The 48,894-nt window shown below is 57.8% G+C and carries 44 protein-coding genes, 1 tRNA gene and 1 riboswitch; of the genes, 12 read left to right on the forward strand and 33 right to left on the reverse strand.

The window, feature by feature from the left end; all coding sequences use genetic code 11:
• Positions 1 to 186: 186 nt before the first annotated feature.
• Positions 187 to 273, reverse strand: a riboswitch (cyclic di-GMP riboswitch).
• Positions 274 to 748: 475 nt separating this feature from the next.
• Complete coding sequence (locus K6T64_RS08375; protein ID WP_288009580.1) at positions 749 to 1,168, forward strand: DUF1284 domain-containing protein; 420 nt, start codon at positions 749 to 751, stop codon at positions 1,166 to 1,168.
• Positions 1,169 to 1,420: 252 nt separating this feature from the next.
• On the opposite strand, the gene K6T64_RS08380 is transcribed toward K6T64_RS08375, so the two are convergent.
• From K6T64_RS08380 to K6T64_RS08395, 4 genes are all read right to left on the reverse strand, one after another.
• Positions 1,421 to 2,710 carry an efflux RND transporter periplasmic adaptor subunit gene (locus tag K6T64_RS08380; RefSeq protein WP_288009581.1) on the reverse strand — a complete coding sequence of 430 codons (1,290 nt, stop codon included), beginning with the start codon at positions 2,708 to 2,710 and terminating at the stop codon, positions 1,421 to 1,423.
• Positions 2,707 to 3,381: an HlyD family secretion protein gene (locus tag K6T64_RS08385; RefSeq protein WP_288009583.1), complete on the reverse strand. Its 675-nt coding sequence runs from the start codon at positions 3,379 to 3,381 to the stop codon at positions 2,707 to 2,709. The genes K6T64_RS08380 and K6T64_RS08385 overlap by 4 nt, the downstream gene beginning before the upstream one ends.
• 368 nt (positions 3,382 to 3,749) lie before the next feature.
• On the reverse strand, positions 3,750 to 5,252 hold the full coding sequence (locus tag K6T64_RS08390; protein WP_170099793.1) for a DHA2 family efflux MFS transporter permease subunit: 1,503 nt from the start codon (positions 5,250 to 5,252) through the stop codon (positions 3,750 to 3,752).
• An 18-nt stretch (positions 5,253 to 5,270) separates the two neighbouring features.
• Positions 5,271 to 5,957 (reverse strand): LexA family transcriptional regulator, encoded by a 687-nt coding sequence (locus K6T64_RS08395; RefSeq protein WP_170086386.1) that lies wholly within the window; start codon positions 5,955 to 5,957, stop codon positions 5,271 to 5,273.
• A gap of 57 nt (positions 5,958 to 6,014) precedes the next feature.
• On the opposite strand from K6T64_RS08395, the gene K6T64_RS08400 reads away from it, so the two are divergent.
• Positions 6,015 to 6,980 carry a patatin-like phospholipase family protein gene (locus tag K6T64_RS08400; protein ID WP_170099794.1) on the forward strand — a complete coding sequence of 322 codons (966 nt, stop codon included), beginning with the start codon at positions 6,015 to 6,017 and terminating at the stop codon, positions 6,978 to 6,980.
• A gap of 441 nt (positions 6,981 to 7,421) precedes the next feature.
• Here K6T64_RS08400 and rlmD read toward each other — a convergent pair whose 3' ends face one another.
• The 12 genes from rlmD to K6T64_RS08460 form a co-directional block, all read right to left on the reverse strand.
• On the reverse strand, positions 7,422 to 9,107 hold the full coding sequence (gene rlmD / locus K6T64_RS08405; protein WP_288009587.1) for a 23S rRNA (uracil(1939)-C(5))-methyltransferase RlmD: 1,686 nt from the start codon (positions 9,105 to 9,107) through the stop codon (positions 7,422 to 7,424).
• A 181-nt stretch (positions 9,108 to 9,288) separates the two neighbouring features.
• Entirely contained in the window at positions 9,289 to 10,074 is a 786-nt protein-coding gene (locus K6T64_RS08410) for a class I SAM-dependent methyltransferase (protein WP_100668666.1), read from the reverse strand.
• A 129-nt stretch (positions 10,075 to 10,203) separates the two neighbouring features.
• Complete coding sequence (gene gatB, locus K6T64_RS08415; RefSeq protein ID WP_170086392.1) at positions 10,204 to 11,631, reverse strand: Asp-tRNA(Asn)/Glu-tRNA(Gln) amidotransferase subunit GatB; 1,428 nt, start codon at positions 11,629 to 11,631, stop codon at positions 10,204 to 10,206.
• The gene (gatA, locus tag K6T64_RS08420; RefSeq protein WP_170086393.1) at positions 11,621 to 13,105 is read right to left on the reverse strand and encodes an Asp-tRNA(Asn)/Glu-tRNA(Gln) amidotransferase subunit GatA; all 1,485 of its coding nucleotides are present in this window, start codon (positions 13,103 to 13,105) and stop codon (positions 11,621 to 11,623) included. The genes gatB and gatA overlap by 11 nt, the downstream gene beginning before the upstream one ends.
• 5 nt (positions 13,106 to 13,110) lie before the next feature.
• A complete protein-coding gene (gene gatC / locus K6T64_RS08425) occupies positions 13,111 to 13,401 on the reverse strand; it encodes an Asp-tRNA(Asn)/Glu-tRNA(Gln) amidotransferase subunit GatC (protein ID WP_100669552.1) in 291 nt (96 codons plus the stop codon).
• Between the two features lie 239 nt (positions 13,402 to 13,640).
• Positions 13,641 to 14,609 carry an MraY family glycosyltransferase gene (locus K6T64_RS08430; RefSeq protein ID WP_100668669.1) on the reverse strand — a complete coding sequence of 323 codons (969 nt, stop codon included), beginning with the start codon at positions 14,607 to 14,609 and terminating at the stop codon, positions 13,641 to 13,643.
• 69 nt (positions 14,610 to 14,678) lie between these two features.
• Positions 14,679 to 16,712 (reverse strand): NAD-dependent DNA ligase LigA, encoded by a 2,034-nt coding sequence (gene ligA, locus K6T64_RS08435; protein ID WP_288009591.1) that lies wholly within the window; start codon positions 16,710 to 16,712, stop codon positions 14,679 to 14,681.
• Between the two features lie 36 nt (positions 16,713 to 16,748).
• A complete protein-coding gene (gene pcrA / locus K6T64_RS08440; protein ID WP_288009592.1) occupies positions 16,749 to 19,016 on the reverse strand; it encodes a DNA helicase PcrA in 2,268 nt (755 codons plus the stop codon).
• 219 nt (positions 19,017 to 19,235) lie between these two features.
• Positions 19,236 to 19,889, reverse strand: coding sequence for a hypothetical protein (locus K6T64_RS08445; protein WP_288009593.1), 654 nt, complete (start codon positions 19,887 to 19,889; stop codon positions 19,236 to 19,238).
• 117 nt (positions 19,890 to 20,006) lie between these two features.
• Positions 20,007 to 20,297 (reverse strand): YerC/YecD family TrpR-related protein, encoded by a 291-nt coding sequence (locus tag K6T64_RS08450; RefSeq protein WP_100668673.1) that lies wholly within the window; start codon positions 20,295 to 20,297, stop codon positions 20,007 to 20,009.
• 120 nt (positions 20,298 to 20,417) lie between these two features.
• Entirely contained in the window at positions 20,418 to 21,194 is a 777-nt protein-coding gene (locus K6T64_RS08455) for an enoyl-CoA hydratase/isomerase family protein (protein WP_288009594.1), read from the reverse strand.
• A gap of 71 nt (positions 21,195 to 21,265) precedes the next feature.
• Positions 21,266 to 21,478 carry a helix-turn-helix domain-containing protein gene (locus tag K6T64_RS08460; RefSeq protein ID WP_100668675.1) on the reverse strand — a complete coding sequence of 71 codons (213 nt, stop codon included), beginning with the start codon at positions 21,476 to 21,478 and terminating at the stop codon, positions 21,266 to 21,268.
• Positions 21,479 to 21,632: 154 nt separating this feature from the next.
• On the opposite strand from K6T64_RS08460, the gene K6T64_RS08465 reads away from it, so the two are divergent.
• Positions 21,633 to 22,061, forward strand: a complete 429-nt coding sequence (locus K6T64_RS08465; protein ID WP_100668676.1) for a helix-turn-helix domain-containing protein — start codon at positions 21,633 to 21,635, stop codon at positions 22,059 to 22,061.
• A gap of 76 nt (positions 22,062 to 22,137) precedes the next feature.
• On the opposite strand, the gene K6T64_RS08470 is transcribed toward K6T64_RS08465, so the two are convergent.
• The 14 genes from K6T64_RS08470 to K6T64_RS08535 all read right to left on the reverse strand — a co-directional run bounded on the left by K6T64_RS08470 (position 22,138) and on the right by K6T64_RS08535 (position 35,185).
• Positions 22,138 to 22,214 (reverse strand) — tRNA-Ile (locus tag K6T64_RS08470).
• A gap of 67 nt (positions 22,215 to 22,281) precedes the next feature.
• Positions 22,282 to 23,431 (reverse strand): peptide chain release factor 2 gene (gene prfB, locus K6T64_RS08475; RefSeq protein ID WP_288009596.1). Its coding sequence is split into 2 segments (ribosomal slippage): positions 22,282 to 23,352 and positions 23,354 to 23,431, totalling 1,149 coding nucleotides; the frame shifts between segments, so codons are not numbered across the junction.
• Between the two features lie 10 nt (positions 23,432 to 23,441).
• Positions 23,442 to 26,003 (reverse strand): preprotein translocase subunit SecA, encoded by a 2,562-nt coding sequence (gene secA, locus K6T64_RS08480; RefSeq protein ID WP_288009598.1) that lies wholly within the window; start codon positions 26,001 to 26,003, stop codon positions 23,442 to 23,444.
• Positions 26,004 to 26,249: 246 nt separating this feature from the next.
• Complete coding sequence (hpf, locus tag K6T64_RS08485; protein WP_288009599.1) at positions 26,250 to 26,792, reverse strand: ribosome hibernation-promoting factor, HPF/YfiA family; 543 nt, start codon at positions 26,790 to 26,792, stop codon at positions 26,250 to 26,252.
• A gap of 184 nt (positions 26,793 to 26,976) precedes the next feature.
• Complete coding sequence (locus K6T64_RS08490; protein WP_013076740.1) at positions 26,977 to 27,180, reverse strand: cold shock domain-containing protein; 204 nt, start codon at positions 27,178 to 27,180, stop codon at positions 26,977 to 26,979.
• Positions 27,181 to 27,349: 169 nt separating this feature from the next.
• Positions 27,350 to 28,072 (reverse strand): amino acid ABC transporter ATP-binding protein, encoded by a 723-nt coding sequence (locus K6T64_RS08495; RefSeq protein WP_100668680.1) that lies wholly within the window; start codon positions 28,070 to 28,072, stop codon positions 27,350 to 27,352.
• The gene (locus K6T64_RS08500; protein ID WP_100668681.1) at positions 28,069 to 28,737 is read right to left on the reverse strand and encodes an amino acid ABC transporter permease; all 669 of its coding nucleotides are present in this window, start codon (positions 28,735 to 28,737) and stop codon (positions 28,069 to 28,071) included. Before K6T64_RS08500 ends, K6T64_RS08495 begins: the two co-directional genes overlap by 4 nt.
• A gap of 141 nt (positions 28,738 to 28,878) precedes the next feature.
• A complete protein-coding gene (locus K6T64_RS08505; protein WP_100668682.1) occupies positions 28,879 to 29,706 on the reverse strand; it encodes a basic amino acid ABC transporter substrate-binding protein in 828 nt (275 codons plus the stop codon).
• A 218-nt stretch (positions 29,707 to 29,924) separates the two neighbouring features.
• Positions 29,925 to 30,926 (reverse strand): 5-oxoprolinase subunit C family protein, encoded by a 1,002-nt coding sequence (locus K6T64_RS08510; RefSeq protein WP_100668683.1) that lies wholly within the window; start codon positions 30,924 to 30,926, stop codon positions 29,925 to 29,927.
• Positions 30,923 to 31,618 carry a 5-oxoprolinase subunit PxpB gene (pxpB, locus tag K6T64_RS08515; protein ID WP_100668684.1) on the reverse strand — a complete coding sequence of 232 codons (696 nt, stop codon included), beginning with the start codon at positions 31,616 to 31,618 and terminating at the stop codon, positions 30,923 to 30,925. The genes K6T64_RS08510 and pxpB overlap by 4 nt, the downstream gene beginning before the upstream one ends.
• Positions 31,619 to 31,977: 359 nt before the next feature.
• Entirely contained in the window at positions 31,978 to 32,409 is a 432-nt protein-coding gene (locus K6T64_RS08520) for a hypothetical protein (protein ID WP_288009605.1), read from the reverse strand.
• Between the two features lie 13 nt (positions 32,410 to 32,422).
• A complete protein-coding gene (gene fliS, locus K6T64_RS08525) occupies positions 32,423 to 32,833 on the reverse strand; it encodes a flagellar export chaperone FliS (RefSeq protein ID WP_100668687.1) in 411 nt (136 codons plus the stop codon).
• A gap of 58 nt (positions 32,834 to 32,891) precedes the next feature.
• Complete coding sequence (gene fliD / locus K6T64_RS08530; protein WP_288009606.1) at positions 32,892 to 34,781, reverse strand: flagellar filament capping protein FliD; 1,890 nt, start codon at positions 34,779 to 34,781, stop codon at positions 32,892 to 32,894.
• A gap of 11 nt (positions 34,782 to 34,792) precedes the next feature.
• Positions 34,793 to 35,185: a flagellar protein FlaG gene (locus K6T64_RS08535; protein ID WP_100668689.1), complete on the reverse strand. Its 393-nt coding sequence runs from the start codon at positions 35,183 to 35,185 to the stop codon at positions 34,793 to 34,795.
• A 309-nt stretch (positions 35,186 to 35,494) separates the two neighbouring features.
• Between K6T64_RS08535 and K6T64_RS08540 the strand changes: the two genes are divergently transcribed.
• Positions 35,495 to 36,403 carry a DMT family transporter gene (locus K6T64_RS08540; protein ID WP_288009607.1) on the forward strand — a complete coding sequence of 303 codons (909 nt, stop codon included), beginning with the start codon at positions 35,495 to 35,497 and terminating at the stop codon, positions 36,401 to 36,403.
• Between the two features lie 50 nt (positions 36,404 to 36,453).
• Here K6T64_RS08540 and K6T64_RS08545 read toward each other — a convergent pair whose 3' ends face one another.
• Positions 36,454 to 37,344, reverse strand: coding sequence for a LysR family transcriptional regulator (locus K6T64_RS08545; RefSeq protein WP_288009609.1), 891 nt, complete (start codon positions 37,342 to 37,344; stop codon positions 36,454 to 36,456).
• 149 nt (positions 37,345 to 37,493) lie between these two features.
• On the opposite strand from K6T64_RS08545, the gene K6T64_RS08550 reads away from it, so the two are divergent.
• Positions 37,494 to 38,747, forward strand: a complete 1,254-nt coding sequence (locus K6T64_RS08550) for an MFS transporter (RefSeq protein ID WP_288009611.1) — start codon at positions 37,494 to 37,496, stop codon at positions 38,745 to 38,747.
• Positions 38,748 to 38,957: 210 nt separating this feature from the next.
• Here K6T64_RS08550 and K6T64_RS08555 read toward each other — a convergent pair whose 3' ends face one another.
• Positions 38,958 to 39,425 (reverse strand): DUF2935 domain-containing protein, encoded by a 468-nt coding sequence (locus K6T64_RS08555; RefSeq protein WP_288009612.1) that lies wholly within the window; start codon positions 39,423 to 39,425, stop codon positions 38,958 to 38,960.
• Between the two features lie 83 nt (positions 39,426 to 39,508).
• On the opposite strand from K6T64_RS08555, the gene K6T64_RS08560 reads away from it, so the two are divergent.
• A complete protein-coding gene (locus K6T64_RS08560; protein ID WP_288009614.1) occupies positions 39,509 to 40,030 on the forward strand; it encodes a M48 family metalloprotease in 522 nt (173 codons plus the stop codon).
• Positions 40,031 to 40,143: 113 nt separating this feature from the next.
• Here K6T64_RS08560 and K6T64_RS08565 read toward each other — a convergent pair whose 3' ends face one another.
• On the reverse strand, positions 40,144 to 43,110 hold the full coding sequence (locus K6T64_RS08565; RefSeq protein WP_288009615.1) for a transporter substrate-binding protein: 2,967 nt from the start codon (positions 43,108 to 43,110) through the stop codon (positions 40,144 to 40,146).
• A gap of 351 nt (positions 43,111 to 43,461) precedes the next feature.
• Here K6T64_RS08565 and K6T64_RS08570 point away from each other — a divergent pair, with 351 nt between their 5' ends.
• From K6T64_RS08570 to K6T64_RS08590, 6 genes are all read left to right on the forward strand, one after another.
• Positions 43,462 to 44,508 (forward strand): aliphatic amidase, encoded by a 1,047-nt coding sequence (locus K6T64_RS08570; RefSeq protein ID WP_100668695.1) that lies wholly within the window; start codon positions 43,462 to 43,464, stop codon positions 44,506 to 44,508.
• Positions 44,509 to 45,726 carry an AAA family ATPase gene (locus tag K6T64_RS08575; protein WP_288009617.1) on the forward strand — a complete coding sequence of 406 codons (1,218 nt, stop codon included), beginning with the start codon at positions 44,509 to 44,511 and terminating at the stop codon, positions 45,724 to 45,726.
• A 34-nt stretch (positions 45,727 to 45,760) separates the two neighbouring features.
• Positions 45,761 to 46,369, forward strand: coding sequence for an AmiS/UreI family transporter (locus tag K6T64_RS08580; protein WP_100668697.1), 609 nt, complete (start codon positions 45,761 to 45,763; stop codon positions 46,367 to 46,369).
• Between the two features lie 275 nt (positions 46,370 to 46,644).
• Complete coding sequence (gene fmdA / locus K6T64_RS08585) at positions 46,645 to 47,817, forward strand: formamidase (protein ID WP_288009618.1); 1,173 nt, start codon at positions 46,645 to 46,647, stop codon at positions 47,815 to 47,817.
• 4 nt (positions 47,818 to 47,821) lie between these two features.
• The gene (locus tag K6T64_RS16860) at positions 47,822 to 48,091 is read left to right on the forward strand and encodes an FmdB family zinc ribbon protein (protein WP_353737804.1); all 270 of its coding nucleotides are present in this window, start codon (positions 47,822 to 47,824) and stop codon (positions 48,089 to 48,091) included.
• A gap of 151 nt (positions 48,092 to 48,242) precedes the next feature.
• Entirely contained in the window at positions 48,243 to 48,821 is a 579-nt protein-coding gene (locus K6T64_RS08590) for an IS607 family transposase (RefSeq protein WP_288009619.1), read from the forward strand.
• Positions 48,822 to 48,894 lie beyond the last annotated feature (73 nt).

Raw genomic sequence — 48,894 nt, forward strand, 5'->3', positions numbered from 1 at the left:
GCTTTGGGTTTAACGTTCTCAAAAAAACACCGGTGGGGGGTTTTTTTTTTTTTTTGTTTTTTTTGGGTTTTTAACCCCCCCCCCCCCCCCGGTGAGGGTTTATTTGGAAATTGATCCAATTCCTTCACCCTCCTTCGTAATGATGTCAAAAGCGCCCTTTTCCTGCAGGGCGCCTCATCCTTTGCGAGTGGCAACCCGGCGATCATAGGCACATGTGCCCTTAGACCCGTGGCTTTGCGTCCTAGCGTTTCCGCTAGTTTGCCCTGAGACAACTCTATCGACCTATTCACCTTGTCCCAACATAATCCTACATTATTCGACATCTGTCAAGCGGTCGCAGTGCGTGCTGAGTGTTGTTCGTCCGTGATATTGTCATCTTGGAACTCGTCTGTGACTATGTCATCAGGGGGCGAAAAACGCTTACATGGGGGGAAAGTACAAGAAACGGCAGCCGTCCAGGTGAACACTTGAAAGATTGGCCTTGTGAGACAACGGGCCCCTGTTCAGCGCCTATAATGACGATCTAAAAGAAACTGAGCAGGAAAGTGATGATAGCCCTTTCATGGGCCGGACCGGAGTTCATCGTCGTTCCGCCGATGTGCTAACATAAACACAGGTGGATGTGGCCGGCGCTCCGGGCGTCCATTGAGATCACTAAATGCTTTCACCCGGGAAATTTAACCACGAAGATTGGAATATAAGTCTATTAGGAAGGAATCTCTGAACAAAGGAGACGGGGGGCCATCCAATGTTTCGATTGCGAGGTCACCATCTTTTATGTCTGCTTGGATACCGAGGCATGGGATACTCTGCCGAATACGCCGCAAACATGACTCGTCTTCACCAAACCTTGCGCATGGCACCGGAAACGGAGATTCTTCTCATAACTGGGCCTGATGATCTATGCGTAAAATTCCCGGAATCTCAAACCTACCACTGCGACGATACAAACATCCATGAACGCGACTCCACCGTGCTTCAGAAACTGGGCCTGCGGGTCGGACAAAGCCTTCCGTGGAGCGAAATTCAACAGCTCATCCGGGAGAACATGGTAGCAAAGGACATTTCGACCCTATGTCCCACGTGCCCTTGGCGATCCTATGGTGTTTGCGAAGAAGGAATCGAAGAAATCAGGGCTGGAAAAGGGCTTCGGATCATCGACCAGTAGCGCCCGGAGGGACGTACCAGAGCCCCGTCACCATAAAAAGACAAGGACGTGAATGTCTTCCCCAGCGTCGACAAGTTCACCTGTGCGCCCATTGAAATGAAGCACGTTGAGATACGATTCCGGGTCACCACCGTCACCACTAGGGATCAGATTATCGGGAAATTTCTCCTTGGCACAATCATGACCACGATCAGGCCAACCGGTTGGCCTTTTCCTCAACAGCCGCGGGGGCAGCGGTTGTCGCCTCGCGGCTCATGGCGTCTCCCCTCTGCGCACGTGAACTTGGGCGCCGTCTTTCAAACCGGGCCCTGGTTCGATCACCAATTTATCGCCGATTTTCACCCCCAACGAAGCGATGAACCAGTGGTCGTCCTTCTGCTGGCCGTGCACTTCAACGAGTTGGACACGGTCCTCGTTGAGCTTGTACACGAAGGTTTTCCCCTCTTGTTTAACAAGGGTTTTCATGGGGATCTCCACGCCGGCCTGGCCGGTGGCGCCAAAGGTCACGTCGGCCACCATCCCCGCCCGCAACCGGCGGTCAGGGCTAGGCACCTCCACTTTGACCGGGAAGGTGTTGTTGTTTTGGTCGGAGACCGGACTGATGAAGGTGATCATCCCGGAGAACGTATCCTCGCCCAGTTCCGGCACGTGCACCCCGACCGTCTGGCCCGTGTGGAGACTGGGCAACAGGGACTGGGGCACGCTAACCGCCACTCGGACGGAGTCGAGATTGACCAAGGTCAAGAAGGGCGCGCCCGGCTGCACCATCTCGCCGACGTTGATGTTCTTTGCGGCCACCACCCCGTCCATCGGCGCAACGATCTTGGTGTTCATCAAGTTGTTCTGGGCCGCTTGCAAGGCGGCTTGGGCTTGGTTCACCGCCCCTTGGGCTTGGTTCACCTGGGCTTCAAGGGCGGCAATGGTGTTTTCCGTTGCTCCCGCCTTGGCGAGATTGAGCTGCGCCTGCGCCTGCTCAAGGGCGCCTTTCGTCTGGGCGACGGCCAACTCGGCCTGATCCAGGGTCGCTTTGGACGCCGCCCCGGCATCATTGAGATTCTTCGTGCGATTGTAATTTTCCTGGGCATTCGCATAGGCCGCATGGGCTTGTTCCACCGCCGCCTGGAGCCGCTGCAATTCCTCCTGCCGGCTGCCCGCCTTGGTGTCCGCCAGTTTCGCCTGGGCGGCAGCCAGTCCCGCCTGGGCCTGCTGCAACCCGGCCTGGGCCTGGTTCACCTGGGCTTGATAATCGGAGCTGTCAAGCTCGACCAGCACTTGTCCTTTATGTACCCGGGTACCTTCTTTGACGTGTACGGCGGTGACCCGCGCGCCAAGTTTCGACGACACCTTCACTTCGTCGGCCGCCGCGATCTTGCCTGTCACCGTCTGGCCCCCGCCTGCCACCGTGAACACCTGCACCTCCGGCGTCCCCGGCTGGGACAAGGTCGCCGCCGATCCCGGCAGGGAGCAACCGGACGCCAGGAAGAGCACGGCGGACGAGGCAGCCAACCACATACCTACCTGTTTGACCGGCCAATGAATCACGTCCGTGTCCCCTCCTTATCCTTCAGATGAATGCGGACTTCCACGCTCATCCCGGGCGACAAATCCACGCCGTGGAGATCGTCGATGGAGATTTTCACCGGGATGCGCTGGGTCACTTTGGTGAAATTCCCGCTGGTGTTGACCGCCGGAATGGCGGAAAAGGTGGAGTTGGTCGCTTCCCCGATCTCTTTCACTTTCCCGGCGAAAAGCATTCCGGGATAGCTGTCCACGGTAAAATCGACCGGTTGCCCGGTCTTCACTTTCGCCAGGTCGGTTTCCTCAATGTTGGCCGAGACGTACACCTGCTTTTTGTTGACAATCAAGGCCACCGGCTGTCCCGGCGACACCACTTCCCCTACTTTAGCCAGGGTCTTGATCACCGTGCCGTCGGCCGGCGCCCGCAAGAGGGCGTTATCCAGTTGGCTGTTGGGCAAATTGCTGATCTCTTGCTGGCCGACGATCTGGTCCGCCACCACATAGTCCCCTTCCTGGATGTTCAAGGCCGTCAATTTCCCGGCCACCCGGGGCATGACCCGGTAGATGTCCCCGGCAATGCGCGCGTCGTCCGTGGAGACGTAATGGGTTGCGTTGTACCAGTAATAGGCGCCAATCCCCCCTCCAGCGACCACGATAGCAATCACAAGAACGACTAAGATCAATCTTCGCTTCATGGCCTCGTCTTCTCTCCTCCCTGTCTCCAGCCGGTCCCGAGATCGGGCTGGCCTTCTCTCTCCGGAATTGCTCCGGTTGCTGCTGAGCGCGGTGCGCAGGATACTTAGCAGTAAGGCTCACCACCAAGGCCAAAAACCGTTATCCGTTGTATTTCAGCGTCAGCCACCTTAGATCTCCCGCTGGAACATAGCGGACCGTTGGACACCAATCGGAGCTGGCGTGGTAGTCGGTTGCCAGTTAACCGGCCTCCCTTGAGGGACGATCACGTTTCGTCACTCGGAGGATCTCCAGTCAGGTCTATCCCTGATACTTTTATAGACTCATAAACCTGTCATTTTCTCAGACGCTTGACAGCCTTCCTTTACTTTCATGGTTCTCCTATGTGCCTTTGATACAGAAAAAGGGCGGGCACCATCGTCAGCCAACCGAACACCACCGCCGCAAAAAAAGCATCGTGAAACGCCAGAACGGACGCCGCCTTTTCAACCGATTGAACCAGTAGAGACACCATCAGTTGCTGCGCTTCCCCCACCGAATAGCCCATGCCCTGTAAAGAAACGGCCACCTGGTTCCACGCTTGCTCCGCAGGGGAGCCAAGAGTAATGGTCTCGGCATATCTCGTCAGGTACACGGGTTGCCTTTCCTGAAGAATGGTTGTCAACAGCGCAACCCCCAGTGCACTGCCAATCTGCCGGACGAGGTTTAGAAATGCCGAACCCTGATTCACTAAAACGTCGGGAACGGTACTATATGCGAGAGTAACGGCCGGCATGATGCCCAGTCCCAGGCCGCAGCCTATCACTGCTAGATGTTGCTTGAGAATCTGGAGGTCGGTATCCATTTCGAGACTTGTCAAAGGCATCATTCCGGCGGTCATGACAACCACGCTGGCGATGGTCAACCAAGTGGCTCCCACCCGGGGGAGGAGGAGTGCGCTGACCGGCACCAACAGGGCTGCTCCCAGCACTTCGGGAATCAAGGCCAGTCCGGCGTCGACAGGACCCATATTTCGCAATTGTTGTAAAAACAAGGGGACTAAATACAGACTTCCGAACAGACTCATCATGAGAAAAAACGTCACGAGGGTGGCGGACGTGTAAATGCGGTGGCGAAAGAGGCGCAGGTCCAACAGCGGATCTGAGACGACTGCCTCCACCCACACAAAGAGGGTGAGGCAGGAGACGGAAAGGAAAAACAGACCGACAATAGATGCAGAACCCCATCCCTCGTCCGGGCCGTTACTGATGGCCAACAGCAGGCTCGAAAAACCGATGCCCGACAGAATGAAGCCGAGAGCGTCAAATTTTCTCTGCATCGTTTCAAATTCTGTCAGGATGAGCCATGCGGCCAGGAAGGCTGGTATGCCGACGGGAATATTCAGCCAAAAAATCCATTTCCAGCTGAAATGTTCCACTAAGTATCCTCCCAACACGGGTCCTACAGCCGGGGCGATCAATAGGGGAACGCCCATTAAACCCATGGCTAACGGCAATTCCTCTTTGCCGAAGACTTTTTGGACAATGGCCAACGACAAGGGCATGATCATGCCTCCACCTATCGCCTGAACAACACGAAAAGCGATCAACGACTCGATGCTCCACGATTCGGCGCACAACGCAGACCCCAAGATAAACACGACCAGACTTGCAATGTACATTTTCTTCATGCCACGGGTCTCGGCCAAATAGGCGGTCACCGGTTCCACCAGCCCGATGGTCATCATGTACGCGGTAACCACGTATTGGGCCAGGTGAATATCGGCGCCGAATTGGTTCATGATATCCGGTATCGCCACCTCTACAATGGTCATATCCAGCAGGTCCAACGACAATCCGAGGACCACCACCGCGAGCACCAACCATTTCTGCAACGCACGACACCTCATCTCTCATTGGACTTGCTGAAGCGCCTTGGACAGAAAGTTGGCCAACTGGATGAGCTCGCTTTCCGAGAGTTCCTGTACACAGCAAAGAGCACGGCCGATCAGACGGGATGTCTCCCGTCCGAGCTCGTCGCTCACCGTCTGGATCACGATTCCCAGCATGGTGCCGATGAAGACGATGATGCGCATTCTCGGTTGGTCGAGGCTCAAAATGACTTGTTCAACGGTCGTTCTCACGGGCTCTTCTGCGTGGCTGAGGAAAAGGGTCAGTAGTCCCAACAACGAAAGGCAAAATGTGATTCCATTGGGCGTATGGGAGACGGTTTCGATGAGGCGGCTCACGGCGAATCCCATCTCCGCATGTCGCAACTCTTGCAACAAGCCGATCATATTTCGTTCCATCTCGCTCCATTCGGCGGGCACCAGTCGGTTCTCATAAACCAGGGAAATCAATTGAACAGCCTTGTCGGTTGGCACGAAGACGATCTGCGACCTTCCTGCCCCTCCATGGTCGTGGATGTAATCCCGAGATAAATATCCTAATTTCTCCAATTCCCGCAACATGTCATAGGCCGTCCATTTGCTGACCCCCAAAGCTTTCGCCAGGGTTATGTAATGAACGGGACAGGTTGTCTTTTGATATAATCCGACGAGTTGTTGCAGAAATTGCCTGCGGCGTTCCGTAAGGGACATGCTCAATCCCCCCAAAAAACCAATAATCACAGTCATGATAAGGAGAGGGGAGCACCTGTGTCAAGGGGAAGATCGCAAAAAACCAAAAAATTGACGAACGGTGTCAACCTGGCGTTGGGAGGCGGCGCCGCCCGGGGATTGGCCCACATCGGGGTTCTCCAAACATTGGAGAGAGAAAGCGTGCCCGTTGTCGCGATCGCGGGTTGCAGCATGGGAGCTCTGGTTGCAGCGGCCTACGGAGCAGGGAAATTGAATATTCTTGAAGAGACTGCATTGAAGATCCGTCTGATCGATTTAATCAAATTCGCCGATTTTGCGTTTTTGAGTGGCGGATTGATCAAGGGAGATCGGGTTGCCCAAGAGCTGCGCAGGTTAATCGGGGATGTGCATTTTGAGGACCTCAAGGTACCTCTGGCCGTTGTGGCCACGGACCTTGTAACCGGAGAAACTGCCGTGTTACGACACGGCTCGGTAATCGACGCCGTAAGGGCAAGCATTTCAGTCCCCGGGTTGTTTACTCCGATGCCGTTGAATTCCCGTCTCTTGGTGAACGGCGGTGTGAGCAACCGTGTTCCTTCGAATGCGGCCAGTTCCTTATCCCCGGCTCCCACTGTCGCCGTGGACGTGGGTTCCAGTCGAGACAGGTGGACGGTCACAGCGACCTTTGCGCGAGTTCGTTGGACACGCCTGCGTTCTTTCTTGCAGGAGGTGCACGATTCTGTCAACCACTCCCCTGTCGCCCGTGCCATGGAGGTAGTCGGTCTCCTCAACGAGGAAACTCACGCACCCCATCCCTTGGAAAAAAGCAACCGATTGGGCCTGCTAAAGACTCTGCTTGCCAGTGTAGATGCACTGGAAGCCCAGTTGGCCGCTCAAAACGATTCTTCTTCAGCGGCCGATTGGGTCATTCATCCGGATATAGACCACATCGATGCTCATCGCTTCGACCTGGCGAAAGAAGCTATAGCTGCTGGAAAAACCGCTGCCAATCGATTTCTTGGGGAGTTGATTCATTCCATTTGAACTCTTCCTGCGTCGGCTAAGAACCGGAACATATGAGTGATGGACGAGGTGAGGATGTCCGTCAAACAACGAGCGCAGGCCTACGGTCGCACGGTCGGGACCAAGGGCACGGTTCCCGATGAGCAGGCCGCGCGTCATTCCGCCGCCGACGGCGCTTCGGATGCCGAGGGAGCCTGCACCACAGACTGGCGGAACCCGGCCCATTTCTCGCGGCCGAATCAGAACATCAGGACCAGCGCCAGCACCGTAGGGATCAGCGTCCACAGGAGCAATACGATAAACAAATGCTGAATACTCTTCAAAAACCGATCTTGCTTGGTCTTTTGTAAGTCTATTGTCTATTTTCCATTGGATCATCTCAAATCACGCCAAACGCCCCCTCACAACACGGGCAGAGGACCGATTCTGCACTCCGAACAGAAAAGCGAGAAACAAGTCCAATTAGAAAACATCCCCTCTCACCAGCAGCGCCACGCTCTCCACATGCCCGGTCTGGGGAAACATGTCCACCGGCCAAACCTCCCGGACCTGGTACCCGCCGTCCGCGAGAACGCGCAAATCCCGGGCCAGAGTGGCGGGATCGCAGGACACATAGACCACTCGGGGGACTTTGGCGTGGACAAGGGCCTCCAACGCCGCCCGACCGCACCCCCGGCGGGGAGGATCGAGGGTCACCACATCGGGCCGCCGGTCGGCCACCAGGCTTGGCAAAAGCTCCTCCACAGCGCCGACCTGAAAACGCGCATTCTCGATCCGGTTCATCCGCGCATTTCTGCGGGCGTCCGCCACAGCCTCCGTAGCGACTTCAATGCCCGTCACCTGGGCGGCGCCCCGGGACAGAAACAGCGACAAAGTTCCGACCCCGCAGTAGGCGTCCACCACTCGTTGGGAGCCATCGAGTCCGGCTGCCTCCATCGCCAGCTCGTACATGCGCTCCGCCTGCAAACTGTTCACCTGATAAAAGGACGTCGGCGAAATTTCAAACCATAATCCACCCATTCGATCCACGATCCGGCTGGGACCGTAAAGGGCAATCGAACGCCTTCCGTAAACCGGCCCGTCTCCGCGCCCCCGCCGGACATTCAGGATCACGCTGGTCACCTCCGGAACCGCGTCCCGCACCCGGGCAGCAAACTCCCCCATCCGGTTCATCCGCTCCCGGTCCACCACCGCGATGAGCATCGTCTGCCCCGTCCCCGGCGCCACCCGGGCCGCAACATGGTACAACCGACCCCGGCCCGTCGCGAGCTCGGCCTGGGAGCGGGACCCCGCCGTTTCCTCCGCCGCCTGCCAACCGCACCTTTCGGCCGCCCTCAGCCCGGCCTGGATCAACGCCACCAGTCGTTCATCCGCGATGAGACAATCCTCGGCCGCCACCCACCGCCGGCCTCCTGAGGAATAGTAGCCGGCCACCAACCGCCCGCCCCGATCTTTTACCGCCATATGGATGTTATTGCGATAACGCCAAGGGGACTCCATCCCGACGGTCGGGTGGATGATCACGGGGCCGACCGGGCGATCCAACCCGGGCGAGGCGGGCACATGGCCCTCCCCTGCGACGACCTCGGGCTTCCCGGCGCCTCCCGGCCCCCCATCTGCCCCCCTGGCCGTCCAGCCGACCCCCGGATCCTCACCCTCCTCGAACACCGTCCGAAAACGACCGATCCGCTCCAACGTCTCGCCAACCCGGGCCCTCTTGACGCTCAACTGCCACCCATAAGCCCCGTGCTGGAACTGGCACCCTCCGCACGCCCCAAACACCGGGCAGAGCGGCCGCACCCGGTCGGCGGATTCCTCCACCACCGCGACCATGTCCGCCTCGGCGTATCCCCGGGCCACCCGGTTGACCCGGGCCCGGACGCGCTCCCCGGGCAACCCGCCCCGCACAAAAAGGGTGAACCCGCCTCGGTCCGCCTGGCCCAACGACCCGACCGCCGAGATCCGGCCCACCCCTTTGCCTTCCTGGGTCACCCGATGAAGCGCCACGTCCACTTCATCCCCGGGCGACACCGGTATTTTCCCGTCCACCGCCAAATACCTCCTTCGGCGAGCCTTTTTCCCCGCCCGGCACCTGGCCACACCGCGGTAAGCCAACCCGCTCGCCAGTTCACCCGCGCCCCGTTCCACCACAGACGTCGTGGGCCAGGCACACCCGGAAGCTTGTCCTAGGGGCCGGCCCAGGGGCTCGGTTTGGAGCCTTCTTAGGGGCTCTTCGTGGGGGCACCACCTGAAGGCTCGTCCCAGAGGCTCCCTCCTGGGGGCTCGACCTGCGGCTCATCCCGAGGCCACCTTCTCCGCCCTTCGCCCGCTACTCCGGGCGTCTCGCGGTCACGATCAGCCGGTCGCTCTCCAATGGCAAAAACTCTCCATCCGCATAATCGCTGTACAAGCGAATATCGTTAAATCCCGTCTCCCGGAGCATCGGCACCAAATCACTGTGCTCCAGGGACAACACCTCCGAAGAATGAACGTTCATCGTCCACTCTCCCCCGGAATCCCGCTGCAGCACGAGGAGATGATACAAAATCCCCGTGCCGTTCCATTCATACTCCCCGAGGAGCAGCCACTCCCCCTCGCCGTCCGCCGGCCGTCCCCGCCGCAGTGGCAAAAACCTCAGCTTCCGCCGCACCACCTTGGCGAGATTGTCCATCTCCATCACCAGCCGGCCCCCCGGGGCCAAAACGTCGAACATGCGGCTCAATGCCTGCTCCAATTCCGCCCGACTGCGGCCGAGCACCGCGGCGTTTCCCCCGCAGACCACCAAATTCATCGATCCCGGTTTGGCCGCCCGGGTGAGTTCCGCGAGGGACACGGGATACACCTCGATGCCGCCGTGAAGCTCCCGAGCTCGGTCCACCAGCGTCGATTCCCCGTCGGCCCCGATCACCTCATACCCTCGGTCCGCCAACACCCGCACCCGATGGCCCGTCCCGCACGCCGCATCCAGGATGGACACCGGCCCCCGGGTCGGCAACCCCCGCTCCAGAAACGGAATCTCCTCCGCCAGCCGCCGGTCCCAATCCATCCACACATCATAATAGGGCGCAATTGCCTGTAAAAATCGCACTTCCGCCGCCATGGTTCCCCTCACCATCCCCTCGTTCCACCCGTACCCAGGCGCAGACAGGCGCCGTCAAACCAGGAGAGCCATGGCCCGGGGAGTTGCCCGGCTTCCCGGCCCTTATCCCAACTTCTTTGCCCGGACCTCCCGGGCCGGATCCGCTCAGCCCAGGCGCTCCCGCAACAATTTGTTCACCACTTGTGGGTTGGCCTTCCCTTTCGTCTCTTTCATCACCTGGCCCACCAGGGCCCCCAGCGCCTTGCCCTTGCCTCCCCGATAATCGGCCACCGACTTCGGATTGGCCTCGATCACCCGGTCCACCAAAGCCGCCAGGGCGCCCTCGTCGCTGATCTGAACGAGCCCCTTCTCTTCAATCACCGCATCCGGCTCTTTCCCCGTCGCAAACATCTCCGCAAAGACAGTTTTTCCGATCTTCGTCGAGATCGTCCCGTCGGCGATCAACTCAATCAGCCGGGCCAAACTCCGGGGCGTCACCTTCACATCCCGGATCTCCAGCCCGCTCTGATTCATGTGCCCAAGAAGTTCCCCCATCATCCAGTTGCTGACCGCTTTCGCATCCCCGGCATAACGCGCCGCTTCCTCAAAAAAATCCGCCACGCCCCGGGAGGCGGTCAACACCCCCGCGTCATAAGCCGGCAGCCCATACTGCTCCACAAAGCGCCGCCGACGGGCATCCGGCAACTCCGGAATCGTCTCCCGTACCCGCTGCACCCACTCCTCATCAATGGAGAGGGTCACCAAATCCGGTTCGGGAAAATACCGATAATCGTGCGCCTCTTCTTTGCTCCGCATGGGCAGCGTCCGGCCGGCCGCCTCATCCCACCGCCGGGTTTCCTGGACCACCTGCCCCCCCGACGCAAGAATCTCCCGCTGACGCTCCTGTTCGTGCTCCAAGCCCCGCTGGACATTGCGGAACGAGTTCATATTCTTGATCTCCGTCTTTGTCCCGAACTCCGCCGTCCCCACCGGCCGAAGAGAAATATTGGCATCACACCGCAGGGACCCTTCCTCCATGCGCACATCCGAAATCTCGCAGTATTGCATGATCGCCTTTAACTTTTCCAGATACGCCCGGGCCTCCTCCGGCGACCGCATGTCCGGCTCGGAGACAATCTCAATCAGCGGAACCCCCACCCGGTTAAAATCCACCAGGGAATGCAGCCCATCCGCTCCGTGCATGAGCTTCCCGGCGTCTTCCTCCAAGTGCACCCGGGTAATGCCGATGCGCTTCGGCCCGTGCGCCGTCTCGATCTCGACCCACCCGTGCTCCCCGATCGGCTTGTCGTACTGCGAAATCTGGTATGCTTTCGGGAGATCCGGATAAAAATAGTTCTTCCGATCAAACTTGCTCTCCCGGGCGATCTCGCAATTGAGGGCCAGCGCCGCCTTCATCGCCAACTCCAGTGCCCTCCGATTCAAGACCGGCAACACCCCGGGGTGACCCAGGCACACCGGGCAGACGTGGGTGTTGGGGGGAGCGCCGAATTCCGTCGAACACCCGCAAAAAATCTTCGTCTTCGTCGCCAGCTCCACGTGCACTTCCAAACCGATGACTGTTTCAAATTCCATTGTTGCCGCTCCCCCTCTCCGCCAGACCTGCAGGCCAGAGTTCCAGCGCTGCCGCCTGTTCATAGGCGTGGGCAACCCGCAGCACCGCCGCCTCATCGAAAGCTTTACCGATCACCTGCAACCCCACCGGCATCCCGTCCACCAAGCCGCAGGGCACGCTCACCGCCGGCAGGCCCGCCAGATTCACGGGAATCGTCAAGATGTCATTTAAGTACATCGTCAAGGGATCCGAGACCTTCTCCCCAAAACGAAAGGCCACGGTGGGGGTCGTCGGCGCCACCACGGCGTCAAACCGTTCAAACACGGCGTCAAAATCCCGCCGGATCAAAGTCCGGACTTTTTGCGCCCGCAGATAATACGCATCGTAATACCCCGAGCTCAGGGCATAAGTGCCGAGCATAATCCGCCGCTTGACCTCGGGGCCGAACCCCTCGCTCCTCGTCCGGCGGTACATGTCGATGAGGTTGTCCCCCTCCACTCGAACCCCGTAGCGCACCCCGTCATACCGCGCCAGATTCGATGACGCCTCGGCCGGCGCGATCAAATAATAAGTCGCCACGGCGTATTTCGTATGAGGCAGAGATACCTCCTCCACCTCCGCCCCGAGGCCCGCCAAGGTATCCACCGCCCGCTTCACCGCGGCGGCCACCCCGGGATCTGTCCCTTCACCGATGTACTCCCTCGGCACCGCCAGGCGCATTCCCTTCACTTCGCCGGTCAGGGCCCCGACAAAATTGGGCACCTCCACCGGCGCCGACGTGGAATCCAAGGGATCGTGTCCGGCGATGGCCTGGAGCACCGCCGCCGCATCCTCCACCGTCCGGGTGATGGGCCCGATCTGATCCAGGGACGAAGCAAAAGCCACCAATCCATACCTGGACACCCGCCCATACGTGGGCTTCAGCCCCACCACACCACAAAAGGCCGCCGGCTGGCGGATGGAACCCCCGGTATCCGACCCCAGGGCAAAGGGCACCTGCCCCGCCGCCACCGCCGCCGCCGACCCGCCGCTCGAGCCTCCGGGCACCCGCCCCAGATCCCACGGGTTGGCCGTCTGCTGGAACGCCGAATTCTCCGTGGAAGACCCCATCGCAAACTCATCCATATTCGTCTTGCCGACGATCAGCGCCCGGGCATCCTCCAGCTTGCGAACCGCCGTGGCCGTATACGGAGGCACATAATTGGCCAGAATCTTGCTCGCACAGGTGGTGCGCACCCCTTCGGTGCACAGATTGTCTTTCACCGCCCCGGGCACCCCGAACAAAGGCCCCTCCCCTCGGCCCGCGGATGCCACCTCGTCCATCTCCCGGGCCTTCTCCAATGCCCGATCCTCGTCGATATGTAAAAACGCCCGCACCCGATCGTCCGTCTCCCGGATCCGGCCCAACACCGCCTCCGCCAGCTCTGACGGCTTCACTTCCCGGCGCCGGACCTTGTCCGCCATCTCCCGCACACTCCACCGCCACATGCTCATCTGATCTATCCCTCCAGAATCGCCGGCACCCGGAACTGTCCGTCCTCTTGGTCCGGGGCCCCGGCCAAAGCAGCCTCCCGGGACAACCCAGGCCGCTGCTCATCTTCCCGCAGCACGTTCGAGATCGGCAGCACATGACTGGTCGGGGGCACATCGGATACGTCCAATTCCTGCAATTGATCCGCAAAGGCCAAGATCGCACCCAGCTGCTCTGCATAGACCTCCGCTTCCCGTTCCGTCAGGGCCAGCCGGGCGAGCCGGGCCACGTGCTCCACCTGTTCCAACGATATTTTCAAAAATGACACCTCCGCGCCAGACTCCTGCACATTCAGGTTACCATTATATCACACCCCTGAAAATCGCGGCAAATTGCGCTTTCACACCAAATCCCGAGAAGAAAAGGACGGGCCCGCAGCGCACCGTCCCCGGTCACTGCACGTATTCACCGGAAGCGGGGATCTTGTCGGCGTTGGGCCAAGTCGGGGCAGTTTATGTACGAGTGGGGAATTGCAAGGGGAAAAACGATCGCCGCCCCTCACCGGGCAGCAAGGAGGACCACGATCGAAGCCAGGGAAAAACAGATGCCGAGAAGGTACAAAAAAGCCACCGTCTGCACCTGGTTCATACCCGAACGCATGAGCAGGTGAAAAGTGTGCCCCTTGTCCGCCACGTAGATCGGCCGATTATCCTTCAGCCGCTTAAAGATCACGTACACCGTATCAAAAATCGGCACCCCGAGGGCTAACACGGGCACCAACACCGACACCAGAGTCGCGCTCTTGAAAGCGCCGTCCACCGAAATGGCGGCCAGGGTGAAACCCAAAAACATGGCTCCGGCATCCCCCATGAAGATTTTCGCCGGGTGAAAATTGTGTTTGAGAAAGGCCAGGGTGACCCCGATCATTGTCGCCGCGTACAGGGCGGTGGGCGCCTGATCCTTGATGAGCGCCACAAAAAATAGGGTGGTCGAAGAAATGGCCGCTATCCCCGCCGCCAACCCGTCCACACCGTCGAGAAAATTGATCATGTTCGTAATGGCCACCACCCACAAGAGGGTGGCAATGATGGAAAGCCAATCGGGCATGAGGTACATCCCCTGGGGGGTGAAGGGAATGGTCACCCATTTAATCTGCACCCCAAAAGCGATGAGAATCCCCGCCGCGACAAACTGCATGATCAACTTCGGCCAAGGACTGAGCTCCCTGCCCCTCGCTTTAAATCCGTCATCCAGCAGTCCCGTGGCCACAATCACCAATCCTCCGAGGACGATACCCCAAAAATCCATGGTCAGGTGAACTTTTGGCGAAACCGCCGTCGCCGCCGTCGCAGCGAAAACAAACCCCACATACAGCGCCACCCCGCCCATCAGGGGAATGGGCTCCTTGTGGATCTTGCGCTGGTTGGGCATGTCCACAAAACCCCATTTGAGCGCAATGCGACGCACCACCGGCACCATCCCGTACACCGCCGCGAACGCCGCGGCGAACGCCAACAGGAAAGCCATCAGTCCGGGCCCCCTAGTGTTCAGACAAAGTCGCGTCTATTATAGCAGAACCCAATCTACCTTGCCCAGTCAAAATCCGGCTTCACGAAGAATGGACAAAAACTGATCTTCGTTCATCACTTCGATGCCCAGCTGCCGGGCTTTGTCGAGCTTGGAGCCGGGGTCTTCCCCGGCGATCACGATGTCCGTCTTCCGGCTGACGCTCTCGGTGGGCTTCCCGCCGAGCCTCCTCACCCAATCCTGGGCCTCCCGGCGCCCCATGGCATGAAGCGTCCCGGTCAACACAACCGTCTTCCCCGCCAGCCGGGAGGGCACCGGCGCCGCCTCGGCCCCGCGATACACCATGTTCACACCGTGGGTCCGAAGGCGCTCGATCAATCGGCGCGCCGATTCCTGACCAAAGTATACCCGAATACTCTGGGCCATCTTCGCCCCAATATCCGGCACCTTGAGCAGCTCTTCCGAAGGCGCCTCCATCAGCGCGTCCATCTCCTTAAAGTGCGCAGCCAACACCCGGGATGCCTTTTCGCCGATATACCGGATCCCGAGGCCAAACAAAAGCCGCTCTAGAGAATTCTGCTTGCTTCGCTCAATCGCCTGCAACAGATTATCTGCAGATTTGGCACCCATGCGCTCCAGGGGCAGCAACTGCTCTCTCTTCAGTTCATAGAGGTCGGCGACGCTATGAATCAGCCCCTCTCTGTAGAGCTGGGCCACCAGCGCTTCCCCCAAGCCCTCGATATTCATCGCATCCCGAGAGGCAAAATGGATGATCCCTTCCTGAATCTGGGCAGGACAGTCCGGGTTCACGCACCGCAGGGCCACTTCTTCTTCCAAGCGCACCAAGGGAGACCCGCAGGCCGGGCAATCCTTGGGCATGGAGAAAATATGCTCTTCTCCGGTTCGGAGATCGGCCCGCACCCGCACCACTTCGGGGATAATCTCCCCCGCCTTTTCCACCACCACGATGTCGCCGATGCGGATATCTCGTTCCCGGATCAAATCCTCATTATGTAAACTCGCCCGGCTCACCGTGGTACCGGCCAAAAAAACGGGGTCAAAAACGGCGGTGGGGGTCACCACACCGGTACGGCCCACGCTCACCTCGATCGCCAATAACCGCGTCTCCGCCTGTTCCGGGGCGAATTTATAAGCCATCGCCCATCGGGGACTTTTCGCCGTCGCGCCCAGCCGGTTTTGTTGATCGAGGTTATTGACCTTAATGACCATCCCGTCAATGTCATAAGGCAACGTTGCCCGGAGTTGGTCCCCCTCGTTTAAGAATTGAAACACTTCCTCCAGGTTCCGACAAACCCGCCGGTGGGGGTTCACCGGAAATCCGAGGGTATCTAGCCATTCTAGGATCTCCTCGTGGGTGCGAAAGGGCCCCGGTCCTCCAGGCACCGTCCCGTCGGGCCCCAAGACCGCGGCGTACATCCACAGGGACAACCCCCGCCGGGCCGTCACCCGCGGATCGAGCTGGCGCAGGGACCCGGCGGCGGCATTGCGGGGGTTCGCAAAAGCCGGTTCCCCGGCCTCGTCCCGTTCCCGGTTGACCCGCAGGAAGACCTTTTTCGGCATGTAAGCCTCGCCCCGCACCTCCACACTGACCCGCTCCGGGAGGCGCAAAGGCAAAACCCGGATGGTGCGCAGATTCCGGGTGATATCTTCGCCCAGTTCGCCGTCCCCCCGGGTCGCCCCCTGCACAAACTCGCCATTTTCGTAGCGCAGGGAAATGGCCAGCCCGTCAATCTTCAGCTCACAAACGTACTCCACGTCCTCGCCGGGCAGCGCCGCCCGAACCCGGCGGTCGAAATCCCGCACATCCCCTTCGCTGAACGCATTCGCCAAAGAAAGCATCGGCTCCCGGTGGACGACCTTGGCAAAAGCCTCGGACGGCGCCCCGGAGACCCGCTGGGTGGGGGAGTCCGGGGTCACGAGCTCCGGGTGCCGAGCCTCCAACTCCACCAATTCCCGCATGCAGCGATCGTACTCGGCGTCGTCCACCAGCGGATCGTCCAGCACATAGTAGTGATAATCATAACGTCGAATCAGCGCCCGCAACTCTTCGATCCGGCGGGCTGCATCCCCCTGGCCCGACATCCGTATACCCCCTGTGAGTGGCCCTACCATTCCAAGCTATTGGTCAATCTTTCGGATCGGGGCGAATCGCACCAGAAGCTTTCGCCGGCCGATGGGGGGCGCGAAAGCAACCACCAATTCTGTGTCCTCGCCGACCCCGTCCTTTTTTTCAACCCGGCCTTCGCCCCATTTGCGGTGCATCACCCGGTCTCCCACTTCCCAGCTCTCCGCCGGATCGGCGCCAAACCCCGAAGGCACTTGCAAATGTCCCCCTTCGGACTTCCCGGCGCCTCGACCCGGGCCAACGCCTGCACCCTTGCCTGCAGCCGGCGCCGGATCCGCGGCCCGATCGCGCAAACTTCGCCGGGGTGCGCTCCACTGAAGGAGCGCTTCGGGAATCTCCTCCAGAAAACGGGAGGGCGGGTTGGCCTGCCAGCGGCCGTACAAATTCCGCTGCTGGGCCCGGGTGATGAGCAGGCGGTCCATCGCCCGGGTGATGCCCACATAGCAGAGCCTCCGCTCCTCCTCCATTTGATCGGGATCGTCCAACACCCGGGAATGGGGGAAAATCCCCTCTTCCATCCCCACCAGAAACACCACCGGAAACTCGAGCCCCTTTGCGCTGTGAAGGGTCATGAGCACCACGCCGTCTTCCGTCTCGGCCATATCCAGATCGCTCACCAAAGCCACATCGGCCAAGAATGCCTCCAGCCCGCCTTCGGCCGCCGTATCCTGGCGACGGTCAAACTCCTGGGTGACGGAGAGAAACTCCTCCAGGTTCTCCAGCCGACTCTGGGCCTCCAGGGTGTCCTCTCGGATCAGCGCCTCCCGATACCCCGTCCGGTTCAGGACCTCCTGCACCAATTCCGTCACGGACAAGAATGGCATCATCGCCCGCAAAGCCGCCGTCAGATCCACAAACTGCCGGATCCCCGACGCCGCCCGGGCGGAAACCTCCAACTCGTCGACCCTCTCCAGAGCCTCGTAAAGCGACAGATTCCTCCGGGCCGCGAAAGCCGCCGCTTTCGCCAGCGTCCCTTCCCCGATTCCCCGCTTCGGGACATTGACGACCCGCTCGGTGCTGAAATCGTCCCGGGGGTTGACCAGTATCCGAAGGTAGGCCAAAAGATCCTTGATCTCCTTGCGCTCATAGAATTTTACCCCGCCCACCATGACATACGGGATGGACGCTTTCATCATCATCTCTTCCAACACCCGGGACTGGGCGTTCGTACGGTACAGTACCGCCACATCCCCGTATCTTCCGCCTTGCTCCACATGATTGCGGATCTCTTCGACGACAAAATAGGCTTCCCCCTGCTCGTCCATCGCCTCGTGGACGATCACCGGTTCCCCTTGGGGCCTGTCCGACCAGAGCCGTTTTTCCTTACGCTGGCGATTGTGGGCGATCACAGCGTTGGCCGCCGCCAAAATCCGGCCGGTGGAACGGTAATTCTGCTCTAATTTGATGACCTTGGCATCGGGATAATCGGCTTCAAAATCCAAAATGTTTCTCACATCGGCGCCCCGCCAACCGTAAATCGCCTGGTCCGAATCTCCCACCACGCAGAGATTCCGCCGACGCTGGGCCAAGCGTTTCACCAGTTCGTACTGGGCGTGGTTGGTGTCTTGGTACTCGTCCACATGGAGGTAGACAAACCTCCGCTGTTGATCTTCCAAACTCTCCGGGAACGCATCCCAGAGCTCCACTGTCTTCATGAGCAAATCGTCAAAATCCAGGGCGTTGTTCGCCCGGAGTTTCTCTTGGTAGCGCTCATACACCTGGGCGACAACTTCCTGAAAAAAGTCCCTGGCCCGCTCCGCCGCTTGGGAAGGAGTGATCAACTCGTTTTTGAGGGCGCTGATCGCCCCGGCCATCCGCCGGGGATCGAACTTTTTCGTGTCCAGATTCATCTCCCCGAGAACCTGCTTCACCGCCGTGGTCTGATCCGACGCGTCCAGAATACTGAAGGATCTTGTAAAGCCCAGGGGTTCAATGTGCCGCCGCAACACCCGGACACAGTAGCTGTGAAAAGTGGAGACCCAGATCTCCTCGGCCTCCGGCCCCACCAACCGGCCGATCCTCTCTCGCATCTCCCGGGCCGCTTTGTTCGTAAAAGTAATGGCCAAAATTCCCCAAGGCGGTGCTTTCCTGGTGGCCACCAAATACGCCACCCGGTGGGTCAACACCCGGGTTTTTCCGCTCCCCGCTCCCGCCAGAATGAGCAAGGGGCCTTCGGTCTGGCGAACCGCCTCCCGCTGGGCATCATTGAGCCCGGCCAGAAGCGCCTCGGCCCGGAGGGCCTCCTCTCCCGCCATTGCCATGCTCTCCCCGCCTTTCCCGCACGCCGGGTGCGGTGAGGCCACCGCTTGCCGACTGCATATGCCGCCCTTTATTATAGCAGGTTTCGTCCCGTCGTCCCAAAAGAGAATACCCAGGGGCCCAGCCCTTCACCCGTCCTGGCGTGAAAATGCCCGCCTGTCACCAGGCGGGCACCGCCGCTACTCTGAGCCGGTTTCTTCAACGGTTATCCCAGGTTAATCCTAAGACTCGACCTTCGTCTCTTGATCGTCCTCCGGCGCATCATCCATGGCCAGCAGCGCCGCGCTCTCGCCCAGAGCCGCTTTCGCCGTAGCCCTGGCCGCGTCTTGATCGGTAGAAGCCACGGCTCGATCGGCCGCTTTGGGCGTCTCCCCTTCGGTCCAGGCCGTCTCCCGGGCGTCCGCTTTCATCTCCGCCGCGCCCAAAGCGCGATTCGCGGCAGTTGCTCGCGTCCCGTCCGTCTCACCTTGGGTTTTCTGGTGGATCCCCGCCGGGCCGGGTGCAGGGGGAAACTCTCTTTCCTTGAGGTCGACCACCTGGGCCGGCTTGTTCCTAACCTGGGTTTCGCCTTTCGCTTTAAACTCCCTCACCGCCACCGGAGAGCGCCCCGAAGTGGAGGTTCCCCGAAAAACGGAGTCGTTCGGCGACTGAGCATCTCCGGACCGTCTTGAATCGGCGGTCGAGTGATCCGAATCCTCGCGATGATCCTCGTCATCAAGACCCAGCCACTGGCTGAACTCCGTGTCCAACGCCGAGCGGTCTTTCCACCGCGCCTCTGACCGCCCGCGATCTTCGTCCCGGGGGTTGACAAAGAAATACCCCAAGGCGATGGCTACGGCAATGACGACCAAAGTCCAGAAAATGGCGTACGCCATTGGGCTTCCCTCCTTTCAAGCCTATTCTGCGGCCAGAAAGGAGCGTCCATACCTGGACCTTTTAACAGGTTGCGGCACTCAGGGGAATCTCCGGGGGCGCCGTGCACCCGCGCCCGGCTATCGGCCGAGGCGGCTTAAAGCCAGCTCGAATCCATCCGTCCCATTGTTCAGGCATCGTTTCACCCGGCTGATGGTGGCAGTGCTGGCTCCGGTGAGCGCTTCTATGCGGCTGTACGTCAAACCCTCCCGAAGCATTCGGGCCACCTCGAGGCGTTGGGCCATCGCCTGCACTTCCCCCACGGTGCAGAGATCATCGAAGAAACGATAGCATTCTTCTAACGATCGCAACTGCAGAATGGCCTCGAACAATTGGTCCACCGTCTGGTCCCGGAATCGATCCAGCTGCATCCACCGCGCCCCCCATTCGCTCATCCCCGAGTGCATCATGAGCTTCGAGCTTCCGATGCATGTTTATCTCTATTGTAACGCATCACCGCGCCAAAGTAATCGAGAAAATCGCCCCTCGGATCAGCGCCCCTGAAACCGGGCTTTCCGCTTTTCCAAAAACGCCTGCACCCCTTCGGTAAAATCCGCGCTTCCGGCCGCCCAGCCTTGGTACGTCGCCTCCCGGTCCAGAGCCTCAGCCAAACTTCCGGCGGCACCTTCATAAATCATCCGCTTGGTCAGGGCCATGGCATAGGTCGGACCTTCCGCCAGTTGCTGAGCCCAGGCCAACGACGCTTCTTCGAGTTGCTCCCGAGGTACCACTCGATTGACCAATCCCGCCTGAAGCGCCTTCTCGGCATCCAGGGATTCCCCCGTCAGCGCCAATTCCATCGCCCGGGACACCCCGATCAGTTTCGGCAAAAAATATGACGCCCCGGAGTCCGGCACCAATCCGATTCGAATAAAAGCCGAGACAAACCGGGCATCTTCCGAAGCGATCCTCAGATCCGCCGCCAGGGCCAAACTCAGGCCCGCCCCCGCCGCCACACCCCCCACCGCAGCCAGGATCGGCTTGGGCAGTTGTTGCATCTTCAAAATCAAAGGGTTAAAATCCCGCCGAACATGCATGTCGATCTGACCCAGCATCCCCGGATCCACCGACTTGAGGTCCAGCCCCGCACAAAATCCCTTCCCGGCCCCGGTGAGCAGCACCGCCCGAACTCCACGGTCCTGTTCGGCCCTGATGAGGGCCTCCCTCAATGCGGTGAGCACCCCGTCCGTCAGAGCATTGAGCACTTCCGGCCGGTTCAAGGTAATGACCGCCACCCCTTGATCGACCTCGTATCGCACATCGTTCATCCCACACCTCTCCTTTCGCCTGCAATCCCAGTATATCGCCGGCGAAGCAAGGGGACAACCAACCGGTCGGTTTACGGCTCATCCTGGATCAAAGTCGCCAAATCCACCTCCAGCGCCCGGGCAATCTTGATCAGTTTCGCCAAACGGCTGCCCCGGGTTCCCGCCTCCACCGCATAGATATAGCTTTGAGAGACTCCGGCTTTTTCCGCCAGTTCCCGCACAGTCATTCCCCGCTCACGGCGCAGTTCCCGCAGGCGTTCCCCCATCGTCGGTTTTTCCGCCATCGCGCACCCCTCCCCATCGCGATCTGAGATTTTCACGATTGAAGAAATCCGGGGAACAAAGAAAGCCCGCCCGAGAATACGGGCTTTGGTTTACACAAGTGTAGAGAGCCGTTATACTGAAATGGAAAAGATTCGCCATAAAGGATGATTTTCGATGAGCAACGCCTTCGGCGTAAAATTAAAGCAACTCCGCACGGAGCGGGGCTGGACCCTGGAACAGCTTTCGGCCCGCTCGGGCTTGTCAATCAGCCATATCTCCTCCCTGGAACGCGGAACCCGAATGAAGCCTTCCTTTCAGGTGGCGGTACGGCTGGCCCGGGCCTTGGAAGTCCCCCTGGCCACCTTTCTGGAAGACGCCGGTGAAGAGGAAGTCGACCCACTGGAACACCTGCCGCCGGAGATCAGGGAGTTCGTCACCCGGGAGGACGCCACCCCTTATCTGTACCTCGCCAAGCGCCTACAAGAAGCCCGTGTGTCTCTCCAAGAGATGGAGCAATGGCTGCGCGATGAGCGTTCCTCCCCCGAGAGCTCTACATCGGGAACTTCAGGTGACAAGCCTCGCCGCAATCCCACCCAGACCTGATTCCTCCAGGGGAATTTCACGATTGTGCAATTCCCCGCCAGAAAAAAAGGCGCACAAGCGCCTTTAGCTACCCTCGTGGTGGGCCCACCAGGACTCGAACCTGGGACCATCCGGTTATGAGCCGGCGGCTCTGACCAACTGAGCTATGGGCCCGCGATTTTCGCGCCTATCGATATCATAACAGAGGAATCCACCACCGGGCAAGAAGGAAACCGGCCCCTCACTGGGCAGCCGGTTTCGCCTCGGCATCCCGATCCAACTGGGCGGCCGCCTGCTGACGCAGCCAGACATCGATAAAAGCATCGATATCCCCGTCCATAACGGCCTGGACATTCCCCGTCTCGACCCCGGTGCGATGATCTTTAACCATGGAATAGGGGTGAAACACGTAGGAACGAATCTGGCTCCCCCAAGCGATCTCCTTTTGCTCGCCCCGGAGGGCGGCGATCTGCTCCTCCTGCTCCCGGCGGCGTCGTTCGTACAGCCGGGCGGCCAGGATCTTCATCGCCGTGGCGCGGTTCTTGATCTGGGACCGCTCGGACTGGCAGGTCACGACGATACCCGTGGGAATATGGGTGATGCGCACCGCCGAATCGGTGGTGTTCACGTGCTGTCCACCCGCTCCGCTGGATCGGTACGTGTCGATTTTCAGATCCTCCGGGCGGATATCCACATCCACATTCTCATCAAGCTCCGGCAGGACATCCACCGAAGCAAAGCTGGTGTGGCGGCGCCCCGAGGCGTCGAAAGGGGAAATTCGCACCAGCCGGTGCACGCCCCGCTCGGCTTTGAGGTACCCGTAGGCATTGTGACCCTTGATCAACAAGGTCACGCTTTTCACCCCGGCCTCCTCCCCCGGAAGATAATCCAAGGTTTCCACCTTGTATCCCCGGGATTCCGCCCATCGAGTGTACATCCGCAGGAGCATGGCCGTCCAGTCCTGGGACTCGGTACCGCCGGCCCCGGGGTGGAGTTCCACAATGGCATTGTTGCGGTCATAGGGACCGCTGAGCATCAGTTCCAGTTCGAATTGACCCAGTTGGGAATGCACCTGGTTAATCCCGGCCTCGATCTCCCCGAGGACGCTCTCGTCCCCTTCCTCGTGACCGAGCTCCCACAAAACCTCCAGATCCTCCACCCGACTGCGCAGGCCCTCCACCCGCTCCACGACATCTTTCAAGCGGTTGACCTCGGCGATCACCTTTTGGGCGCCTTCCTGGTCATCCCAAAAATCGGCCGCCGCCATGCGCTGTTCGAGACCGGCGATCTGTTTCTTTTTCCCGGCGAGGTCAAAGAGACCTCCCGATTTCGTCGATCCGCTCCACCAGATCGTGGAGCGCCTGACGGAGTTCACCAAAGGTTTGCGCCATCCTCAACACCTCACGCACCATGACATTTTTTATACTTTTTCCCGCTTCCGCAGGGGCAAAGATCATTGCGGCCCACCTGGTCCTTGTTGACCACCGGCTTTTTCGCTTTTTCCTCGCCGGACGCCGGCTCTCCGGGATTCACCTGTTGTGCCGTGCCCGTCGGCTCACTGGGACCTACCGCTTCGCCCTGCACCACGACTTGCTGCTGGACGACTTCGGGCTGAGCCACGGCGATGTACGCTTTGAAAATAAAGGTGGCCACTTCTTCCCGGATGCTGTGGATCATCTCCTCAAACATCTGGAAGCCCTCGAACTTGTACTCCACCAACGGATCCCGCTGGCCGTACGCCCGCAGGTGAATGCCCTGGCGCAGATGGTCCATGGCATCGATGTGATCCATCCATTTGCTGTCCACCGCCCGCAGCAGGACGACCTTTTCAAAATCCCGCATCATCGGGCCAAGCTGCTGTTCCCGCATGTCGTACTGCCGATTGACCGCTTCCATCAGCAGGTCGTGCAACTCATCCCGGCCTTTATCGGCTAGCCCTTCGAGCTCTATGGCCCCGGGCAGCAGAAAAGTCCGCTCGGCGTATTCCAGCAGCCCTTTGAGATCCCACTCCTCGGGGATCGCATCCTGGGGGGCATAGGTATCGAGCATCCAGTCGATCAGATCTTCCACCATGCCGACGACGACTTCCCGCAGATTATCCCGTTCGAGGATCTCCCGGCGCTGCTTGTACATGATCTCCCGCTGCTGATTCATCACGTCGTCGTACTTCAGCACGTGCTTCCGCAAATCGAAGTTATTGCCCTCGACCTTTTTCTGGGCGCTTTCAATAGCCCGGGTGACCAACCGGCTTTCGATCGGCTGATCTTCCTCCAGCCCCAGTCGGTCCATGACCGCCATGGTGTTCTCCGATCCGAACAGGCGCATCAAATCGTCTTCCAGCGACAGATAAAACTGGGATGACCCCGGATCCCCCTGTCGGCCCGCCCGGCCTCGGAGCTGGTTGTCGATCCGTCGGCTTTCATGCCGCTCGGTACCAATGATATGCAAACCGCCGAGTTCCGCCACCCCGTCTTCCAAGATGATGTCCGTGCCCCGACCGGCCATGTTGGTGGCGATGGTCACCGCCCCCCGGTGGCCGGCCTTGGCCACGATCTCCGCCTCGCGCTCGTGATGCTTGGCATTGAGCACTTGATGGCGAATGCCGCGCTTTTTGAGCATCTCCGACAACCGCTCGGATTTCTCGATGGAAGTCGTCCCCACCAGCACCGGCTGCCCAGTGGCGTGGCGCCGGACGATCTCCTCCACCACCGCCCGGAACTTGGCCTCTTCCGTCTTGTACACGACGTCCGGCAGGTCCGTGCGGATCATCGGTTTGTTCGTCGGGATGACCACGACGTCCATCCCGTAAATGCTGCGCAACTCTTCTTCCTCGGTCTTCGCGGTACCCGTCATCCCGGCCAGCTTCTTGTACATCCGGAAGTAATTCTGAAGCGTGATCGTGGCCAGGGTTTTGCTCTCGTTCTGAATCCGCACCCCTTCTTTGGCCTCGATTGCCTGGTGCAATCCTTCGGAGTACCGGCGGCCGTACATCAGGCGGCCCGTAAACTCGTCCACGATGATGACTTCGCCATTTTGAACCACGTAGTCCCGGTCCAATTTGAACAAACCGTGCGCTTTCAAAGCCTGGGTGATGTGGTGATGAATCAGGACGTTGGCGTGGTCATAGAGATTTTGGATATTGAAAAACCGCTCGGCCTTCTGAACCCCTTGCTCGGTCAACGTGACGGACTTGGCTTTTTCGTCCACCGTGTAGTCCTCTCCGGGTTTCATGTTCGCCACGAGCAAATTCGCCCGCACGTACAGATCGGTGGATTTTTCCGCCGGTCCGGAGATAATCAGCGGCGTGCGGGCCTCGTCGATGAGGATGCTGTCCACCTCGTCGACGATGGCGTAATGAAGAGGCCGCTGAACCATCTGCTCTTTTTGGAGCACCATGTTGTCCCGGAGGTAATCGAAGCCGAACTCATTGTTGGTTCCGTAGGTGATGTCCGCCCGGTACGCTTCCTGCTTCTGCCCATGGGTCATGCCCGGAATATTCAGGCCCACCGTCAGACCGAGAAAGCGATGAATCTGACCCATCCACTCCGAGTCGCGCCGGGCGAGATAATCGTTCACCGTCACCACGTGAACCCCTTGTCCGGCCAGAGCGTTCAAATACGAAGGGAGGGTCGCCACCAAGGTTTTACCTTCACCGGTTTTCATCTCTGCGACCCGGCCTTGGTGAAGGACGATCCCACCCAGGAGCTGAACGTCAAAATGTCTCATACCCAACGTCCGGCGGGCAGCCTCCCGCACCACCGCAAAAGCCTCGGGCAATAGGTCGTCCAGGTCTTCGCCGTTTGCGTGCCGTTCTTTAAACTCCGTCGTCTTGGCCTGCAGCTGTTCATCCGAAAGCCCTTGAACCTCGGGCTCAAGGGCGTTAATCTGCTCCACAATCGGCTGCAGCCGTTTCACTTCTCGCTCATTCGAACCGCCGACAATCCTCTTGAGGAGTCCCAGCAAACCGGACCACTCCTTTCTCCTCTCATCCTCCGCCCGCCGAGCGCCCCGCCGCCGGGGTCCGCATCGGCGGCCGGCCCTTGTCGGCCGACATCATCTCAGACAGTTATTGTAGCACCTTTTGTCAGCAGAAGCCAGTCCGGGGTACATCCAGAATCTAGAAAGAAGCAAAAGTAGCGGCACGAGAAAAGCGGGCTCCGGCCATCGCCAGACCCCGCTCGGTCCCCTTTTAAGGTCGCAACCCCGGCCTCAAAACGCCGGCTCAATCAACCCGTAGTTTCCGTCTTTGCGCCGGTATACCACGTTCACTTCGTCCGTGTCCGCATTGGCGAAGACGAAAAAGTCGTGCCCCAACAGATCCATCTGGAGAATGGCTTCTTCCACCGGCATGGGCTTGACCGGGAACCGCTTCACCCGGACCACTTCCCCGGCGATCTCCCGCCGGCTCTCCTCGGCCGGCTCCACCTCCGCCGTCAGCGTCCGGATCCCCGCCTGCCGGAACCGTTTATTGATCTTAGACTTATGGCGTTCCGCCTGTGAGACCAGTTTGTCGACGACGAGATCCAAGGAACCGTACATATCCCCAGACTCTTCTTCGGCACGGAACACGATGCCTCCCAGGGTCATCGTCACCTCCACTTTGTGAAGGCCCCGTTTCACCGATAAGGTGACGTACACATCCTGGTCGGCCGGCGCGTCGAAGTACTTCTCTAAGCGCCCCACCTTGCGTACCGCGTACTCGCGAAGGGCTTCTGTCACAGCCAAATTATCTCCGCGCACGTGGATTCTCATGGGGACACCCCTCCCTTTGGTCTCTATATGAAATATTCCCTCAGTCTGCGTAAATTCCTGCTGAATCCCCAAAGGAACAATGGGGATTTTTCGTGACAAAAGAAAAAGGGCCGGGCCACAGGCGGACACCGGCTCCCATTCCTTGCGTCGCGGATGTATCAGAGAGACAACGAACACCCCTGGGTCATAGCCCCATCGGCACCACGTTGGCCGCCTGAGGACCCCGAGCCCCTTGAACGATGTCGAATTCCACCAATTGTCCCTCGGACAGCGTGCGGAATCCCTGGGATTGAATGGCCGAATAATGAACGAACACGTCTTCCCCGTCCTCCCGGGAAATAAACCCGTACCCCTTGTCCGGGTTGAACCATTTGACTCGTCCTTGCATGGATTCCTTCCTTCCCCTCGGGTAATTGCGCGGCCACCCCCAGGCGTCCGGGGACGGCTGTGGCGCTACCCGTAGTGTACGCCAAACACATCCAAATCAATACCGCCAAGGGGCCGGTGGGCACATCCCCTTGACCCCAAGGGTGAAACCGCGGCCGGGGCGCCCTGCGTCAAAGCACCTTGCTGAGAAATGCCCGGGTTCTCTCCGACTGCGGGGCCCCGAACAACTGAGCGGGATCCCCTTCCTCCATGATGATCCCCTCGTCCATAAACAACACCCGGTCGCTCACCTCCCGGGCAAAACCCATTTCGTGAGTGACCACGATCATTGTCATGCCCTCCTTGGCCAGATCCTTCATCACGGCAAGCACCTCGCCCACCATTTCCGGGTCCAACGCGGACGTCGGCTCGTCAAACAGCATCACCTTCGGCTTCATCGCCAGGGCCCGGGCGATGGCCACCCGCTGCTGTTGCCCGCCGGATAATTGTTCCGGGTAGGCGTCCGCCTTGTCTGATAACCCAACTTTCGCCAGCAGGGCCCGGGCTTGATCCATGGCCTCCTCCCGGGGGACCTTTCTCACCTTCATCGGGGCGAGGATGATATTTTCCAGAGCCGTCATATGCGGGAAGAGGTTGAACCGCTGGAACACCATCCCCACTTCCCGGCGCACAGCATTGATGTCACACTTAGGATCGGACACCCGGATGCCGTCGATCACCACTTCCCCGGAAGTCACCGTCTCCAGGCCATTTAAACAGCGCAGAAATGTGCTCTTCCCCGAGCCGGAGGGGCCGATGACGCAGACCACCTCCTGCTCGCGGACGTCGCAGTTGACCCCTTTGAGCACTTCGAGATCCCCGAAACGCTTGTGCAGATCCCGGACGTGGATCACCCCTGCCCGTACCTCCTCTCCAGATAGGCCACCACCTGCTGCAGAACCAAGGTCAGGACCAGATACACAAAGGCCAAGGTCAAAAAGGGCTCCCAAGGCGACAGGATCCGCCCGAACATCAGGTTCATCTGGGTGGCGATCTCGCCCCCGGCGATCACCGCCAGAAGGGATGAATCCTTGAGAAGGGCGATGGCTTCATTCCCGAGAGGCGGCAGCATGCGGCGAAACGCTTGGGGCAGAATCACGTACCGCATCGCCTGGCCCATCCGCAGCCCCAAAGACCGGGCCGCCTCCATCTGCCCCCGGTCGATAGACTGGATCCCCGCCCGAAAAATCTCCGCCACATAGGCCGCGGAATTCAGCAATAACGCGATGGTGCCCGAGATCTGCGCGTCCAGAGCCCGCCCGCCGTTAAACTGCGGGATCACGGCAAAATGCAACAGAAGGATTTGCACAAAAAGGGGCGTGCCCCGGAAAAATGTGATATACGCCAAGGCGGGCCACCGCCACCACCAGCCCCGCCCCAGCCGCATCAAGCCGAGAATCAGACCGAGCAACGTGCCGGCCAGGACAGCGATCACCGTGACCTCGATGGTCACCAGAGTACCTTGGAGAATTAAAGGCCAATAGTCCCGAATGACTTCCCAGCGAAAATGAACCCCCACCGGGTTCCCTCCTCGTTTGCGCGATCACAGCCGGTCCCCCGACCCGCCTTCCCGAGCGCGATACCCCCACACACGAAATGGGCACGGAACCGCACCGAGGTTCCATGCCCACCGCCGGCCCCCTCGAACCCGAGCCGCGCTTTATTCCGCCGGGGGAGCCGATCCGAAATATTTTTTGTAAATGGTATCATAGGTGCCATCGCTCTTCACTTTGGCGAGGCCCTCATTGATCTTCTCCAAGAGTGCCGTGTTCCCTTTCTTAACGGCGATGCCGTAGTATTCCTTAGGGAACTTGGGATCGGTGTAATGCTCGAATCCTTTGGAGGAATTCTGACGGATATAGTCGAGCACCACCCCGTTATCGGCCACCACCGCATCGACCGCTTTGTTTCTCAGATCCTCCAAGGCAAGGGGCGTCGTGTCATAACGCTTGATATTCGGGTCTGTCTTGCCCAGAAAATCTGTGACAATCTCATCCCCGGTGGTCCCGATCTGGACCCCCACTTTCTTGCCCTTCAGATCTTGAAGGGTCCGGATCGGCGAACCCGGCGGCACGACGATCATCTGTTGCGCCTGAAAATACGGATTGGAAAAGTCCATGGACTGTTTGCGCTCATCGGTAATTGTGATAGCAGAAATCAAAATATCCCGTTGGCCAATGGACAGGGCCTGAAAGATGCCCTTCCACGGGGTGTTTTCAAACTTCACCTGAAAACCCGCCGCCTTCGCCACCGCATTCAGTAAGTCGATGTCGAATCCTTCAATCTGATTGGTCTGGGGATTCACCGACTCAAAGGGCGCATAAGCCGCGTCGGTGCCCACCACATAAACTTGACTGTTATTGTTGGTCCCCCCGCCCGTCGATGACGCCCCGGAAGGTGCGCTGGACGAAGCGCCGCACCCCGCCAGGGCTACCCCCAGTGCCAAAGCGGCGACCCCGGCCCAACCTTTGCGGACCCAATCTCTCACCTGTATAATCCCCCTTTGTGTGTTCTGCGGCTCCCGATCTCGCCTGCGAAAGGTTTGTCCACCCGGTCTGCAGCAAAACGGCAATGCCGCACTTCTCTGTCAATATGACTCTACCTGATCTCGGTATATTCGTCAACGTTAACATGTTACAAGAAAGGACATCCACCGTGCAAATGAAATTTTATGGTTAACCGCCGGTTTGCCGCGCCGGGCGATGCTCATATCCGGGCGTGGCACAAAGCCGCCCGCAGCCGGCCGATATCCTCTTCCCGCTTTCTCAGCAGCCTCTGGGCATCCTCCAACTCGATCCGGGTAAACCGGAGTCGCCCGCCCGGGCGGACCTGGGCCACCACCGGCAGATCCACCGTCGCCACCTGGGCGATTTTCGGATAGCCGCCCATCGTCTGATGGTCCGCCAACAGGAGAATCGGCCGGCCGTCGGGGGGCACCTGGAGGGTGCCCGTGGTGACCGCCTCGGAGATCATCTCGATGGGCCGGGCCAGCGCCAATTTTGTCCCATCCAAACGGTACCCCATGCGGTCGGACTGGGGCAGAACGACAAAATCCGCTTCAAACACCTTTCGCCGGGCTTCTTCGTCGAAAGCCTCAAACTGCGGTCCGGGCATGGCCCTGACCCGGGGATTGGGTTCGTACTTCGGCAAAAGTCGAGAATCCACCCCCCAGGGAGCCGCGACAAAGCTTTTCCCCCGGAGCCGGGATGACCACATGGCCATGACAGTCCGGGCCCATTCCCCCGGTGGCCCGAGGGGCAGATCGTCCCCCGCTTGAAGCGCCCGGCCTTTATACCCTCCGATCCCCGCCCGCAAATAGGTACTTGCGCTGCCCATCACCTGGGGAACGGCGATTCCCCCCGCCACCCCCAGGTACATCCGGCACCCCGAGGTCTCGGCGACAAAATCGAGCACAGCCCCGGGGTGCACCAGCACCGGCCGCCAAAGAGGAACCGGGATGCCATCGACCCGGGGCGCCAGGCCCGCACCGGCGACGGCGATCAAGGAGAGTTCCTCGAATCTGAGCCGCGGCCCCACCAGGGTGATCTCCAGAGCCGGAGCCCCCTCCGGATTGCCCACCAGAAGATTGGCGACCCGCAGGGAAAAACCGTCCATGGCTCCGCTCACGATGACCCCGTATTTCTGATACCCATATCTCCCGCCATCCTGGACCGTGGTCAAAAGACCGGGATTGATGACCCGAATCATCCCCTGTCATCCCCTTCGCCCAGGCGGTCGTACTCGTCGCGATCGATGGCGTAAAATCTCACCCGGTCCCCCGCCGCCAAAAGGCTGGGAGGATCGTCCTCGGGCCTGAACAACCGAAGGGGGGTCCTGCCGATCAACCGCCAGCCTCCCGGCGTCTCGATGGGATACACCCCTGTCTGCCCGCCGGCGATCCCCACCGACCCCGCGGGAATGGCAAGGCGCGGCGTCGCCAGGCGGGGAGTGGCGATTCTATCGGACATCCCGCCGAGATATGGAAACCCCGGCGCAAAGCCGATGGCATACACGATATACTCCCCGGAGGTGTGAATACGGACCACTTCCTCCGGCGTCAAATGGTTGTGAGCGGCCACATCCTCGAGGTCCGGGCCGAATTCCCCGCCGTAACACACGGGAATCTCCACCACCCGAACGCGGCGGTCCGTGGAAGCCGGGGCATCGGCCAGCCGCCGCACCAATTCGGCCTTCACTTCAGAATACGAGGCCAGGACGGGATCGTAAAAAACGGTCACCGTGGTAAAGGCGGGGACGCATTCCACCATGCCCGGGATCGGTGCGGCCTCCAAATGATCCACAAAAGCCATAATCCGGGCGTGAGTACTCGCCTCGACAGCGTCCCCGAACCGGATCAGCACCGCCGAATCTCCGACAGGGGTTACGTCCAGGTGACCCATGATCCTCCACCCCCTCTCCCTACTCGATCACCATACCATGCCCGCCCGTCATCGCCAACCGTGAGCCCAACCGGCCAACACCCACGAGTCCACAAATTTATCCACAGCCCAAGCCACCGGCCCTCGTGATAAGAGGGAGTTATCCACACTATCCACAAGGAGAAGGTGTATAAATGCACAGATAACTCCCGTTAACCACAGTCTGTCCACAAAGATATCCACATTGCCCACAAAAAAAGCCGCCACGAGGGATCGATGATCCCCGTGCGGCCCGTTTTTTTCTTTCCTGATCGGTGATCCCGGACGGCTCCCCGACACTGCGAGGTAAACCCGGCCCCTCTCGTACCCGCCTGAAACCGTTATCTTCGACGGTCGAAAAACACCCCGTCCGGTGTCGCCCCACCCAAACGGTAGGTCTTTTCGACTTTGAGCGACTGTTGCAATCCGAGCAGCATATCGCCCACCTTCCCGAGAAGATTGACGAAAGTTTGCTGCAGGCGACGGTCCTGCTCCATCACGGCTTCAAACTGATCTTTAACTCGCTCGGCCGCCTCTCGGATCTCCGGATCCGCATGGTCCAACAATGCAGCCAGGCGGAGATCCTCGGGGGAGATGACATCTCGGAGTTGTTCGAACACTCCTTTCCGGGTGTCCGACAAGGTCATCACCCGTTCCACAGCATCTTCTTGACTGGCCGTTCGCAGAATGTCTTCCCCGAGTTCTGACATCCGCTTCAAAAGTTCTTGTTGGGTATGCAAGACCGCTAATAGTCCTTCTTTGTCTAAACTCATGGTCGCTTCCTCTCTATATGGAACCGAGTTGCTGGGCGCGGGCGGAAGCTTGTCGGAGCGCGAGAGCCGCGTCCGCCCACGCCTCGCGCAACTCCCGAACCTGTTCCAAGACTTCCTCCACCGGCACCGGATCCTTGGTAACGTTCGCCTCCACCAAACGACGGTGATAGTAATCGTATAAAGCCGCTAAAGAATGGGAGATCTCGTAATCCATCTTTAACGTCACGGTCAGTTCCCGCAAGATATCCTGACTCCGCAAGAGAAACGCATGGGCATCCGGACGGCGCCCCTCCTCAAGAGCCCGCTTGGCCGCTTCGAGAAACTGGATCAATCCATCGTATAACATGAGCAGCAGCCGGTCTGGCGCCGCCGTCTGCACCGCCGTATTGCGATAAGCGACTGACGCCTGGTCCCTATCGGTCATCCGAGTCACCCCTTCACTGCTTGATCCATCGCCGTCCGTTCAATGACCAGTTATCGAATTAGTGACCGGCCATCATCGATTGAAAAAATCCCGCTTGGCTGTTCAATTGCGACAAGGCCTGTTCCATGGCGGTAAACTGCTGGTAGTAATACTGACGTTTCTGGTCTAATTGCTGCTGCATCTCCGCCGCCTGGGTGTCGATCTCCCGGACCTGTTGACCGATCCAACTGTTGTCGACCAGGTCCGACGCGCTGCCCGCCTCTTGGCTGATCTGGTCGATGGCGGTATTGACCGCATTATAGAGTTTTGCGGCGATCCCGGCCCCCGGGCTGCTGGTATCCGTCACGCTCGAGGTCGGATTGGTGAACAGCCGCATCACCGCCTGGGGATCCGCCTGCACCGCCGCCCGGAGTTGATCTTCGTTCACGTGCAGTTGCCCATACTCCCACCAATCTCCCGTGGTGATGCCGATAGACGCCAAGCTGTTCAGGGTCACGGTCTGCCCGTTCACTGTGGAAGGCGCCTGTCCCTGAAGAACCGACCCGGCAATTCCCCGCAGGCTGTCGATAACATTCCCCAAAAGGGGGTCACTGGACAACATGCCACTTTTAGCCATTGTTTCCCATTTTGTAATCTGATCCTGAGTCATCTGGGACTTCTGATCGTCGGTGAGAGGCGGATAGTCGTAATTCCGTTTCTCGTGGTACAGATCGTTCATCGTCTTCATGAGGCTATTATACTTATCCACAAACCCTTCGATCGCTTTGACCACCGTATCCACATCGGTGGTGACCACCAAACTCGAAGAAACGGGGTTTCCGTTCGCGTCTTTCGCGGACACGCCTTTGAGAGTCATCGTTACACCATTGTAGACCACGGTGTTGGTGGCACTGTACGACGTATAGCCATTGACGGTGTAGATGGCATCCTTCGCCGCGTTCGCACTGACACCCTGGAACCCGCCAAAGGCATTCCCGGGATCGCTGACCACCTCCACACTGATGGGCGAGTACAACGTGGGACCCGCCGCCCCGCCGTTTACCGGCACAAGTTTAAGATGCCCGGAGCCGTCATCCTGAGCCTGTACCCCCGTCACGGCGGTCTGACCGTTAATCGCAGTCACGATGTCCGAAAGAGTCTGCCCCGCCGAGAAATTGAAGGAAACTCCATTGATGCGCAAACTCGCATCTTTTGTAAGCGTCCCGATGGCGTTCACCGAGGCCACATTCCCTGCAGGATTCAGGTGAAACAGGCCCGCAAAGAGATTGTCGTTGTCCCCGCTGACGGTAATCTTCGCCCCGCTGCCCGTGGCCGTCGTTTGAAACACCACTTTGTCCTGGACGGCATCATAAAAAGCCGTCACCCCAGTCTTGGGATCGCTGCTGATCTTGGCCAACAACGTGTTCAACGTGTCCGTGGCCGGGTCGAAGGTCACCGTCTCCCCGTTGATCGTCACTTGGTGCGGCCCCGCCCCGGGGCTCCAACCTGTAGCCGTGCTCAACTGGTTCAAGGGCGCGTTCGGATCCAATTGCGGCTGCCCCGCCGCCGTCAAGGCCGTTGCGGACGCAACGGTTACCCCCTGGGCCAACTGGCTCACCGAAACTGAATACGAAGCGGCCGGGGACGTGGCGGCCGCCGTGGCCGTCACCACCGAAGTGTCCGAGCTGGAAACCGTTTTCGCCAAAAACGTCGACTGCAGCTTCATCGAGAACAACTCATTGGTGCGAAAATCCAACAGCGCGCTGTTCACCTGACGGTAGTCGTCCTGTTTCCACTGCCACAGCTGCTTTTGTTGCATCAAGCGGTTCAGGGGGATACTTTCCGCCTGCATCATGGCTTTAACCATGCTGTCCGTGTCAATCCCGGAGGCCAAACCGGCGATGTGACTGTAGTCGATGGCATTGAATCCGCTTCCGGAGTTCGTCGACCCCGTCGCCCCGAGAATCATACCTGCACCCCCTAAATGGTCCGATCAAAGAATACGCCCAACACCGAGCGCATCTGTTCATCCATGGCAATGAGATCCCCCGGCGGAATCTGGCGGATGACCTCGCCGGTATCGTCCCGGATCACCCGAACGATGACCTGGTGCGTGTCTTGCTGCAGTTCAAACCGCAAATGGGTCCTGGCCATCTGGGCGGCCACATTCATCCGCGCCACTGAGCGCTCCACCTGCTCCGGAGATGGCTTCCTCGGGTCCCCTTGTGTTTCGTTGCCTGTCTTCGCCGGCAACACCGGTGTCGGCGCTTCCACCCGAACCACCGGCGCCGTTTGTTCTGCCGCCGCCGCGTCCACCAACTCCCGCCCCACGGGCATTCCCGTATGCAGGGGCGGCACGATGCCACCATTCATCGTCGATCCCTCCCGCTCCGGTCGTCTCCTCGTTCCCGCCCGAAGATTTCCTTATTATACGAATCGGCCGCCCCCGACCAACCATTAAGCCCAAAATCCCCACCATCCAAGAAAAAGCGTCATTTTTCCGCACGGGCGGGCGGGAAATGCCGTTTTCCCGGCGTGCCCTCCCTATGGCTACGGGCGGCCCGCCGCGCCGCCCCGGCGGGGGATCGTCAGGGGCTCGCCGATTCGATAAAATCGTTATAAAGTATAAAGGGTTGTAGATCCCAAAGGATTGTACAAAATGACGACAAAGGAGGGGTGGAGGTGACTCGAAAGCTCGCCTGGCCAGTGATCGGCTACATCGCGGTCCTGGTGTTGATATGGGGAGTGTGTTGGCCGGTCTATAAGTTCGGTTTAACCTATACGCCTCCGCTCCTTTACGCAGGAATTCGCACTCTTCTCGGCGGCGTACTGATGGCGGCTCTGGCCCTACCCCGATGGAAAGCGTTGCAATGGCGGAGGAACTGGCCGATTTACGTGATTTCTTCCTTATTAAATGTTTTCTTGTTCTTCGGAGTTCAGACTGTGGGGTTGGTGTACCTGCCCTCAGGCATGTTTTCGGTCCTTGTCTATTCCGAGCCGGTGATCGTGGGACTGTTGGCGTGGAAATGGCTGGGGGAAACCCTCACCCCCGCCAAAATGGTGGGCCTTTTTCTCGGCTTGCTCGGGGTCGCGGCCTGCAGCTTTGACCGCCTGCCCGGGTCCGCCTCGGGTCTGGGGATCCTGCTTGGACTGGCGGCAGCCATTTCTTGGGCGGTGGGCACCGTGTACCTCAAACGCGTGCAGGCCCAAGTGGATATGATGTGGCTGGTGGCTATCCAATGTTTACTCGGCGGCGCGGGGATGATGGGGGCCGGGAGCCTGTTTGAAAGCTGGTCCGCGATTCAGTGGACCTGGCCGTTTTTGGCAACAGTGGCTTTCGCCATGTTTTTCGGCGTTTCTTCGTCTTGGCTGATCTGGTTCCGCCTGGTCCAGATGGGCGAGGTCAGTCGGGTGGCCGCGCTGACTTTTCTGGTACCTGTGATCTCCGTGGTGCTGAGCGCCCTCTTCCTACATGAGACGATCAGCGGATGGCTTTTTGCAGGATTGTTGCTGATCGCCGCGAGTATCTACCTTGTTAACCACACCCCACACCCCCATCGGACCGGAGAAGCCCCTCGTCCCCTGGGGTAAGCTGGGGCAGGGGCGAGACATGGGGCAAATCTTAGGAAGACTTTCCTTGCCTAGCGCGAGCTCCCGGTCTCCTCCCGCCCGACCACAAAGCGCCGGAACCGCTCCGCCGCCGGGGACAGAGCGCGGTGCTCGATCCAGGCCATGCCGATCACCCGGCGGCACAATGGCGCATGGACCGGTAATTTTTTGATCCCCAACAACTCCAAACCGGGGAAATCAGGAACCATCGCCACACCGAGGCCGCCGGCCACCAGTCCGGCCACGGTGGCCACTTCTTCCCCTTCAAAAGCAATCCGGGGCGAGAATCCCGCCTGGGCACAAAGCTCCTCGGTGATGGTCCGCATCCCGTAGCCCCGCTTGAGAGCGATGAACGGCTCCTCCGCCACATTCCTGAGCTCGATTCTATCCCGTCCCGCCAGGGGGTGCTGCGAGGGGACGATCAAAAAAAGCTCTTCGGTCTTCAGATCCACCCAACCCACCCCCTCCCGGCGCACCGGCGGAGACAGGAAACACAGATCAATCTCCCCGGACTCCAGTTGACGAAAAACCGGTCCGGCCGCATTCTGCACCAGAACAAAGGAAACCTTCGGGAAACGGCTGCGAAAATCCCGAATCAGATCGGGAACGAGGTGCACGCCAAGGGTATGCAAAAAGCCCAGGCGCACCTCGCCTCGCTCGGGATCTGCCAGCTCCTGAATCTCCCGCCGGGCCTCGTCCATTTCCCGCATCACCCTCTCCACCCGGCGGAGAAATCGCTGCCCATAGGGAGTCAGGCGAATGCTGCGCCCTTCCCGCTCGAACAATGGCGCCCCGAGCTCCTGTTCCAGCCGGGCGATGGAACGGCTGAGGGCGGATTGGGAGACGGCGAGGCGCTCCGCCGCCCGGGTAAAATGCTGCAACCGCGCCGCCATGCGAAAATACTCCAACTGTGCCCATTCCACGGCCATCCCCACTTTCGTCGTATCTATGCATACGATGCATCAAAATGATCGAAAACGTCAATTAGACAGTATGGATTGGGCAGGAGTAGAATGAGACCATGTTGAGATGAATCCCAAGAAGAAAGTTTTGCATCCGGAGGCGCGTGCACATGCCGTATTTGGAACGGGGACAAAAAGGATTCGGGCGGGCTTTGGCCGCCCTGTTCGCCGGAGGCTTCGTCACCTTCGCCATTCTGTACTCCACCCAGCCTCTGCTCCCCGTACTGTCCGCCGATTTTCACGTCAGTCCGGCGGTCGCCAGTCTGTCGGTTTCGCTGACCACCGCGATCCTGGCGATTTTCATGCTTCTGACCTCGGCGTGGTCAGAAGATCGGGGGCGCAAATCAATCATGGTCGCCTCGGTGCTGGCCTCTTCGGTTCTCGCGATCCTCACGGCCCTCGCCCCAAGTTTCCTCTCGCTTCTGGTGCTCCGGGCGGTGGTGGGTGCAACCTTGGCGGGGCTTCCGGCCATCGCCATGGCCTACGTGAACGAAGAGTTCCACCCGGCCACCCTGGGCATCGTGATGGGGATGTACGTAAGCGGGACCAGTGTGGGCGGAATGAGCGGGCGAATCCTCGTGGGCGCCATGTCGGACCTGTGGTCTTGGCGCGGAGCCCTGGCGGGACTGGGAATCATCAGCTTGGCGGCGTCGATCCTTTTCTGGCGGGGGCTGCCGGCATCCCGGCATTTTACGCCAAAACCCGGAGCCCTTCGGCGGCTGGCGCCGTCTTTGGCGGCCAAATTGCGCGATCCGGGGCTTTTGACCTTATATGGACTGGGCTTTGTGCTCATGGGGAGCTTCGTGACGCTGTATAACTACCTGGGCTATGAGCTGATGGGACCGCCGTACCACCTGAGCCAGACCTGGGTGGGGCTGATTTTCCTCGTGTATCTCTCCGGGACTTTCAGTTCCACCTGGATGGGACGATTGGCGGATAAGCACGGACGGGTCAAAATCCTCTGGGTGGGGCTCGGACTCAGCATCGCCGGGGCCCTGTTGACCCTCGCTCAGCCTTTGGGAGTGAAAATTGCCGCCACCGCCCTGTTCACATCGGGATTTTTCGGGAGCCACGCCATTGCCAGTGCCTGGGTGGGCAAGCGCGCAAAAACGGAAAAAGCCGAGGCCTCGTCCTTGTATCTGCTATTTTATTATGCCGGTTCGAGCCTGGCCGGCGTGACCGGCGGGTTTCTCTGGACTCGCTTCGGATGGCCTGGGGTGATCGGGCTGATCGTGGGGCTGCTCGGGGTGGGGCTGTTGTTGGCCGGAGGACTGCAGCATTTGGAAAGACTGACCATCGCGGCAGCACAGGGGCCTCAAGGGTCGGCAGGAGGGCAGCCGATGGGCGCGCACCACGGACGATAGGTCAGCGGGCACAAACCGCACGGTGGCAATGGGGGGCGGGTTATGTCCACCCTCCTCCCCCACCATTTCCGTGGTGATCGGGAGGGGCGGATTGCATTCCTCCCCGAGCGCCCACGCGATCGCTTGCTCCTCGCCGGTCGTGTGCCAACCACAACATGAACAGCCCCACAGCGCCGGGCCCGTGGCCCGTCGATAGGCCTGGACATTCTGTCAACCAGCCACAAACGTTTCCCGGAGGTGCCCGACGCGATGAGGCCGACTCGCTAGGATAGCCTGGGCGACGCCGATAAAATACTCCGACTCCCGCCGGATGTGATTGAGGACCACCATCACCGTGGGGTTGCTGTACATGGCCGGGCTCTCCACACCCAGTTGGTCTAAGAGGTGAATGAAGGCCCGACTTTCTCGGAGGCAGTGATCAACGAGGTGGAGGAGATCCCCGTGAAACGCGGCGGCCGCCCGTGGATCTGTCCACACGTAAAATTCGATCATCCGGCGCACCGCCCCCCGGGTGCGTTCCAACATCTGCCCCCAAATCTGTAGCGCCCGCACGAAACGCGGCTCCAGGTTGTTCACCAACTGGCGGATCACCACCGTGTGCTCCGCCTCCTGCTGCTTCCAGAAATCCGCCTCATCGAGAATGCGCAGCGGCATTTTGTCACCGTAGATAAACAGCATCCCCTGGGCCCCCTTCACATCGAGGGTTTGTGGACTTCTGCCCCCAATGTACGCTATCCAGCCTTCCCAGGTGCCTGTCCCCTATGGGGCAGTGGAGGCCCACCATCGCCCTGCGCTCGCTCTCTCCACACCTCGGTCCGAGTATAAACAATCGCAAAGGTGCGATTTGGTTCGCCCTGATCATCTCCCTTGTAGGAATTGTGTATTTGATCATCGGATTGCTGCTGGCCTTCGCCTTGAACTTAATGACCCTCGGTTTTGTGCGATTGAACGGCCATAACATCTTGATTCTCCCGGCCCGGTTGATCCCTTTTCTCGGCAATGCCTATTCCCGGGCATGCGAATTCACCTGTGACCGCATCGCGACCTATGTGACAGCCAGCCCTGCCGCTGCCGAGCGAGGCCTGACGATGCTCGCCGTAGGGAGAGATCTGTACGCTGACATCGATGTGGATGAATATTTGCACGACAGCGAACAGAACCGCGGCTTTATACTTCGCATGACGGAAAAAATGTCCACTCATCCCCCTCTGCCCAAGCGCATCGCCGAGGTGCGCCGGATAGCGGCCTCATGGTGGCCCCAGTCACCTGCTCCGAACATCTAAGGAGATCCTCCCCTCGATTGGGGAGGGCACGAGCCCTCCCCGCTCTCATCGAACAGGACAGGTTTGCAGGATTGCAGCAGTTGGGAGAAGGACTGCGTCACCCCCGAGCGCTTTTAGATCAACTTGTAGTCTCGAAGTTTACGGTATAACGTTGTACGGGATATTCCGAGTTCCCGTGCAGTACGGCTAATGTTACCTTTGTACATCATGAGTGCACGCTCAATCTCCAACCGTTCATCCTGGGCATATTGTAGCCGTATCGATTCGACGTTACGTAAAAGACGAGCGTCCTGTTGCACAAGCTGTTCATCCCGCCTTCCCTGTACTCCGGAGTCAATAGACTCGATTTCGCCTTGCGAGAGCACGTTTGCCTGTACAGCCTGTGGCATTTTGGGCTCGAATTCCGGCGAGATCAATTGAAACGTGTCATCCGTCCGTAAGTAATCGGGTAAGTGGTCCAATGTAATGAGGGGTTCGTTGCCTGCTACATAAAAGGCTCGTTCTAGGGCATTACGCAACTCTCTGACATTACCTGGCCACCCGTACTGCATAAGGACTCTTGTCGCCTCCTCAGACAATGATTTCTCAGGTGTTCCCGTGGCTTCCGAGAACTCAGTAAGAAAGTGCCTCGCGAGTTCCGGAATATCATCTTTTCGTAAACGGAGGGGTACAAGTTCTATGGTGAAGACATTGAGCCTGAAGTAAAGATCGCTTCGGAACGACCCATTGTATGCGATTTCCTGAGCTAGGCGTTTGTTTGTCGCGGAAATGATTCGTACATCAACCGGAATCGGGGTGCCGCTCCCTACTCGAACAACTTCTTTTTCTTGTAATACACGCAGTAGGATGGCTTGTTGGTCGATCGGCATATCCCCAATTTCATCCAGGAACAGTGTTCCGCCATTCGCAAGTTCGAATTTGCCTGGACGTCCCCCCCGTTTTGCCCCGGTAAATGCTCCATCCTCATAACCAAACAGCTCGGCACTGACCAAATCCCGCGGTAGACCCGCACAGTTCACGGCAATAAACGGCTTGTTACGACGCGGGCTGGCGTTATGAATAAACCGCGCAAAAAGTTCTTTTCCAGTCCCACTCTCGCCCAAAAGTAGGACATTGGCGTCAGCTTGTGCAGCAAGCTCCGCAAGCTGAATGTTCTTTAAAAACAATACGTTTGAACCGACGAGTTCCACCTGGTTTTTTTGAGATTTCCGGGATAAAATACGCATCTTGCGAATGAAGATATGGTACACTTCCCCTATTTTCTGGCCCTTAATCTCAAACACGTGTTGATCTCGACTGAAACGAGTCATGAATTGTTGATCTTGTACGCTGCTTAGGTAAGATCTAAGGAAAGGAAGCAGGTTTGGATCATCTGCCAACCAATCGCTGGCAAGTTGATTTTTCACGAGCACCTCATTGTTAGCTACACTAATATATCCTTCCGGTATCGCATTTATAGCACCCACGAAAAGACGATCAACTTCCGCTTTTTTACCCTGTTCCTCGACGATGCCAACAGCACATTCTAGCAACTGTTTCAAAGCCCTAGAAAGGGTTGTAATGGTATCAGGACTCAACGAGCAATCATCGATGAATACACCAAGCACTCCATAGAATCGGCCGGATTTACGCTGAATGGGTATTCCTATCGTAATCCAGTCTTTCAATTCCTCTCGTTCATGTTCGCTCCCCCGAACAACAGCTTCACTTCGACCCATTAACGCCAGGGAAATTCCGGAATGACCAATTAACGCATGATTGGCCTTGATCCCAGGGCTCAAAAAGGGGGGTAGCTCGGGGGTGTCTGTTACATCGTGGCGAAAAACGGCTAAGGTCAAACCTTCAGCGTTAAAGATTCCAAATCGGTATGGAAAATATTTTGTCACATTTTTGATTGCATCGATCAAAGGCTTGTATTGATCCTGGGCAGTCCGGAGCACGTGAATGGGGGCACTCGCGCTGTCACTTCGCAGCAGTGCAGGATTCTCTTTTTCGTCGTTGTAAAAAGGTATGGGCGGTATCAACCCATTTGATTCCCACACAATGTCAAATTCCCCATTGGCATTCACGCGTCCAATTCTAGACTGCAGCCACAGATGTTGGTTTTTTGGATCTACTCGAATGCACCCCTGGGGAGCCTCGAACTCTATATCACGCAGTGCCTCACGAATCTCATCTGTATCTGTTGACCTCGCCCGACGGATCCCCTCCGCCAATAACCAAACACTATAATATGCACTTTCCATAACCGCACTTATCGTTTGCGTCCCATAGGTTTCATTGTACAGACTGCGAAACTCCGAGTTTCGTTTTGTACGGATGGATGAGAAATATGGAAATGATGTGTAATGGCCGACAGCATATTTGATACCCATTGCCTGAATCTCCGTTTCCGCAGTAATTGCGCTGGCAATCGGTATATTTAAACGAGTGCCGTAAAACTGTTGATAAAAAGCAATCACGCTCTCCCCTACGAGCGTTGAAAACACTACATTCGGTTTTACGGCCGTAATCTCCCGAAGTATTTGCTGGAATCTTTGAGCACCTAAAGCAACATACTGCTCGCCCGCTATAGTGCCCCCGTGCAACTTCACGAGTCTACGGATATGCTTATTCGTCTCTCTGGGGTATACATAGTCAGACCCGACAAGATAAACCGATTTACCAATGTGATCAAAAATCCAAGGGATGAAAGTTTCAAGCTGCTGGTTCGGAACTGGACCACAATAATATACATAAGGGCTCAATTCTTCGCCCTCGTACAATGTGGGGTAAAAGAGCAATTTATTGTACTTTTCTAATACGGGAATAGTAAGCTTGCGACAAACTGAGGTATATAGACCAATGATCGCCGCAACATGGTGTGTATGAATCAGTTTCTCGGCCTTCGCTGCCGACAAAATAGGGTCAGAGGCGATATCCTCTGTGATGGGAATGAGCTTTCGCCCCAAGACCCCCCCATTTTCATTGATTTGGCGGATCGCCAACAGTGCGGATTGGTATTGCCCCCGTTCTGTTACGCTTGTCGTGCCCGTGAGCGAGAAAAGTAGGCCGATGTGGATGTCCTGACCGCCAGGCACTGGTTCGCCCTCCTTTTCACCTGCTAGGGACATTATATCATTCTGTGTTCTATAGATGTCTTGCAATGTTTCCTAATGTTGCGCTTTTGCATCGGTTTGTTTATCCCTGGCGTTCGTCGTCTTAGAACACGATTAAACAGATGAGGACATAACGATACAGACCGCAAGGAAACCAGATTCGCGGTTCGCCCTTTCTGAGCTTCCCTACCGTGCTTCAAGACGGTCGTGGTTAGCTGTACTGCTGCGTTGAGATAAATCCGTTTCTGCTCACGTATTTGGCATGAAACCTGCAAAGAGGTTAAACAGAGAAGTTACATTTCTAAAATATACAAATGACGGAGGGTGTTCTCAATGAGACATGGAGACATTGCTAGCAGTCCAGATACTGTAGGTGTTGCCGTTGTCAACTACAAGATGCCGCGGCTCCATACCCGGGAGCAGGTACTGGATAACGCTCGGAAGATTGCGGACATGATCGTCGGAATGAAGCAAGGCCTGCCAGGAATGGATCTGGTCGTCTTTCCCGAGTACAGCACGATGGGCATTATGTATGACCCGGATGAAATGTTCGAAACTGCATGTACAGTCCCCGGGGAAGAAACGGAGATTTTTGGCCGGGCATGCCGTGAAGCCAACACCTGGGGAGTGTTCTCTCTAACCGGGGAACGGCATGAGGAACACCCGCGAAAAAGCCCGTACAATACGCTGGTGCTGATCAACAACAGGGGAGAAATCGTGCAAAAATATCGAAAGATACTACCTTGGGCTCCTATCGAAGGCTGGTATCCGGGGGATAAGACCTATGTCTCCGATGGACCCAAAGGACTTAAAGTTAGTCTGATCATCTGTGACGACGGAAACTATCCCGAAATTTGGCGGGATTGTGCAATGAAAGGCGCAGAATTGATTGTTCGTCCACAGGGATATATGTATCCCGCCAAAGAACAGCAGATCATGATGGCTAAGACAATGGCATGGGCAAACAACGTTTATGTCGCTGTGGCGAACGCGACCGGATTTGACGGAGTCTATTCTTACTTTGGTCACTCAGCAATTATTGGATTCGACGGCCGTACATTGGGCGAATGTGGCGAAGAAGAGTACGGTATCCAGTATGCGGAGCTGTCGATTTCAGCGATTCGTGACGCCCGGCAGAACTGGCAATCGCAAAATCAGCTCTTCAAATTATTACATCGCGGATATACAGGTATCTATAATTCAGGGGACGGCGACAAAGGATTGGCAGAATGTCCGTTTGATTTTTATCGGACATGGGTGTTAGATGCAAAGAAAGCTCAAGAGAATGTAGAGAAAATTACCCGAACGGAGCTAACAACAGCATGTTGTCCAGTTGGCGGTCTGCCCTATAACGGTGCAGAACGCGAAGCGGATCGGTAGTTGATCCATGAGCGCCGCCGGGAACCAAAAGGTAAGCTTCCATCGGATCCCGGCGGCGGATCTGACCTGTATAGCAGCATCAGTTGTAAAAAGGGGATACGGTTAATGCCATTCGTAAACGATATGCTCCAAAGCTTTGCCCAACAGAAAATAGCGAAAGAAGAGGAGAATACTGGACCCAACCAGTCGACCAAGTCATCGTCAGCAACGGTAGTCACCCGATTTACTTTCGACGTCAATAAAGTGATGCAACATTTGAAAAGCCATATTGCCGGGCAACAGGAAGCACTCAATGCCATCGAGCAGATGCTACGCTTGGTAAGAGCCGATATTGCCGATCCTAGCCGTCCACTGTACATTGCACTTTTCCTAGGCCCAACCGGAGTGGGAAAAACAGAAATTGTTCGCCTCTTGGCAGAGGCACTTCATGGAAACCGAGAAGCTTTTTGTAGAGTGGACATGAACACGCTGTCCCAAGAACACTACGCGGCGTCTTTAACGGGAGCACCGCCCGGATACGTGGGAAGTAAAGAGGGAACCACCATTCTCGACAAAGAAAAGATAGAAGGTTCCTACAGAACACCAGGTATCGTGTTGTTTGATGAAATGGAGAAGGCAAGCAACACGGTTCTGCAAACCCTATTAAACGTCTTTGACAACGGGCTCATGACTGTGGCATCAGGACAAATAACGATTAATTTCCGTAACTCATTAATTTTTATGACGAGCAACATTGGTGCCCGTGAGGTACAAGAATATGCGAGACGCAAGTCTCACTCAAAACTCCGCCACTTTCTCAGGGTTACACGACCGCTGAGTATAGAGACAACTCGGAAACTCATCCAGGAGCAACTCGAGAGCCGATTGTCTCCAGAGTTTCTTAATCGTGTCGACGACATCATCACGTTCAACTGGTTGGACGAAACCGCCGTCGAGGATATTATTTTGCTCCACATCCGGCAACTGAATCAGCGTTTGCTGCATCATCGGGTCGACATCCATCTAGAGCCCTCAATGCTTGCGCACCTCGCAGAAGTCGGATTTGACCAGCGGTACGGGGCAAGATCATTAAAGCGAGCTATTCGCCGGTACGTGGAAGTCCCATTGGCTGAATATTTACTTTCTCGTAGCTGGGAATCGGAAATGCCTTCTGAAAGGGTCATTGTGGCTTGGAGGAACGGAGACACACATTTTCGGAAGGATTTGCAGAAGGAATGATAGACTGTCGCACGCCTATGGAGGAGGTCATCGAATGGCAAACGTTGGGCTTCTTTACGTTGGAGCCGTTCTGTTCGTCAATGCACTTATGCTGTTGGGCAAAATCGATTCAAAAAGTGCGGGCATTTTTAATCTTTTCGTTGGTGCACTGCAAGTATTTACGCCGGTCTACCTAATCATGACCGCCCAGAATAGCTGGGACATTTTTAGTGCCTCAGGTATTTTCTTGTTCGGGTTTACTTATCTGTATGTCGGAATATCAAATTTAACCGGCAACAACAGTTCGGGTGTCGGTTGGTATTCACTGTGGGTCTCTATGCTCGCGATTGGCTATAGCATTGTTAATTTCTACCATTTTGGAGATATCAAGTTTGGTGTTATATGGCTAATGTGGGCGTTTCTTTGGGGTTTGTTCTTTCTATTGCTCGCGCAAAAACGCGATATCGGCCGATTTACAGGGTGGGTTACACTCATAGAGTCCTGGGCAACCTGTACGATTCCAGCGTTTTTGTCTATGACCGGACTTTGGACCCATATAAGCGCCACGGTGGTCTGGATCGCAGTGCTCTTCGTCCTCGCGCTTTTCACCTGGGCTTGGGTGACAACAAGAGCTTCTCACGCGCCAGTTGCAAAATCGTCCTAGGTGATTTGCTGCAAATCAGTTCTGCGTTAGTTTGAAAAGCTAACTCAAATGACCTCACAGTCGCACATGGATAAACCCTTTTAGTTGCATTGTGGAATCTTATTTGACACATCTTTCTGCCACTGTTATTATCAATCCAGAATTGCGTCAAGTCAATGATTATAATTCTTACATGGCAAAGTTGCTTGCCAACTGAGAAAGGAGGTGCAACTCTCGAAAAAACCTACCCGATCGAACAGATACGATTAAAGAGAACTCATTGAGGAGGGAAAAAGATGCCAGATGTTTTGTTTCATGTGGATTTGACAAAACCCATGGATGAGCAAGACATACCTGGGCACAATCGGTGGCATCCGGATATCCCGGCGGCAGTCTCAATAAACCCTGGCTCAATTTTCCGTATCGAATGTAAGGATTGGACCGATGGGCAGATTCATAATAACGATGACCCTTCTGATATTGCCCATGTGGATCTTAACCGGGTACACGTCTTAAGCGGACCGGTATGGGTTAACGGAGCGGAACCCGGTGATCTCCTGGTGGTCGATATCCTGGACATCGGTGCATTGCCAGACTCAGAATGGGGGTTTACCGGAATCTTTGCTCGGGAAAACGGCGGTGGTTTTTTGACGGATCGTTTTCCAGAAGCCCGGAAAGCAATATGGGACTTTGAAGGAATTTATGCCGTATCTCGACACATACCTGGGGTTCGTTTGCCCGGAGTCCTCCACCCCGGACTGATCGGATGTGCCCCATCCCAAGAGCTCCTTGATGAATGGAATCGGAGAGAAGCTGAACTCGTGGCCGCGAATCCCCAGCGAATCCCACCGCTTGCCAACCTTCCAAATCCGCAAAGTGCTGTGCTGGGCAGTCTGAAGGGGGCCGAGTTCGACGGAGTTGCACGGGAGGCCGCTCGCACAGTCCCGCCCCGTGAACATGGCGGTAACTGTGATATTAAGAACCTTTCCAAGGGTTCCCGATTGTATCTACCCGTATATGTCAAAGGGGCGAAATTATCCGTCGGCGACCTTCATTTTTGCCAGGGTGACGGAGAAATCTCTTTTTGTGGAGCCATTGAGATGGCTGGATGGATCGATCTTCATGTCGATGTGATCAAAGGTGGCATGAGCAAGTACGGTGTCGCCAATCCAATTTTCAAACCGGGACCTGTGGAACCAAAGTTCTCCCAATATCTCGTGTTTGAGGGTATTTCAGTCGATGAGAGCGGAAAACAGCATTATTTAGACGCCCACATTGCTTATCGGAGAGCCTGCCTGAACGCCATTGAATATTTACAACACTTCGGGTATACAGGGGACCAGGCTTACCTGCTTCTGAGCGCTGCCCCCGTCGAAGGCCGCATCAGTGGAATTGTCGATATTCCCAACGCCTGCTGTACCTTAGCCATACCGCTGGAAATCTTTGATCGGGACCTGTCCCCGGCGTGATCCGATGCCAACCTATGCATTTAACTGTCAAAGATGCGGAACGTTTGAGCGACAGATGGCCATGAAGGATGCCCAAGATACTTGCATTTGCCCTTTCTGTGGAGAAGTGGCACGTCGAACCTATGGGGTCCCAAATGTCTTAAAAACGGCTGGACGATCCACCTCGGTACGTGTTGTTGAGTCACACAACGGAACGAATTCCACTGTCAATACCCAGCGGCAACGTCAAGCAAATGGCTCCCGTCCCGGCCGTCCTTGGATGGTCGGTCATTAGTGGCTTTCTGGAGCCAGTGAGGCGGATTTTTCGGCAAACGCCTTGCTGGCTCCATTTTTTGGCATATCATGTAACAGTCGGGGGTGATCAACAGCCTGGAAGTTCGTAAACATCTATAGACGAACATATATTTCTGTTGTACAATCGTCTCATGAAACTATCAGATTGGGCTAGGCAACAAGGAATCTCCTACATGACCGCTTGGCGTTGGTGGAAGGATGGCAAGCTGCCTGTGCCTGCCCGTCAGACCGAATCCGGCACGATCCTGGTGGAAGTCCCTCCGACCCGTGAAGGCGGCCGGACGGTTGTGTATGCCCGAGTGTCCTCTCACGATCAGCGGAGTGACTTGGACAGGCAAGTGTCTCGAATCACCCAGTGGGCAACCGAGCGAAAGCTGGCCGTGGACGAGGTGGTGACGGAGGTCGGATCGGGGATGAACGGGAAACGTCCAAAGCTCCGGCGTATTTTGGCGGATGCGCGGGTGACGACCATCATTGTGGAACACCGGGATCGACTGGCGAGGTTTGGCGTGGAGTACCTGGAATCTGCACTGGCTGCTCAGGGCCGTCACATCGTGGTGGTGGATTCCGGGGAGACCCGCGACGATCTGGTCCGGGACATGATCGAGGTCTTGACATCGTTCTGCGCCCGATTGTACGGCCGACGGGGAGCGAGGAATCGGGCTTTGCGGGCTGTGACCGCCGCAAAAAAGGACGGGAAGGAATCATGAAGGCGCTTCAGGCGTACCGCTTTGCGCTCGATCCTTCGCCGCATCAGGAGAGGATGTTGGCTTCCCACAGCGG

It is taken from the genome of Kyrpidia sp. (genome assembly GCF_023512215.1).
Lineage (GTDB): Bacteria > Bacillota > Bacilli > Kyrpidiales > Kyrpidiaceae > Kyrpidia > Kyrpidia spormannii.

Bases quoted from the DNA above. Each gene is read 5' to 3' on its own strand.
- K6T64_RS08375 (WP_288009580.1), top strand. From the start codon at position 749: ATGTTTCGATTGCGAGGTCACCATCTTTTATGTCTGCTTGGATACCGA.
- K6T64_RS08385 (WP_288009583.1), bottom strand. From the start codon at position 3,381: ATGAAGCGAAGATTGATCTTAGTCGTTCTTGTGATTGCTATCGTGGTC.
- K6T64_RS08395 (WP_170086386.1), bottom strand. From the start codon at position 5,957: ATGTCCCTTACGGAACGCCGCAGGCAATTTCTGCAACAACTCGTCGGA.
- K6T64_RS08410 (WP_100668666.1), bottom strand. From the start codon at position 10,074: ATGGTGAGGGGAACCATGGCGGCGGAAGTGCGATTTTTACAGGCAATT.
- gatB (WP_170086392.1), bottom strand. From the start codon at position 11,631: ATGGAATTTGAAACAGTCATCGGTTTGGAAGTGCACGTGGAGCTGGCG.
- gatA (WP_170086393.1), bottom strand. From the start codon at position 13,105: ATGAGCATGTGGCGGTGGAGTGTGCGGGAGATGGCGGACAAGGTCCGG.
- K6T64_RS08430 (WP_100668669.1), bottom strand. From the start codon at position 14,609: ATGGCTTTCCTGTTGGCGTTCGCCGCGGCGTTCGCGGCGGTGTACGGG.
- ligA (WP_288009591.1), bottom strand. From the start codon at position 16,712: ATGTCGGGCCAGGGGGATGCAGCCCGCCGGATCGAAGAGTTGCGGGCG.
- pcrA (WP_288009592.1), bottom strand. From the start codon at position 19,016: ATGGCAATGGCGGGAGAGGAGGCCCTCCGGGCCGAGGCGCTTCTGGCC.
- K6T64_RS08445 (WP_288009593.1), bottom strand. From the start codon at position 19,889: ATGGCGTACGCCATTTTCTGGACTTTGGTCGTCATTGCCGTAGCCATC.
- K6T64_RS08450 (WP_100668673.1), bottom strand. From the start codon at position 20,297: ATGCAGCTGGATCGATTCCGGGACCAGACGGTGGACCAATTGTTCGAG.
- K6T64_RS08455 (WP_288009594.1), bottom strand. From the start codon at position 21,194: ATGAACGATGTGCGATACGAGGTCGATCAAGGGGTGGCGGTCATTACC.
- K6T64_RS08460 (WP_100668675.1), bottom strand. From the start codon at position 21,478: ATGGCGGAAAAACCGACGATGGGGGAACGCCTGCGGGAACTGCGCCGT.
- K6T64_RS08465 (WP_100668676.1), top strand. From the start codon at position 21,633: ATGAGCAACGCCTTCGGCGTAAAATTAAAGCAACTCCGCACGGAGCGG.
- hpf (WP_288009599.1), bottom strand. From the start codon at position 26,792: ATGAGAATCCACGTGCGCGGAGATAATTTGGCTGTGACAGAAGCCCTT.
- K6T64_RS08490 (WP_013076740.1), bottom strand. From the start codon at position 27,180: ATGCAAGGACGAGTCAAATGGTTCAACCCGGACAAGGGGTACGGGTTT.
- K6T64_RS08510 (WP_100668683.1), bottom strand. From the start codon at position 30,926: ATGATTCGGGTCATCAATCCCGGTCTTTTGACCACGGTCCAGGATGGC.
- pxpB (WP_100668684.1), bottom strand. From the start codon at position 31,618: ATGGGTCACCTGGACGTAACCCCTGTCGGAGATTCGGCGGTGCTGATC.
- K6T64_RS08520 (WP_288009605.1), bottom strand. From the start codon at position 32,409: ATGAGTTTAGACAAAGAAGGACTATTAGCGGTCTTGCATACCCAACAA.
- fliS (WP_100668687.1), bottom strand. From the start codon at position 32,833: ATGACCGATAGGGACCAGGCGTCAGTCGCTTATCGCAATACGGCGGTG.
- fliD (WP_288009606.1), bottom strand. From the start codon at position 34,781: ATGATTCTCGGGGCGACGGGGTCGACGAACTCCGGAAGCGGATTCAAT.
- K6T64_RS08535 (WP_100668689.1), bottom strand. From the start codon at position 35,185: ATGAATGGTGGCATCGTGCCGCCCCTGCATACGGGAATGCCCGTGGGG.
- K6T64_RS08550 (WP_288009611.1), top strand. From the start codon at position 37,494: ATGCCGTATTTGGAACGGGGACAAAAAGGATTCGGGCGGGCTTTGGCC.
- K6T64_RS08555 (WP_288009612.1), bottom strand. From the start codon at position 39,425: ATGCTGTTTATCTACGGTGACAAAATGCCGCTGCGCATTCTCGATGAG.
- K6T64_RS08560 (WP_288009614.1), top strand. From the start codon at position 39,509: ATGGGGCAGTGGAGGCCCACCATCGCCCTGCGCTCGCTCTCTCCACAC.
- K6T64_RS08570 (WP_100668695.1), top strand. From the start codon at position 43,462: ATGAGACATGGAGACATTGCTAGCAGTCCAGATACTGTAGGTGTTGCC.
- K6T64_RS08580 (WP_100668697.1), top strand. From the start codon at position 45,761: ATGGCAAACGTTGGGCTTCTTTACGTTGGAGCCGTTCTGTTCGTCAAT.
- fmdA (WP_288009618.1), top strand. From the start codon at position 46,645: ATGCCAGATGTTTTGTTTCATGTGGATTTGACAAAACCCATGGATGAG.
- K6T64_RS16860 (WP_353737804.1), top strand. From the start codon at position 47,822: ATGCCAACCTATGCATTTAACTGTCAAAGATGCGGAACGTTTGAGCGA.
- K6T64_RS08590 (WP_288009619.1), top strand. From the start codon at position 48,243: ATGAAACTATCAGATTGGGCTAGGCAACAAGGAATCTCCTACATGACC.